Raw genomic sequence first — 57,516 nt, forward strand, 5'->3', positions numbered from 1 at the left:
TACATTTTGGCGTATCTTTTTGCCGTCATCCACGCTTGATTTTGTATCACTTGTATTTATAACAAGCGCAATATCGCCGTTTTTAAGCCTATCTTCGACGTTTGGTCTGCCCTCGCTTATCTTATAGACAAACTCAGCCTCCACGCCAGCTTCGCTTAAAATTTTATGCGTTCCACCAGTTGCGATGATGCTAAAGCCAAGGCCGATTAAATCCCTTGCAAGGTCTGGTGCGTAAGATTTATCAGCGTCAGCTAGCGTTAAAAATACCCTGCCCTTGCTTGGCAAAGTGTTGCTAGCAGCGATCTGACTCTTTGCAAATGAGCTTGCAAAGTCGTGGCTGATACCCATGACCTCGCCCGTGCTCTTCATCTCAGGGCCAAGGATGAGATCTGCGCCACTTAGCTTGTTAAACGGCAGCACGCACTCTTTTACGCAAACATGCGAGCTCACACGAGGTTTTAAGATGTCGCCCTCTTCATAAACAACTCTATAATCATCATAAAATTTAAGCGCCTCACGTAAATTTCCCTGCCACATAACTCTTGTCGCCACCTTTGCCATAGGCACGCCAGTAGCCTTGCTCACAAACGGCACGGTCCTGCTTGCGCGAGGATTTACCTCGATCATATAAAGCTCGTTTTCATAGATAGCAAACTGGATATTCATAAGGCCGACAACGCCTAAATTTAGCGCTATATCTCTGGTTTGCCTCTCCACTTTTTTTATCATTTCATCGCTTAGGCTCATCGGTGGCAATATGCAAGCTGAGTCACCAGAGTGAATTCCAGCCTCCTCGATGTGCTCCATTATCGCACCTATATAAACCTCTTTGCCGTCACATATCGCGTCTACGTCAAGCTCTTTTGCGTCTTGTAAAAATTTATCAAGTAGCACTGGCGAGTGGTTGCTGACTTTCACAGCCTCGCTCATATACTCTTTTAGCTCGCTCTCGTTATGTACCCTTCTCATCGCCCTGCCACCTAGGACGTAGCTTGGGCGAACAAGCACTGGATAGCCGATAGTCGCGGCCTTTTGCAAGGCTTCTTCTAAGCTAGTGGCGGTGTCGTTTTTAGGCTGAAGGACGCCTATTTTATTTATAAATTCGCTAAATTTCTTTCTATCCTCGGCCACGTCGATCACTCTTGCAGTTGTGCCGATGATCTTTGCGCCGATAACGCTTAGGCGCTTTGCAAATTTAAGCGGAGTTTGGCCGCCAAAATGCACGATCACGCCGTCTGGCTTTTCACGCTCGATGACTGATCTAACGTGCTCAAAATCGATCGGCTCAAAGTATAAAATATCGCTCGTGTCGTAGTCTGTCGAGACGGTTTCTGGGTTGCAGTTATACATTATCGTTTTTATGCCAAGGTCTCTTAGGGCGTAGCTTGCGTGCACGCAGCAGTAGTCAAACTCTATGCCCTGGCCGATCCTATTTGGACCGCCACCTATTATCATCACCTTTTTGGTCTCTTTTGCCAGCTCTTTTTTAGGAAATTTAGTGATATTTGTGGTTGAGTAAAGGTACGGCGTTAGCGCCTTAAATTCGCCCGCACAAGTATCGACCTCGTTGTACTCAAGCTCGATGCCAAGCTTCTCTCTCGCAAAATAGATATCATTTTGACTAAGCTCAAGATCGTCTTTTTCATTTATAAGCACCGCTATCATCTTGTCTGAAAAGCCCATGCTTTTGGCCTCTCGCAGCAGCACTTCGTTGTTTAAGATATCCATGTCGATCTTATCTTCAAATTTAACTATCTCATAAATTTGCTCTAAAAACCAAGGATCAATCTTGCTAAACTCATGCACCTCAGCCACGCTAAAGCCATCTCTAAAGGCTTGTGCTAGATATAAAATTCTTCTCTCATTTGCATTTCTGATGCCGTAAATCAAAGCGCTTTTCTCTAAACTAAGGCTATTAAATCCGCAAAGATCACGCTCTAAACTACAAAGCGCCTTTTGGATACTCTCTTTAAATGTCCTACCTATCGCCATAACCTCGCCAACTGACTTCATAGCAGTACCTAAGTATGGGTTTGATCCTGGAAATTTCTCAAATGTAAAGCGTGGGATCTTTGTCACGATATAATCAATCACCGGCTCAAAGCTAGCAGGCGTGCCTGTGATATCATTTTTGATCTCATCTAGGCTAAAACCAACTGCAAGCAGCGTCGCAACCTTTGCGATGGGATAGCCAGTAGCCTTACTTGCTAGCGCTGAGCTTCGGCTAACTCGTGGGTTCATCTCGATAACGATCATGCGGCCCGTTTTTGGGTCTATGGCAAACTGCACGTTGCTGCCGCCAGTATCAACACCGATCTCACGAAGTATGGCAAAACTAGCGTCACGCATAGCCTGATACTCTTTATCTGTGAGTGTGAGTGCTGGCGCAACCGTAATGCTATCGCCTGTATGAACGCCCATTGGGTCGAAATTTTCGATCGAGCAGACGATAATGCAGTTGTCATTTCTATCTCTGATGACCTCCATCTCGTACTCTTTCCAGCCAAGCAAGCTCTCTTCTATCAAAATTTCATGTATCGGGCTTGCGTCAAGGCCGGTGTTGGCTAGCTCTTTAAACTCATCCATATTATAAGCCACGCCGCTTCCTGCGCCGCCAAGCGTATAGCTAGCTCTTATGATGAGCGGAAAGCCTATCTCATTTGCAGCATTTAGCGCGTCGTCCATGTTATAAGCATATCTACTCTCAGGCAGGTCCATGCCGATCTTTTGCATGGTTGCTTTAAAAATTTGTCTATCTTCGCCCTTTTTTATCGCTTCTGGGTTTGCACCAAGAAATTTGACATCCTTTAAAAGACCGCTCTCAAAGACCTCCATAGCGGCATTTAGCGCCACTTGACCGCCCATCGTTGGCAAAATGGCGTCAATATTTTCTTTTTCGATGATCTTTAAAATGCTATCTTTTGTGATCGGCTCTATATACGTTGCGTCGGCGAAATTTGGGTCAGTCATGATGGTGGCTGGGTTTGAGTTTATGAGCACTACGCGGTATCCAAGCTCTTTTAGCGTCTTGGCTGCTTGCGTGCCTGAGTAGTCAAATTCGCAGGCTTGACCGATGACGATAGGGCCTGAGCCGATTAGCAAAATGGTATTTATATCTGTTCTTTTTGGCATCATTTTTCCTTTGTTACAACGTATAGGTAGTTTGGTATGTTTAGCTTCGCATAGGGCTCAACTATCACGCTTTGATAGGAGCTCTCTTTTAAAATTTTACTCACGCGCCCTACTGGCACCCCACTAAAAAATATCCCGTCAAGCCCGCTCGTAAAGACCTCATCGCCCTCTTTTGGGCTGAGCCATTGTGGGATAAATTTCACCATTATTTGACCTTGATTTCCATGCGCGACGCCTGGAATTTTCTCATTTCCTATATAGACTGCAAATATACTTTTTGGGTCATTTTGCAAGTAAGCTAGTGGCTTGCCATCTTTTGCGATGACGATGCCAGCGCTGCTTCCTTGATATATGAGCCCGTAAATTTTATTTGGGTCGTATCCTTCAAACTCACTTATCCAAATTTTATTATAATCCCCGATATGCACGTAACTAAGCCCCTTTACTAGCTTTACGGCTGGGGCGTAGGCAGTTGAGTTTTTATCTTTTAAAATTTGATTTAGCTCGTTTGCAAAAGTAGATAGAAGCGTGGCTGAACGCTCTAGCTCTTTGTTTTGCGCTCTTAGCCTTTCTATCTCGCTAGCCTGCCTAAAATATTCATTTATATAATCTTTCACGCTTTTGGCAAAATTGTCGTATGAATTTATAGCGTAGTTGCTAAATTTGATAGAGATGTTGCTTAAAATTTCGCCCTTAAACATCGAGGCGCCAGCAAGCAACGCTATAAAAACAAAAAGAACAATCTTACTCTTCATTTGTTAGCTGTTGTAAAAGTCCGATCTCTTGAAGTGCCTTGCCTGTGCCTCTAGCAACAGCAAGAAGCGGCTCATCAGCTACAAATACTGGAAGTTTAACGATGTCAGATAAGAACTTATCAAGCCCTCTAATAAGCGCCCCACCGCCAGTTAGCACGATACCAGTCTCGACGATATCGCCAGCAAGATCAGGCGGCATCATCTCAAGCACGGTTTTAAGCGCATCTGCGATCTCTTTTAGCGGCTCTCTCATCGCCTCTCTCACGTCTTCACTTGTTAGCTCAACCCTGCTTAAAAGACCGCTCACTTGGTCGCGTCCTTTTACCACTACGCTTAGCTCTTTTTCAAGCTGCACAGCAGAGCCTACAGCGATCTTTATCTCCTCGCCTGTTCTCTCGCCTATTAGCAAGTTGTATTTTTCTTTTATGTAGTTAACGATACTGCTATCTATCTTGTCGCCAGCTGTGCGGATAGATTTTGATATTACCAGACCACCAAGTGAGACGACACCGATCTCAGTCGTACCACCGCCGATATCAACTACAAGGTTGCCTTGTGGCTCGCGAACTGGTAAATTTGCTCCGATAGCTGCTGCCATAGGCTCTTCTATCAAAAATACCTCTCTAGCTCCAGCACTTAATGCACTCTCTCTAACAGCCTTTCTCTCAACCTGAGTAAGTCCGTAAGGAACTGAGATGATGATCCTTGGGCGTAAGAAATTTTTTCTTCTATGAGTCTTTTCTATAAAATAGCGTATCATCCTCTCTGTCATGTCAAAGTCCGCGATAACGCCATCTCTCATCGGTCTTATCGCCTCGATGTCGCCAGGAGTTTTTCCCACCATCTCTTTTGCAGCGTGGCCGACTGCTAGAATTTTTTGTTTTCCATATTTTTCACGTCTTACTGCAACAACCGATGGTTCATTTATGATTATTCCCTTATCTTTTACTAAAACCAAAGTGTTTGCCGTACCTAAATCTATACCCATATCACTTGAGAAAAAACCTATAACCTGATCTAAAAACATCTATTTCCTTTACGCTGTTAATTTATTGTGCTTTACCAAAATCGGCTTTGCCTTATCTTTTACCGTCTCTTTTGAGATCACGATATCGTAGTCTTTTAGCTCTGGCAGATCATACATTATATCTGTCATGAGTTCTTCCATTATGCTTCTAAGCCCTCTTGCTCCAGTCTTTCGCTCGATAGCAAGGCTCGCTATCTCTTCAAGCGCTTCATCATCAAATTTAAGCGCAGCGCCGTCGATCGCACAAAGCTTTTGATATTGTTTTAATATCGCATTTTTTGGCTCGGTCAAAATTTTAACCATATCCTCTTTTGTTATCTCATTTAAAGTAGCCACCACGTGAAGTCTGCCGATGAGCTCTGGGATGAGACCATATTTTACAAGATCATCTGGCTCAAGCATGCTTAGTAAATTTTCTTTTTCATTTTTGCCACGTTTTTCTTGGTTAAAGCCAAGTACGTTTTTACCAACTCTGCGCTCTATGATGTCAAGAAGTCCATCAAATGCACCGCCACAAACAAATAAGATATTTGTCGTATCTATCTGGATGAAGTCTTGGTTTGGATGCTTTCTGCCGCCTTTTGGTGGGATATTTACGACGCTACCTTCGATGATCTTTAAAAGCGCTTGCTGCACGCCCTCGCCTGAAACGTCTCTTGTGATGCTTCTATTTTCGCTCATCCTAGCGATCTTATCGATCTCATCGACAAAAACAATGCCCTGTTCCGCCTTTTTCACGTCGCCATTTGCAGCTTGCAAGAGCCTTGTAAGGATATTTTCAACGTCCTCGCCGACATAACCAGCCTCAGTTAGGCTTGTCGCATCGCAAATTGCTATAGGCACGTCAAGAAATCTCGCCAAAGTCTGAGCCATCAACGTCTTGCCGCTTCCAGTTGGACCAACAAGCAAGATGTTTGACTTTGAAATTTCGGTGTCGTCTTTGATGTCGCTTTGTTTAAAAATTCTCTTATAGTGGTTATATACGCCGACGCTAAAGACCTTTTTAGCCCTATCTTGACCGATCACGTAGTTATCAAGTACCGCTTTTAGCTCCTTTGGAGTGAGCTTTTGATACTCTATAGCCTCTTCACTTTTGCTCTCTTCTACACTCGTGTCACCATGTATCATGTCGTATGCGGCACTGATGCAATACTCGCATATATAGGCGTTTCCTTCGATATCTGCTAATAACCTTCTCTCAGCAGACTCAGCCTCGCCACAAAAATTACACTTTCTAGCCATTAATCTCTTCCTTTTGCAAGCGGAATTCCTCTTGTCGTTTCTAATATAAATTTACACATTTTTTTAACATTTTCGTCGCTGGTTTTTGCGATCAGCTCATTTGCTTGATCTTTTAGGCTGATGCCTTGATTAAACAAAAATTTATAAGCGCGAACAAGCTCTTCAACCTGCTCTTTGTCAAATCTACGCCTAATGCCAACTAAATTTAAGCTTCTTATATAGGCTCTGTTGCCCTCAGCTAGGCAAAATGGCACTACATCTTGACTTAGCGCACTTGCTCCTGCGACCATGCAGCTCTCACCCACTCTAACAAACTGGTGAATAGGTGTAAGACCGCCCACAACAGCGTAGTCGCCAAGCTCGACGTGGCCAGCTAGAGTTGCGTTATTTGCCAAAATGACGTTGCTGCCTATTATGCAGTCGTGTGCGATGTGAGAATATGCCATGATAAAGGCATTATCGCCGATCCTTGTTATGCCATCGCCCTTGTGCGTGCCTGAGTTTATCGTGCAAAACTCACGTATAGTTGCGTGCTCGCCAATGATGACGCCAGTATCAACCTCATCTTTATAGCTGATATCTTGCGGGATGTCGCCCACGATCGCGTAGCTAAATACACGAGAGTTATCGCCGATCCTCGTCTTGCCAAGCACCCTTGCGCCTTGTTTTATCGTGACGTTGTTGCCAAGGACCGCATCTTTACTTACAAATGCGTAAGCCTCGATATTTGCGTCATCTCCAATGATCGCTCCATCTTCTATAACTGCTGTTTGGTGGATATTTTTCATTGTCTCTCTTTTTTAAGCAAAAGCCTATTTATCGACTATCATCGCTTTTAGTTCAGCCTCGGCGCATAGCACGTCATCAACATATGCTTTACCCTCAAGCACCCAGATATTGCCTTTGTGTTTTAATACATTTAATCTATACTCCAGCCTATCTCCAGGGCGGACTGGATGGCGAAATTTAGCCCCATCTATGCTCATAAAATAGACCACTTTGTTCTCGATACCAGCTTGATGCTCGTCACTCATGCTCTTAAACGCTAGCACGCCGCCAGCTTGCGCCATGCCCTCAATGATCATCACGCCAGGATAGATCGGGTGGCCTGGGAAGTGCCCCTGAAATATCGGCTCACCAATGGTTACATTTTTATAAGCGACGATGTTTTTTGCAGGCTCTAGCTCGACAACTCTATCGATAAGCAAAAATGGAAATCTATGTGGGAGAATTTTTTGAATTTCTACGACGTCTATCACGTTTTAGCCTTAGTAATGTAAATTTTGGCAGATTGTAACAAATTTATACTAAGAAAAAAATTATTAGCCTCTTTTACAATCTCTGAAATTTAGCCTTAATGGGTCTAAATTTAGCTCTCTAAAACCAAAATTTCTTCGCTGTCGTTGTAAAAAACAGCCTTTGCATAAATTTCGTAGCTGCCCTTTTTGACCTCGTCTAAGATAATGATAGGATTTTGCGAAAACTCCCCACTTATATCACGGCGAAATTTCATCTCAGCGTCAAGCTCAAGCGGCTTTTTACAAAGCTCATCAACGCTTTTAAATTTGCTATTTGTAAATTTATTAAAGCGCTCTATGCTCATAAATATCGCGCCCTCTTTTAGCTCATCATCGATCTCGCAATCTATTGCCACATTTAGCTTTAAGCTCTCTCTTTTAAAGCCAGAGTAGAGCACAAAGTAGCTTGGCACCACGGCGCTTTGAAATTTAACACTAGCGCGTAAAAGGCGGTAGTTTAAAAACCTTCTTCTAAAAAGGTGAAATTTCTCACCTCTCGCCTCGCACTCGCGCACCTTTTTGTAAAGCTCAAGTCTAGCCTCAATGCTGCCATAAAGTGCCCTTGCGTGCAGCTCGCTCATTAGCTCACTTTGGGGTAAATTTTGCGAGTCACGCTGTTTTTTTAGCGCAAAGACGCAGCCACAGTAGTTTTGGTGATAGAGTTTGTCTTTTTTAGCGAGGATAAACTGCTCGCTTGTGCCGCCATTTTTTCTATAATCAACCGCAACCGCCTCTAAATTTGAGCCAGCCACCGCCTCATCAAGCGCCTTTTTAAGCTGAGAAAAGTCCTTTTTTGGGCTCATCAAAAGTGTCGTCGTGATCTTACTAAGTCCTAGCTCAAGCGCCTTTTTAGCAGAGTCTTTCATACGAAAATCAAAGCAGTACTCGCACCTTTTGCCCTTTTCTGGCTCATCTTCAAGCCCCTTTGTGCCGCCAAGCCACGCTTCGTAATCATACTCGCCACATATTAGCTTAATGCCAAGCTTCTCGCAGCTTCGCTTCACGTCCTCAAAACGCAGTAAAAACTCGCTATATGGATGTATGTTTGGATCGTAAAAATAGCCTACTATTCGTTCATTTGGATGATCTTTTCGTAGGCGCTGTAAAAAGTAGTGGCTATCGACCGAGCAGCAGATATGAACTAGCAAATTTGACCTTTTTTGCTTGCATTATATCAAAGTTTGTCATCATAAAATTTAGCTGCATCAAGGTATTTTTTAAGGACATTTTGGCTTGCAAGGTCATCAAATTTACCAAAAGCCATTTGCTTGCCAGATTCGATGATTAGCACCTTTTGTGCTATCTTCATCGCACTTAAAATATCGTGCGTGATAAAGATAATGCTAATCTTTTCATCCAAGTTTAAAAGCAAATTTATGATCTTTTGCTTCGTCTCATTATCAAGCCCGCTTGTTATCTCGTCGCAGATTAGGATTTTTGGTTTTGAAAGAAGCGCTAGCAGTATCCCAACCCTTGTCGCCTCGCCGCCACTTAGCTGTGACGGATATTTGCCTAAAATTTCATCTTTTAAATTTAAATTTACTAGAAGCTCTTTGAGCTCATTTTGGCTAAAGCTAAGCTTAAGATATGACCTCACGTGAGCGATAGCTGTTTTTACTTTTAGTGCTGGATTTAGGGCTTGTTTTTGGTTTTGCAAGATATATCTGATATCTTTTTTGAGCTCATTTTTGTCCGTGATCTCTTCATTATTTATATAAATTTTGCCCCCACTTTTTGGCTCGCTAAATGATATGAGCTTTGCAAGCGTGCTTTTGCCACTGCCACTTTGCCCCAAAATGGCTAAATTTTCACCATCATCAAGCTCGTAATTTATCCCCTCCAAAAGGTGCAGCACTTCAGCTCTAGCGTTAAAATGCTCCTTAAAGCTTAAACTTTTTGATACATTTTCAAGCCTGATTTTCATGCATTTTCCTTTAAATTTAGCCGCCCATCTCTCATCTGCCAAATTTCATCACTAAGATAGCTTGTCAGCGCCTCATCGTGCGAGATAAAAATGACGCTCATCTTGCCTTTTAGGCTCTCTAAGATGCCCGCCACGTGGCTACCGCTAATGCTATCAAGCCCGCTTGTTATCTCGTCACAGATTAAAATTTTTGGCTTCAGACAAAGCGCCAGAGCTATCTGCACGCGGCTCGCCTCACCGCCACTTAACTCGTATGAGTATTTGTGCCAGATGAGATTTGCATTATCTAGCCCAAACTCCCTAAAATAAGCAAATGCAAGCTCTTTATTTGTTTTATTATCGCCGCCAAGATAGGCGTTAAAGTGATCGCCCACGTTTAAGAGCGGATGAAGGCTGGCAACTGAGTTTTGAAAAACGAGCGCAGCGACCTTTTTTCGGTGCTCTTTTAGCTCATTTTGGCTAAGTTTTAAGATATCTTTTTTATAAATGCTAAATTTATCCGCCCTCACTCTAAAATCATCATCAAAAAGCCTTATTAAACTCTTTGCAAAGAGCGATTTGCCACTGCCACTTGCACCCGTGATACCTATAAATTTACCCTCGCCCATGGCAAAATCAAGCTCTCGCAAAAGCTTCTTATCCTTATAAAAAACGTTTAAATTTTTAATCTCTATCATATTTTTATATTGCCATTTTTTGAATTTGACGTGATGATCGAGGTTGCAAGGATGAGCAAAAAGAGCGTCACGCCAGGGAAAAGCACCATCCACCAAGAGCCAAGGAAAAGTGCTTCTTTGCTCTCATTTAGCATGATGCCAAGGCTTATTTTATTTGCGTCGCTACCCACGCCAAAAAAGCCAAGTGTGGCCTCCATAACGACAGCGTTTATCGCATTTATGCCAAAGATACTAACTATTAAATGCTTTAAATTTGGCAAAATTTCAAAGCATATCAGGCTAAATTTGCTAGCCCCATTTATCACAGCTTGCTCGGCGTAGTCACACTTTTTACTAAGCCTTAAATTTTGCATAAAGACTTTTGCGCCCTGCATAAACGAGCAAATGGCAATGATAAAAGAGGTTATAAGCAGATCTCCACTACTAAATGAGCTAAAAAGCATGATAAAAACGATGTTTGGTATGCTTAAAAAAGCATCAAGCCCCTTATCAAAAAGGCTCTCACAAGCTCTGCTCTTGCTCGTGCCAAAATATGCGTAGATGAGCGAGAAAAGCGTGGTTAAAAAGCCAGCTAGCAACAAGACAAGAAGCGAGTTTTTAAGCGCGTAGGCCACTCTTATGAGATTGTCCCTACCAAGGATATCAGTGCCAAAGATATGCTCACTACTTGGGGCTAAATTTACCGCCATAAAATCAGTGAAATTTGGCTCAAATTTAGAGAAAAACGGCGTCACAAAGGCAAATGTGACAAGTGCTAAAAAGACAAAACAAGCTAGGAAAAATATGACTTTTCTCATAAATTTCTCTTATCTGCCAAGATAGCAAAAATTTTAGCCAGTAAATTTGCAAAAACGACAAAAACAGCCGTTAGCAAAATGGTCGCAAGTGCGACTGGATAGTCTTTGGCGATGACTGCATCAAGGCTAAGCTTGCCTATACCCGGAAAAGAAAAAATGCTCTCAATCACGTATGAGCCAGCAAAAACGCCAGCCACAAGGGTTGCGAAATAATAGACTATGTCGGTGCTTGCGTGCTTTATGGCAAAGAGATAAATTTTGCCCCGACCCAAGCCTCTAGCGTGAGCCGTCTGGATAAAGTCAGCGTTTAGGCTTTGATTTAGCGTGTCTCTTACAAATTTCACGTTTGCGCCAAGGTGTGGCAAGATGATGGCAAGCGTTGGTAAGATGATAAATTTAGCTCCCACCCCGCTAGATCCTAGCTCGTTTGCGCCAGAGCTTGGCAGCAAGTTTAGATAGACGCTAAAGATAGCTATTAGCACGAGTGCGATGTAAAAATGCGGCAATGAAGCCAGCAAAAAGGAGCTAAAGTTTATAAAGATGTCGGCAAATTTATTCTTATAAATGGCACTTAAAAGCCCCAAGAAAAATGACAAAAAAACTATCAGAAAAAACGAAGCAAAAAACAAAATAAGAGAGTTTAAAAGTCTCTCTTTAATGAGTAAAAAAACGCTTGCTCCACTTACAAAGCTAGTGCCAAAGTCCCCCGTGACAAAGTGAGCCAGCCATCTAAAATACTGCACAAAAAAGCCATCTTTTAGCCCCAAATTTTCTAAAATTTGCTCTTTTACAGCCACGCTCACCGCCTCACTTCGCAAAAACATCGCGTCAGTGACGTTTCCTGGCAAAAAATATATGAGCAAAAATAGAAAAAATGAGATAAAAAACAGCAATCCAAGGCTTGAGATCGCTGTTTTTAAAATGGCTCTAAACAAAGTTTTTATCCACTATTTTACTTGCCACTCTCTTATGTTCCATAAAAATCCAGCCCCATGGTGGCCTAAAATTTGCGTCTTTATGCCTGAAATTTTGTTGTTAAAAACGAGCGGATAGTCAAGATAGGCTATAAAAATGTAAGGTGGATTTTCAAAAAGTGCTTTTAGAAATTCTTTGTAGTATTTTTTCCTAAGCTCCACGTCCTTTGTATATCTCGCGTTTTTTAGGGCAAGATCGACGTTTGCGTCCTTGTAGTGACTAAAATTCCAGCCATTTTCATTGACATCGATGTCGGCAAATCCGCCAAAAATTCTATATGTGTGAAAGTCTGGATCAAATGGGCTGCCCCAGCCGATCACAAAGCTATCTACCTTGCTTATGCTAAAGGCTGTTTTTGGCTTTGCATAGGCTTTGGCTCTTACGCCAAATTTCTCAAACTCGCTGCTTAAAATTTTAGCTAGATTGACCCTTAAGATGTCGTTATTAAAAGCGTAGATGTCAAAGGCAAGCTCTTTGCCGTCTTTCTCAAAAAAACCAGCCTTGTTTTTCTTAAAGCCGCTTTTTTCAAGTAGCTCCCTAGCCTTTTGCGGATCGTAGCTAAATTTAAACTCCTCATCATTTGCAAAGCTTTTTTCTATCGGATTGTTCGCTACGCTTGCATATCCGTGAAATAGTTTTTTAACTATCTCATCTTTATTGACCGCGTAGTTTAGGGCTATCCTTACATTTTTATCTTGAAAAAGAGGATCATTAAAGTTAAACATCAAAGCTCTGTAGTCCGCACTTTTAAACTTAAGCAGGCTTAATTTTTTATCATCTTTTATAAAATTTACACCAGTTGGAGAGATGAGCGCAACGTCGATCTCACCGCTTTTAAGCCCAACGAGCCTTAAATTTTCATCGCCAACGATCTTTAAAAATAGCCTTTTTATCTTTGGCTCGCCTTTATAGAATTTATCATTTGCCACAAACTCCAAACTCTCATCTTTTTTCCATTTTACAAGCTTGTATGCGCCAGTGCCGATAGGAGCGTCGTTAAATTTATCAGTTGCGATATCTTTGCCCTTTAAAATGTGCTCAGGCAAAACGCCAAAACTAAGCGCATCTAAAAACGGCGGAAAAGGCTCACTAAGCGTGATCTTTACCTTATAATCGCCTAAAATTTCAACGCTTTTTACGACTTCATAGTTTGAGATAGCAGGCGCGTTTAGCTTCTTATCTTGAGCCGCTTCGATGGTAAATTTAACGTCCTTTGCGCTAAATTTCACCCCGTCATGCCAAAAAGCATCATCTCTTAGCTCAAAAACATACTCCAAGCCATCTTCACTCACCTGCCAAGACTTAGCAAGCTCTGGCACCACATGGCTATTTTCATCGTGGCTAGTAAGACCAGAGAAAACCAGCGAAAGCGTAGGATCGTGATCCTCGTCGTAGAGTGGATTTATACGAGGTGTTTGCTCCTCGATAGCGACCACAACAGCATTTTCATTTGCATAAGCAAAGGCAGAAAACAACAAAAACAATAAAGCCAAAAATCTCTTCATCACTCGCTCCTTTGTTTAAAAAATATTTGACGAATGGTAATACGAAATGCATAAAAGTATTATTAAGATAAATGTAAATTCAATGTATAGAAAAATTGAAATTTCTAACTATCTTTTAACCTTTTTTAAAGTAAAATCAGGGCTCATTTTAGCTGACAAAAAGGTAAATTTCACAATGGATAAAAAGAAAAAAATAGCCCTGATCACTGGCATCTGCGTAGTTTCACTTTTGCTTATCTACACGCTTCTTGGCTTTTTTGGTCTGCCTTATGCTATCAAAAATATCGCGCCAAAATACCTAAAAGACTACAACGCAACACTTTTTGTAAGTGATGCTAAATTTAATCCCTTTACCTTCGAGCTAAACGCTACAAATGCCGAGCTAAACACCACTTCTCCGCTTTTTAGCACAAAACAAATAGACGTAAAACTAAAGCCATTTTCTATCTTTAAAAAGCTCGTAGAAGTTGATATTTTTAGACTTAATGAGCCAAGCGTGAAGATCACAAGGGCAAAAGATGCGAACTTTAACTTTAGTAACTTCATAGGCGAAGGCAACGCTAGCAGCGAGGATAACAGCACTAGCTCGATAAATTTTGCCCTAAATAGCGCCAAGATCATCAAAGGCTCATTTTCATATAGTGATCAAAATTTAACAAAGCCGTTTAACGTAAGCTTTGATGATATAAACTACGAGCTTAGCTCGCTAAATACGAAGAAAAATAGCGCAGGTAGTCACATATTTGACTCAAACTCAAGCCTAGCGCACAAGATCGATCTAAATGGCGATATCAAGCTAAATCCACTAAAAATAGAGGGCAATGTCAGCATAAAAGACTTTAGCATAAAGCCAGTTGCGATAAGTTTTATCGATAATGACACATTAAATCTCAAAAATGCCATTATAAGCTTAAAGATAAACTACGCTTTAAATGCCGATGAGAACGCAACTAAGATAAATTTAAAAGATGGCTTTTTAAATGTAAAAGGACTAAGTTTAGATGAAGGCGCAAACGAGCTTAGCCTTGGCGAGCTAGAGCTTCCAAAATTTGACCTTGATAGTAAGATAGCGGATAAAACGGAGGCTGCGCTAAATTTAAGCGCTGTAAATTTAAATGACATCTCTTTTAAAAGTGCTATCGCTGCGAGCGTAAAATCACTAAATTTAAATGAGATCTCGCTGCTTGCAAATTTAAATGAAAAGAGCGAGCTAAACGCCACAGCCAAGCTAAAAAGCGTAGGCGCAAACGCTCTTAAAATAGATGAAGCAGATAGAAATTTAGCAAATTTAAAAGATATAAATGCTTCAAATTTAAATCTAAATTTAGTAAATAACAAAACCGCTCTAACGCTTGAAAAAATAGCACTAAACGGCATCAATGCGCCGCTTAGCAAAAGTGCAAATGCAAATGTAGCAAGCGCTGGCGTGACAAATACAAGCTTTACAATGGATGGCAACAAAAGCCTTGCGAGCCTTGATGAGCTAAGCATAAAAAACATAGAACTTAAAGCAAAAAATAAAGATATAGCAAGCGTCGCTGACATGGCGATAAAGAGCATAAGCTTTGATCTTTTAAAAATGGCTCTAAATATCGCTAGCGTCGATGTTAATAAGCCTAAATTTACTTCAGAACTAAACGACAATGGTCTAAGTGCTGTAAGTGAGCTAGGATTTGGCGAGCAGAGCGCAAAAGCTACAAAGGTAGCAAAACACACTAAAAAAGTAGAGAAAAAGGCTGAAAATAAAAGCGCTTCAAAAAGCAAAGAAAATGAGTTTAAATTTGATGTAAAAAATATAAGTGTAAATAACGCAGATATCGCTTTGACGCATCTTTTTGAAGGCGAGAAGATCGCTCATAAATTTGATAATCTTTTTGTAAAAGTAGCAAATTTAAGTAGTGATTTTAGCAAGCCATTTGACGCAAAAGTGGCGATGAAGAGCTCACAAAAGCTAAATTTGGATGTTGAGTCCAAGATAAAGATCGAGCCACTTGATGTGAGTGCGAAGATCAAGCTAAATGATACAAATTTACCAAAGTATTTTGCCTATGCAAAGCCCTTTTTAGAGGCCGATCTAGCTAGCGGACAGCTTGAGAGTAGCGCTGAGATAAGCTACGCAAAAGATATCAAAGCAGACGCAAAAGTTAGCATAAAAGATATAAGGCTAAATGGCAAAAAAGCTGAAAAACTGGTCGCCTTTAAAAGCCTTGATCTTGAAAAAATTTCATTTGCCAAAAACGACCTTACTATAAGCGGAGTGAGCTTAAATTCGCCATTTATCAAGGCTCATCTAAGCAAAGAGCGTAAATTTAACCTATCTCAGATCGTAAAAGAGGATAAAAATAAAGCTAAAACTGAGGCAAAACCTGAGAGCAAAAAAGTGGCTAGCAAAAAAGAGGACGAGCTAAAATTTAGCGTTAAAAATTTCTCTCTAAAAAATGGTGAGGTTGATTTCTCGGATGCATCGCTATTTATGCCATTTGCCACAACGATCTCAAAGCTAAATGGCAAGCTCACCGACATTGATAAAAAGCGCCCAAGCTCAGGCGAGTTTCAAGGTGTGGTTGGCAAAAATGGCTTTGCTCAGATCACTGCAAAACTCTTTCCGTTTGAGCTAAAGCAAAATACCGATATAAAGCTTGACTTTAAAGATATCGATCTAGTTAACGTGACACCTTATAGCGGGCAGTTTGTAGGCTATAAGATCAAAAAAGGCAAGCTAAATTTAAACCTAAACTATAGCGTCACCGACTCAAAACTAAATGGCTCAAATTTTATAAATTTTGACTCTCTTACACTTGGAGAGAAGGTTGAGTCAAAAGATGCTGTAAATTTACCGCTATCCCTTGCCATATCGATACTTAGCGACCAAAATAATCAAATAAACATCGACCTGCCAGTTGAGGGAAATTTAGACGATCCTGACTTTAAATATGGCGGCGTCATCTGGGCTGCAGTAAAAAAGCTCTTTGCTGACATCACGCTAGCTCCATTTAGATTTTTAGGCAACGCCCTAGGACTTGGCAACAAAGATCTTAGCTCTATTGATTTTCTTGCTGGAAGTAGCGAGCTTATAAGCTCAGAAGCGCCTAAAATAGCTGATTTTATAAAGCTAACTGGCTCAAAACCTAAAATGAAGCTTAGCATAACACCAACATACTCAAAACTCGATGAGAGCTTTTATAAAAACAAAAAACTAGATCAAAAGATCAATCAAATCATCGCTTCAAGCGGCAAAGACTACATTGCGGTTTTAAATGAGCTTGTGCCAAATTTAAAAGATAGAAGCGAAAAAGCCTTAAGAGAAGAGGCGCTAAAGGGCATCGAGGTCGATAAAGAAAAGCTAGTAGAGCTTGCAAATGAACGTGCAAATGCGGTAAAAGAAGCACTTATAAAAGCTGGGCTTGAGGCTAGCCGCATAAATATAAACGATGCAACAAGCTCAGAGCCTAAGCAAAACACCTACACAAGCGTGCTAATGGGAGTGGCGAACTAAATTTCATTTATTTCGCTGCTTCTTGCATTATAGACAAACCAGCTAAGAAGCATAAGCATCATAAATGCCCCAAAAATAAGGCTTGCGTAAAAGTATAAATTAAAATCAGCTCCCAGCAAATTTGCGTTGTGAAGGGCGATCATAACGCCAGCTAAAGCGATTAAGTAGCCAATTAGCTTGATGATGAAAATTTTAGGATTTACAAAGATCAGCAAAAGGCCACAAAGTATGATGCCAAGGGCTATTTGCAAATTTGAAAAGTCAGCTTGAGCGTTTGAAGTAAGTGTTAAAAAACCAGCTAAAAGTGCCATTACTATCATCAAAACTGCATAAACCGCCCTGCTTCGTCCAAAGCCATACATAAAGCAAACAAAGCCCTTATTTTGCCTGTTATAATCCATTTTCGCTCCTTTTGGAAGTTTGCTTATTTTAATGCCAAATTCTTAAATAACGGCTTTAATCTGAAATTTCACTCATTTTGGCTAATATTTTGCATCTTAAAAAAGGAGCAAAAATGCCTTATGTTAATATCAAAATAGCAGGCCCAGAGCCTACAAAAGAGCAAAAAGATCAAGTTTTTAAAGAAGTAACCGAGACGCTTGCGAGGGTGCTTGGCAAGAAAAAAGAGGCGGTTATGATATTTTTAGAAACTCACGATGCTGGCAATATCGGCGTAGCAGGCGAGAGCGTAGAAGATAAGAGAAAGGGGATAAAATGAGCGAATTTAGTAAAGCGGACTTAGAAAGAAAGATAACACTTGAGGTTGGCGACAAGGCGCCAGAGTTTGAAGCGCTAAATCAAGACGGCGTAAAGGTTGCGCTAAAGGACTTTGTAGGCAAAAACGTGGTGCTTTACTTCTACCCAAAGGACAACACTCCAGGCTGCACAACTGAGGCTTGCGAATTTAGCGCAAACTACGATCAGTTCATCAAAAATGACACCATTATCATCGGCGTTAGCCCAGATAGCGTGAAGTCTCACGTTGGCTTTATCGCAAAGCAAAATTTAAAGCACATCTTGCTAAGCGATGAGGATAAGGAAATTTCAAAGCTCTATGGCGTTTGGCAGGTCAAGAAAAACTACGGCAAAGAGTATCTTGGCATCGTAAGAAGCACCTTTGTGATCGGTAAAGACGGCAAGATAGCTAAAATTTATAAAAGCGTAAAAGCCAAAGACCACGCCGCAAAAGTGCTAGCTGATCTGGTGAAGTAAGGAGCAAAAATGAAGCTTATAAAAATGCTAATTTTAAGTGCGTTTTTTACGCTAAATTTATCAGCACTGACTGAAGGTGTGGAGTATCAAACTCTAGCAAAACCGCTTAACGTGCCTAAAAACTCAGTCGTTAAGGTCTTTAGCTACGACTGCCCTCACTGCTATAAATTTGACCGAACGATCACAAGAAAGCTGACGTCAAAGCTTGATGGGGTCAAATTTATCCCATATCACCTAAGCACCAAAGGCAAGCTTGGCGAGACAACAAGTAAAATTTTCGCCGCTTTTATATCGATAGATGAGGCAAATGGGACTGATCTGCTAAGTGATGAGTCTAAATTTAAGCAAGCTAAATTTGCGATCTACAAAGCAAGGCACGATGAAAAAGATGACTTTAATGACGGCAAAGACAAGCAAAGATTTATAGATCTAGCGCTAAATGCGGCTCACGTGAGTAAAGACGAATACGAAAAAGCGCTAAACTCAGAGCGTGCAAAAGAGCTTTTAAACGAGTGGTTTGCCTCTTATGATGTAGCAAGCATCAGCGGTGTGCCAGCCTTTGTGGTAAGCGGAAAGTATCTGATAAATTTAAGCGCAGCTTCGTCGATCGATGAGATGGCAAAGACGATAAAAGAGCTTTTAGATAAGTAACTTTAGCCTAAAATTTACGGACATTTTGGGCTTAGAAATGTAAATTTAAAGCAATTTTAGATAAACTCGGATCAAATTTCTAAAAAAGAAAGGTTTAATTATGAACGCTTCAGAATTCATCTGGATGGATGGAAAACTAGTAAAATGGGACGATGCTAAAGTACACGTTCTAACTCACTCTTTGCACTACGCTAACGCTGTATTTGAGGGCACAAGAGCTTATAAAACAAAAAAAGGTCTAGCTATTTTTAGACTCAAAGACCACACAAAAAGACTTTTAAGATCAGCAAAAATGACCGTTTTAAATGTGCCTTACACAGAAGAAGAGCTTGAAAAAGCGCAGATCGAGCTACTTCGCGCAAATAAATATAACAGCAACGTCTATATCCGCCCACTTATCTTTTTAGGATACGGCGTGATGGGCGTAGCGCACACAAAAGCACCGGTTCAAACTGCTATCGCTTCATGGGAGTGGGGTGCTTACCTTGGCGATGAGGGCCTAGAAAAAGGCATCAGAGTTAAAATTTCAAGCTTTGCCAAACTAGCTCCTGCTGCTCAAATGAACAGAGCAAAAGCTAGCTCAAACTACCTAAGCTCTCAAATGGCAAACTACGAAGCAAAAGAGGCTGGATACGACGAAGCGCTACTTCTTGATAGCGAGGGCTTTGTAGCTGAGGGCCCAGGCGAGTGCTTCTTCATCGTTGAAAATGGCGCATTGATCACTCCACCAAATGACAACAGCCTACTTAGCATTACTCAAGATACAGTCATAAGACTTGCTCACGATCTTGACATCGAAGTAAGAAGAGAGCGCATCACAAGAGATCAGGCATACACAGCTGACGAGGCATTTTTCACAGGCACTGCAGCTGAAGTAACGCCGATAAATAGCATAGATAATCGCATCATCGGCAACGGCGCTAGAGGCGAAGTGACAAAGAGACTACAAAAAGCTTACTTTGACGTAGTTTATGGTCTAAACAAAAAATACGAATCATTTTTAACATATATTTAAGATTTAAAGGAATGAAATGCCCGCTGATTTAAATGATTATTTCAACAAAAAAAAGCCAGGTAATGATAACAGAGGCTCAGGTCAAAATAATGACAAAGAGCCACCTTTTAAAAAGGATTTTAAAATGCCAAATATACCAAGCGGCTTTGGCAAATTTGGTGCGCTAGCCTACATCATAATCGCCATTATCGCGATCCTTGCTATCACTCAGCCATTTAAAGTGATACACTCAGGCGAGGTCGGTATCAAAGCCACAGCGGGTAAATATGAGCCAAATCCTTTACAACCAGGATTTCACTTCTTTTTGCCATTTATCCAAAATATCATTGTAGTTGATACTAGAGTTAGGATCATCAACTACACTTCAGGCGAGGACATGGGCGAGAGCTTGCAAAAGTCTTATCAGGGAGCTGGAATTTTACGCAAAAATTCGATCTCGGTTTTGGACGCTAGAAATTTACCAGTTAGCATCGATATAACCGTGCAGTACCGCCTAAATCCAGAAAATGCACCACAAACTATCGCATCTTGGGGTCTTAGCTGGGAGAGCAAGATCGTTGATCCTGTCGTGCGTGACGTGGTTCGCAGCATTGCTGGTAAATATACAGCCGAAGAGCTACCAACTAAAAGAAATGACCTTGCTAGACAGATCGATGAGGGTATAAGAAAAGACATCGACTCTCAGCCAAACAAGCCAGTCGAGCTTCTAACAGTGCAGCTTCGTGAGATCATCTTACCTTCAAAGGTAAAAGAGCAGATCGAGCGCGTCCAGATCGCTAAACAAGAGGCTGAGAGGACAAAATACGAGGTCGAGCGGGCAAATCAAGAGGCTCTAAAACAAGCTGCCCTTGCAGAAGGTAGTGCAAAAGCTGCTATCATCGAGGCAAAAGGTAAGGCAGATGCTATCAAGATCGAGGCTGATGCGACTGCGTATGCAAACAAAGAGATCGCAAAAAGTGTCGATCAAAATTTATTAAATTTAAAACAGATCGAGACGCAAAATAGATTTAACGACGCTCTTAAAGAGAATAAAGATGCCAAAATTTTCTTAACACCTGGTGGAGCTGTGCCAAATATCTGGCTAGATGCAAAAGATAGGGCAAAAGCTAGCTCAGTTAGCGAAAGGTAAAAATGAATAGCGTAGCAAAAAGTATAGACTGGCAAAAGGTTGGTGGATTGCTCCCAGTGGTGGTTTGCGATCACGCTACAAACGAGGTTTTGATGCTTGCTTATATGAATGAAGAAGCACTAAACTTAACTCTATCTAGCCGCTACGCTCACTACTTTTCACGCACTAAAAATAGAATTTGGAAAAAAGGCGAAGAGAGTGGTAACACACAAGAGATCAAGGCTGCGTTTTTAGACTGCGACAACGACACTTTGCTTTTAAAAGTCGTTCAAAATGGAGGCGCTGCTTGTCACACTGGGGCAAGATCTTGCTTTTTTAACGAGATAAATTTAGAAAATTTAGAAATTTCTGATCAAAAAAGCGAGGTTAAAAAGCCAAGTTACGGCGTCATTGACGAGCTTTATCACGTTATAGAAGATAGAAAATTAAATGCTGATCCACAAACTTCATACGTGGCGAGCCTTTTCAAAAAGGGTGAAAATGAAATTCTAAAAAAAGTTGGCGAGGAGGCTACAGAGCTTGTCATGGCAGCAAAAGAGCTTAGTTTTGCCAAGCAGACAAAACAAGATGAGCAAAAAGCAAAAAATGACCTCATCTATGAAGCAGCCGATCTTTGCTTTCACGCACTTGTGGCGCTTTCAGCCCACAACATACATCCAGATGCCGTCAAAAACGAGCTTGCAAGGCGTTTTGGCATGAGTGGCATCGAAGAAAAAAGATCGCGAGATGTTAAATAGCATCAAGCACAACATATTTTTTATACTTCAAAATGCCAAACTTATCGACTTTCTAGCCTATGGTTGGGTATTTTTGGCCTTTATATTTATCGTGCTTTTAGGAATTTTCGTCGCGATAAAATCATGGTGGCAGATAGGATTTTTATTTATCCTAGCTGGTTTTTTGGGACTTTTTGCAGGCAACTACTACGCAAATAAATATATAAATGAAAATCTAAGACCAGTTAGCATAAGCAAAATAAACACAAAACAGCTTCAATATGTCGATGCGTTGATGGTTGATTTTAACATCACAAATAATTCAAACTACACATTAAACGTTTGCAAAATCGAGCTTGGCTTCTACCTTGGCTCAAAGCAAAGCACGAGAAATTTTCTAAATTCACTAAACCCTTTTGCTAAAAAACGTATCATTTTAAATGAAGCGCTTTTGCCAAAGCAGAGCAAGCAGATAAGAGAATTTGTCAATGACTTTGCCTTCATTGACTACAATATCACCAAAAAAGCGGAGTGTTTTTGATGAGTTCAGCCTACTTTACCATCGTTCATATCATCGTGCTTTTCGCGATCGCACTACTTTCTATTTTATTTCTTGTGCTCTCATTTAGAGCTGAGCGAAAGCTATTTTTATCACTGCTTTTTACAAATATTTTGGTCTCAACCACGCTTGCCATTTTTTTGATGCTAGTTCTTGATAAATACACCAAAAAAGGCATAGTCGAGGGCGTAAAAAGCGAGCGAGTGTTAAGAAATGAAAGCATCGTCTTTCGAGGTCAAGTAAGAAATGTCGGCAAATTTACCATTAGCAAATGCACTCTTACAATTAAGCTTATTAATCAGCCGCTAAATAAAAACGATCTTGGTGGCGAAGCGCTATTTAAACCAAGCGGGCTCTCATTTTTCTCATGGGTTTTTGGAGGCGATGAGGACGAGAGACCAAACACTGTGGCATATAAATTTGACGTAGCTCAAAATTTACCAAAGCAAAAAGCGGTGCCATTTACCGTAACTATGCCCTATCCGCCATATTTTAAAAATGGTATGAATATCACAAAACTTAGTTGCTACTAATAAATTTAGATAAATTTTTAGTATTTATTACATTTTGTAGTTACAAACTGGCTAAATTTCTCTTAAATTTAAAAAGTTTAATACCTAAAAATTTGGCTTATATATAAAATAAAAAATTTTAAACCAAAGCCAAAAGGCAATGGTTTAAAATTTAGTTTTAATGTCTTGAAAGATAGTTTGTATCGTAGTTGTTGCTTAAAAAGTCTTTGTTTTCCATCATGGCGATGTGAAAATCTTTTGTTGTTTTTATGCCGCTTATTATGAGCTGATCAAGAGCAACTTTCATCTTATGAATGGCTCTATTTCTATCAGTGTCCCAAACAACGAGCTTGCCGATCATGCTGTCATAATACGGCGGTATAGAGTAGTCTTGGTAGATGTGGCTATCCATTCTCACGTTGCGGCCGCCTGGGCAGACATATTTTGTGATCTTGCCAGGGCACGGAGTGAAGGTGTTTGGATCCTCAGCTGTGATCCTGCACTCGATCGCATGGCCTTTTAGCTCGATGCTCTTTTGTGACGGTAGCTTTTCACCCTCGGCCACTTTTATCATAAGCTCGATGATATCAAGCCCACTTACCATTTCGCTTACTGTGTGCTCGACTTGAAGCCTTGTGTTCATCTCAATGAAGTAAAAGTCTAAATTTTTATCAACCAAAAACTCAAACGTACCTGCTCCCTCGTAGCCGATCGCTTTTGCCGCTTTTATGGCAGTTTCATGTAGCCTCTCTCTTGTTTTTTCATCAAGTAAGATAGCTGGGCTCTCTTCAATCAGCTTTTGGTGGCGACGCTGCATAGAGCAGTCGCGCTCGCCTATGTGAAGCACGTTGCCGTGGCTATCACCGATGATTTGAACCTCGATGTGACGTGGATTTAGGATATATTTTTCCATATACATCGTGCCATCGCCAAATGCGCTCATCGCCTCGCTCTCAGCCGACCAAAATGCTTTTTCTAAATCAGCCTCTTTTTCAACCACGCGCATACCGCGTCCGCCGCCGCCTGCCGCAGCTTTTAAGATGACAGGATAGCCGATCTTTTTGGCTAGCTCTTTTGCAGCTTTTGTATCAGCCACAGCGCCGTCTGAGCCTGGAATGACTGGCACGCCGGCTCTTTGCATGACCTGTTTTGCCTTGCTCTTATCACTCATTAAAGCCATCGCAGCAACGCTTGGTCCTATAAATTTGATCTTGTGATGTGAGCAAATTTCAACAAAATTTTGATTTTCACTTAAAAAGCCATAACCTGGGAAGATAGCGTCTGCTTCGCTGATCTCAGCTGCGCTTATGATAGCTGGGATATTTAGGTAGCTGTCACTTGAGCGCTCTTTACCGATGCAAATGGCCACATCGGCGTATTTTACGTAAAGCGCATCTTTGTCAGCGGTTGAATAAACTACAACGGCTTCTTTACCCATCTCCTTTATCGTTCGCAAAGCACGAAGAGCGATTTCACCGCGGTTTGCGATTAAAATTCTTTTTAATTCCATTAATTTTTCTCCACGCCAAATAACGGCAATCCAAACTCAACTGGCTGTCCGTCAGAGACTAGCATCTCAGTGATCTGGCAGTCAAACTCAGCCTCGATCTCGTTCATGATCTTCATAGCTTCGATGATGCCCACTACATCGCCCTTTCTCACTCTTTGGCCCGCTTTTACAAATGGAGCAGCGCCTGGGCTTGGAGCAGCGTAGAAAGTACCTACCATAGGAGATTTTATGCTATCTTTTGGCGAATTTGCAGCTGGTTTTACCTCTGAGCTAACGACAACATTTACCGGTGTTGGCGTTGGAGCTGCTGCTTGTGCCACTGGCTTCGCAGGCGCGCAATAATCTGCAAATTTCTCTAGCTCGACTTCAAAATCACCACTTTTTATCTTGATATGATTCATTTCCATATCATTAAAAAATTCGATAAGCTCTTTTATATCTTCTTTTTTCATAGAAAATTCTCCTAAATTTTTATATAAGCCCCTAATTGTAGCGAAATTTAAATAAATTTAATTTTTAGCTAGCATAAATTTTATGCTAAATCCTACTTTTTTCTAGCAAATTTATAACCCAAAACTAAGCATAACCAAAACAAGGCTTAAATCGAGTGCCTGATCGTTTCTGCCGTCATAGACTGCGTTATAGATAGCAAGCGAGATGGTGTCTGTTTTGCCTATGATATTGCCACCTAAAATGAGCGTTATACCAACCTTGCCAAGCCCTCGCAAGAGCGCTAGGATAAAGGCTGCTGCCACGCTTTTTTGAGGCATAAAGATTGCTTTTTGTATAAATTAACTAGCTCTTTTGCCTGCGCCAAATTTCGCTAAAATGGTATAATCTCGCAAAAACAAAAGGATAGACATGAACGAACTTGAGCTAAAGATGCAAGGCAAGATAGAGAGGCTAACAGATAAGACTTTTAGGCTAGATCCTAGGATCGGCGAGGGCTATTTCACGGCGAAATACTTTCTAAAAGTAAATGAGATAATTAAGCAAAACCTGCCAGATCAGCACGTGACGATGCAGTTTTTCCAAAGGCGTGATGATATCGTGCTTTGCGGTATCGACGAGGTTTTAACGATAGTCAATAAATTTGCCAAAAACTCAAGCGAGCTTGAAATTTACGCGCTTGATGACGGCGATATCATAAACGCAAACGAACCAGTTTTAAAGATAAGCGGCAAGTATGAAAATTTCGGCTTTTTAGAAAACGTCATCGACGCAACACTTACTAGAAGAAGCTGCGTGGCAACAAACTCTAGAGACGTGATAAGAGCGGCAAATGGCAAGGACGTCTTTAGCATGGCAGACAGGCAAGATGACATCTGCACGCAGCCAGGCGACGGATATGCCTCATTTATCGGCGGCATCAAAAAAGTCGCCACAGACGCTCAGGGCGAGCTTACAGAACTAAAAGGTGGTGGCACCATGCCTCACGCACTCATTCAAATGTGCGGCGGCGACGTGGTGAAAGCTTGCCAAATTTACGCTAAAACCTTTGAAAACGAGCAGATCACAGCACTAGTTGATTACAACAACGACGTGATCACAGACGCACTAAAGGCAGCAAATGCCCTAAAAGAGAGGCTTGGCGCGGTCAGAGTTGATACTAGTAAAAATTTGATAGATAGGTATTTTGAGGACAAAGATACGAGCAAATTTGACCCGCATGGCGTTTGCAAGGAGCTTATATTTGCCCTAAGAGAGGCACTTGACAAAGCTGGCTTTAAGCACGTCAAAATCGTCGTTAGCTCAGGTTTTAATCCGCAAAAAATGAGCGAATTTGAGAAATTTAACACCCCAGTTGATATTTATGGCGTTGGAAGCTATCTTGTTAAAAATGATATTTGTGGCTTTACAGGCGATCTAGTCGAGCTAAACGGCAAAAATGAAGCCAAATTTGGCAGGAAAAATTACGCTTCAGATAGACTAAAAAGAGTGAAATTTTAGGAGCGAGGATGAAATTTATAAAAATTTTAACGTTTCTAGCGCTTTTGCTGACCGCCTGCTCCGCGGTAAACTACGCTAATGCCTTTGAAAAGGTTGGCATAGTTGAAGACGGAGTTTATCGCTTTAGCCAAAATGGCATAGGGGTCAAAAAAGACCTGCTTGTAAAGGTGATCTCGGTGCAAAATGCGGACAGCTCACGCAAAAAGATCATCTCCATGCTAAATATCCCTAAAAAATCTAAAATCACGGACTTTAAAACAAGTGACGCTGGCGTGATTGTCTGGCCATTTTACGAGTTTGAAGGCAAATTTATAACGACAATAATCGTTGAAAATATAAAAAAAGAAGATAGCGATCAAAAACTGCTTAAGATGCTAGAACTCAAACATCCGTTTTACTCAACGATACTTGCGCGAAGAAAAGGGGCTAAAGACGCCATAGACGTGAAATACGTGCTAAATTTCAAAGAGGCAAAGCTGGTAAAATCGTTTCAAAACCACCCTTAAAACTTTATTTTAAATAAATTTCATTAAAATGGCGTAATCAAAAAAAGGATCACCTTTGCATAATCTAAAAACCATAAACGTCGCTCACTCGCCGGACGCTGACGATATTTTCATGTATGCCGCGGTCAAATTTGGCTGGGTTAGCAGTAAAAATTTAGCCTTCACATCAAAGGCGCTAGATATTGAGACACTAAACGAGGAGGCGCTAAAGGGCACTTACGAGGCAACGGCGATCAGCTTTGCGCTCTATCCAAAAATTTGCGATGAATTTGCGCTTTTACGCTGTGCGGTGAGCTTTGGCAAAGGATACGGACCAAAGCTTATCAAGCTAAAAGATAAGCAGCTAAAGAGAAATTTCAAGGTCGCACTCTCTGGCAAAAACACGACAAACGCCCTGCTATTTCGCATAGCCTACCCAGAGGCAAGGATTGTTTATAAAAATTTTCTTGAGATCGAAAATGCCGTGCTTAGCGGCGAAGTCGATGCTGGCGTGCTCATACATGAAAGTATCTTAAATTTCTCAGACCAGCTCTGCGTCGAGCGTGAAATTTGGGACATCTGGAGCGAGCTAAACGGCGAAAATTTACCACTTCCACTTGGTGGCATGGCGCTTAGACGAAGTCTGCCCATAACCGACGCGATTGAATGCGAAAGAGTGCTTAGCGAGGCTGTTAGGATCGCCACTTCGCACAAGCCATTTTTATCTCACATGCTAATGGAGCGAAATCTCATCAGAGTTGGCAAAGAGGAGCTTAAAGCGTATCTAAATTTATACGCAAATGACGAGTCAATAAGTATGAACGAAACGCAGTTAAAAGCGCTAAATAAGCTCTATCAAATAGGCTATGACAAAGGCTTTTTTGAAAAGCCAATCGACGTAAACGACTATCTAATCCCAACTGAATACAACGAAGTAAGGTTTAGCTGATGCAAAGTACGCTTGTCTCACTTGGAGTTGAAACCTTTAAAATCGCCCTTTATATCAGCCTTCCGATGCTGCTAAGCGGCCTAATAGCAGGTCTTATCATCTCCATTTTTCAAGCGACCACGCAGATAAACGAAACCACGCTAAGCTTCGTGCCAAAAATTTTGCTAGTCGTCGTTGTCATCATATTTTTAATGCCTTGGATGATCTCGATGATGGTTGAATTTACCACTCGCATGCTTGATTTTATACCGGAATTTATCCAGTGACGAGGCTTGTTGATTTTTCTAAATTTACCTCAGTTAGGATAGGCGGCGTGCATGAAATTTTTGAGGTTGATAGCCTTGAAGATCTAAATTCGGCCGAGTTTTTAGGGTCTGTGATGATAGGTGGGGGCAACAACCTTCTTATCTCGCCAAATCCCCCAAAAATGGCGATGCTTGGCAAGAGCTTTGACTATATAAATTTAAAAATTTGTGATGAAAAAATTTGCCTTGAGATAGGTGCTGCGACAAAATCAGCCAAAATTTACAACTTCTGCAAACAAAACAACATAGCTCACCTTGAGTTTTTAAAAAATATCCCAGGCACGCTTGGCGGACTTATCAAAATGAACGCTGGGCTGCTTAAATTTAGCATAAGCGACAACCTCACGCATGTACGTCTGGCTCGTGGCTGGGTGAGCAAAGATGAGATAAGCTTTAGCTACCGTCACAGCGGTATAGATGAGGCTATTTTGGAGGCTAAATTTGAGCTTCAAAGTGGCTTTGACGCGAGCATATCTAAAGCCATAAGCGCAAAAAGAGCAAACCAACCAAAAGGAGCTAGCTTTGGCAGCTGCTTTGTTAATCCAGAGGGGCACTTTGCAGGGGCGCTGCTTGAGGCAGTTGGGCTAAAGGGGTACGCGATAGGCGGAGCGAAATTTAGCGAAGAGCACGCAAATTTTTTGATAAATTTTAACCACGCAAGCTTTGAAGACGCCACAAATCTTATAAATTTAGCAAAGGCTAGAGTTTTAGAGAAATTTGGCGTAGAGCTTAAGACTGAAGTTTGCATTTTATAAGGATAGTGATGAGTGAGTTTTTAGCAGAAGTTTTAACACTTTCATTTTTGTTTATGATCATTGGTTTTTATGCCGTTTATAGGGCTAAAAAGGCACAAAGCGAGCATGAGAAAAATATGGCTGATTATGATAAAAATCTACTAAATTTTGCTCAAATTTTAGGTGTGCAAAACTACATCGACCTAGTTAAATTTGATGAAATTTTAGCGCAGGCCTTAAAAGAAAAACTAATTTTTAAATTTAATAAATCCACTTCACAAGAGGAATTTATCTCTTTTATAAAAGATGAAAATTTCAAAACCAAACCCAAAATTTCGCAAAATCATATCGATGAAGCTTTTTTAAACCTTTGTGCCAGCTCGCTTATAGAGCCACTAAAGCTAGCGATACTAAAAAGCGAAGATCAAATTTATGGATTTTTGTTTGAAAAAGAGCACCTTTTTGCTCTCATTGATAGCGCTGCGCTGCTTGGCGAAAATATTATAATTTGCGAGTAAATCAAGTAAAATTCATCTCTTTTTAGATAAAATCAAGCCAAATTTCAACTATAAGGTAAAAAATGGCAAAAGAAAAAGATAGTGACAAAAAGATAGCTATCCCAGAGAGCGAAGCGGACAAGAAAAAGGCGCTTGAGCTTGCGCTAAAGCAGATAGATAAAGCTTTTGGCAAAGGCACGCTTTTAAGACTTGGCGACAAAGAGGTTGAGGCGATCGAGTCGATACCGACTGGCTCGCTAGGACTTGACCTAGCTCTTGGCATAGGTGGCGTCCCAAAAGGCAGGATCATTGAGATCTATGGACCAGAAAGCTCTGGTAAGACCACACTCACACTTCACATCATCGCTGAAGCGCAAAAGGCTGGCGGAATTTGTGCATTTGTCGATGCAGAACACGCACTAGACGTAAAATACGCTTCAAATTTAGGCGTAAATACCGACAACCTTTACGTCTCTCAGCCAGATTTTGGCGAGCAGGCACTTGAGATCGTTGAGACGCTTGCAAGAAGCGGTGCGATCGATCTTATCGTAGTTGATAGCGTCGCTGCCCTTACTCCAAAGAGTGAGATAGACGGCGATATGGGCGATCAGCACGTGGGCCTGCAAGCAAGGCTTATGAGCCAGGCGCTTAGAAAGCTAACTGGAATTTTAAGCAAGATGAAGACAACTGTTATCTTCATCAACCAAATTCGTATGAAGATCGGCATGATGGGATATGGCACTCCAGAGACCACAACTGGCGGTAATGCACTTAAATTTTACTCATCCGTAAGGATCGATGTAAGAAAGATAGCCACACTTAAACAAAATGACGAGCCTATCGGCAATCGCACAAAAGCAAAAGTCGTTAAAAACAAGGTCGCGCCTCCATTTAAAGTGGCTGAATTTGACATCATGTTTGGCGAGGGTGTGAGCAAAGAGGGCGAGATCATCGACTATGGTGTAAAACTAGACATCATCGACAAATCAGGCGCGTGGTTTAGCTACAAGGCCGAAAAACTAGGTCAAGGCAGAGAAAACGCCAAAGCCTACCTAAAAGAGCACCCAGAAATTTCTGATGAGATAGTAGCGGCGATAAAAGGCTCAATGGGCATAGACCACCTAATAAGCAGCGGCACAAAAGACGAAGACGACGACACAAACGAAGCAGGAGATGAATAATGGTATTTATTGAAGATGTAGAAGCTCACGAGGTTTTAGACAGTAGAGGCAACCCAACAGTTCGTGCGACAGTTAGGCTAAGCGACGGCACCGAGGCAAGCGCGATCGTACCAAGCGGTGCAAGCACTGGCAAGCGTGAAGCACTCGAGCTTCGTGACAAAGACGAGAGATATGCTGGCAAGGGCGTTTTAAAGGCTGTTTCAAACGTAAATGAAAAGATCGCTGAAGCGGTGATAGGCCTTGATGCCTACAACCAAAAGGCAGTCGATGCGGAGATGCTTGAGCTTGATGGCACGCACAACTACTCAAATTTAGGCGCAAACGCGGTCCTTGGCGTATCTATGGCAGTAGCTCGCGCAGCTGCAAAGAGCCTAAATATCCCGCTATACCGCTACCTTGGCGGTGCAAACGCTAGCATCTTGCCTGTGCCGATGTTTAACATCATAAATGGCGGCGCACACGCAAATAATAGCGTTGATTTTCAAGAATTTATGATCATGCCATTTGGCTTTAGCACATTTAGCGAGGCGCTAAGAGCTGCAACTGAAATTTACCACAAGCTAAAATCTATCCTAAACGCAGCTGGCCACAGCACGGCTGTCGGCGACGAGGGCGGTTTTGCTCCAAATTTAAAAGACAACGAAGAGCCACTAAAACTAATCTCACAAGCTGTAAAAGAGGCTGGATATGAGCTAGGCAGCCAGATAAAACTTGCCCTTGACGTTGCTTCAAGCGAGCTTTATAAAGACGGCAAATACGAGCTTGAGGGCAAGAAATTTAGCAGCGACGAGCTCATTAGCTACTATGAAAAACTTTGCGAAAAATATCCGATATTTTCTATCGAAGATGGTCTTAGCGAGGATGACTGGAGCGGCTGGGCTGAGCTTACAAAAAGGCTTGGCAGCAAGGTGCAGCTAGTTGGCGACGATCTATTTGTTACAAATGAGAAAATTTTACGCGAAGGCATCGAGAAAAACATCGCAAATGCGATCCTAATCAAGCCAAATCAAATAGGCTCAGTCACGCAAACTATGCAAACTGTCCGCCTTGCTCAAAGAAACGGCTACCGCTGCATCATGAGCCACAGAAGTGGCGAGAGCGAAGATGCGTTTATCGCTGACTTCGCAGTCGCACTAAACACTGGCGAGATAAAGACAGGTGCCACTTCAAGAAGCGAGCGCAACGCAAAATACAACCGCTTGCTTGAGATCGAGCTTGAGGCGGGTGAGTTTTTAGGGGATAATATTTGAGCGAAATTTTAGATGAATATGGCAAAGAAGATGGCATATTTCATAAAATCATAAAATTTGTTCGGCCGACATTACGCTACGTCATAGCCACCATTTGCGTGGCTATGTTTGCATTTTACGTAGGTAACATGATGTTTGGCAAACGCTCACTTGATGTGATGCTAAGCCTTCAGAGCAAAAAAGAGAGGCTTAGCGAAGACGTGGAAATTTTGAAAAAATTAAACGCACGTCTGCAAAAAGATTATTTTGAACTACAAGGCCTTGAGCCAGACTCTAATAAAAAGTAGGAACGATGAAGAAAATTTGGTTAGTTTTATCTATCTTGACGGCGAGCTTATGCGCCAGAGAAAACCCATTTATGCCTATTAGCGAGCTAAACACAAGCGTTATGACGACAAATGTCGTAGAAAAATATGACAGTTTCAACTCGCTCTCGTTTAAATTTCCAAGCGATGCGATGCTTTTGCTTGATGTCACCATAAGATACAGAGCAAATGACGGCAGCATAAAAGAAAAAAAACTAACCGATATAAACAAAACTATCGACTGGAACGACGAATTTGCCCTAAGCAAGATGAAAAATCCAGAACCAGTCGCAGCTAAAAAACTAGATGTCTCAGTCACGATGGCAGAAGTGCCAGCTCAAAAGGTTAGCACGCCGGTGATAATAGAAAAAAATGAGACTAAAATTTCAAACAAAGATAGAAATAAAAGCTCAGATGTACCAACTCCAAACGTCGTGGTGATCGACCTTGGCACAAAAAAAGTAAAAGAGTCAGCTAAGCCTGAGCAAAAAGTAGTCGAAGTAAAAATTGAGCCAGCCTCAAAGCCTGTTCAAGAGACAAAAAGCAGTGAAAAAGAGGTTAAATTTTTAGGATTTGTGAGCTTTTTAACACATGAAAAAGAGCTAAATATCATCACAAAGGCTAAAAATTTAAAGCACTTTGCATATGAAAAAAACAAGATCGTGCTTGACTTTGCAAAACCTCCAAGAAGCTTTAAAACTAGAAATTTAAAGCTTGAAAATGAAAATTTTAAAAACGTAATAATCGGCTGGCATGACAAGTATTTCAGAGTGGTTTTAGAGCTTGATAAGATGCATAAATATAGGCTTGAAGCCGTTGAAAATGGATATGTGCTTAAGCTTTTATAGTTTTTATATTTAAATTTAAGCCTAACTTTTAAATTTCTCTTGGTCGTAATCAGAAAAAAGCTTAACACTAGTGCAAGAAGCCCTTGGGCATGCAAGCCTAAACACCTCGCGAATTTACACACACTTTGATAGTGATAAGCTAAAACTCGCTGCAAAAGTGACTGAAGACTTGGCAAATGAGAGCGCTCAAAGCCAAAGCAAACTAGCAATACTAAATTTAACCTATGCAAAATTTAAAACATTAAATTTAACTATGAAGCCCTATAAATATGTGAGAATTTTTAGCTTGCAAGTAGCCTAAAAAGCTTACTCTGCATATAAATTTACGCCACTCGAACAAAAAGCCGCACGAAAGTAAAATTTGGCAAGTAAATTTTACTCTACTCGCCAAAATTTATCAAACTAGCCTATCTTTCTTATCTTTGCAGGCAGTGCTTGTCTAGCGCAAGTACCAACCAGCCAGTCATTTAGGCTAAATTCGCCATTTCTTTTTGGATCAAGAAGTCCAAGCTTGTTGTGATTGACCCCTTTTTCTAAATTTGCTATCCCAAAAGCTGGCTTTCCATCGACCATATGCGTTCTTATACCAAACTCGTCATGGCCAAATCCATGCTCTATGCTGATAACTCCGCTAGCAACGCCGTCTGTTACAAACGCCTCGCCAACCTGCGCTCCATAAGGCGTAGTCACTTTGACCTTATCGCCTGAGCGAATGCCCTGCTCGCTCGCCACATCTGGCGCCATCCTTATGAAGTTGCTAGGATGCACAGCTCTTAGTTTTGGGCTAACAAATGTGTAGAAGTGCTGGATATTTGACTTTCTTGAGCTAACTGTGTATTTCCACTCAGAGCGTGGGAAAAATTTCTCAAGCGGCGTGCCGTCACTTGCTACTGGCAACATCAGACTTGGCACTCCTGGCATATATTCGCCCGTTACTGAGTGTCTGTGTCCGCCAAGTGGCTCATAGTAGATAGAAGCTGGCGTAGGCGCTGGCACTTTTACGGTTGCTTTATCGCCCTTGTATGCGCTCTCGTAGCTATCGTATCTACCGCCTTTTGCTAGTACGTGTGCTACTTTTGGCTTCTCTTCGTCTTTTAGATAAGGGTCGAGTTTTGTCATCACTCTTGATATCTTACTAAGCTTTTTGTCCTCGTCGCTTATATCTTTCACTCCCTCGCCGTCAAAGGCTAAATTTGCTAGTGCAGCTGCGTAATACTGCTCTTTTACGTCAAGGTCCATGAAATTTCCGTCTTTGTCTTTGAAGGCATTTTTGCCAAAGCCTTTTAGTCCAAGCCTCTTTGCTACGGCTATATAAAACGCCTCAACGTCGATCACGCCGCCGTTTTTATCCTTTGCCTGCTTTGAGCTAACGGCTGGATAGCGCACGACTGAAGTTTTAGCGATCGTTCCCCAAAGAGAGTTTGGAAGCGCCCAGTTTTCTAAATTTACCCCATCTGGCACGATGTAGTCGGCATAGGCGTTTGTCTCGTTCATGAAGGCGTCGATACCCACGAAAAGTGGTAAATTTTTACTATCTTTTAGTGCGTCTAAGACCGCTCTTTCAAGTCCTGCTTGGCCGTAAAGTACGTTTGTCATGTAGTTTATGAAAACTTTTACTTTGTATGGATAGCCAGCCTTGTGGCTCGTAAGCGTTTCGTTTACAAGTGGCATAGAGATAGGATACCATGGCTGAGTTGATGGATAGCCGCTGCCGCCAGCTGCTACTTTGCGCTTATATTCAGAGCTTGTTTCGTAGTATTTGCCTGATCTTGATAAATTTAGACCATTTGGCTTATAAGCGCCCTCAAAGCTCTCAAGGTCATATCTGCCCTTTAAAAACTCGTGTGTGCCGGCACTTGCATTGACGTTGCCACCTTTGTAGCCATAAGTGCCCATTAGCGTATTTAGACAAAGGATCGCATAAGTAGTCATACCAGCTTGCGTATGCATCATACCGCCATGCACGTTTGTGCTCACCTGTCTGCCATTTTTGGTGAAATTTTCACAAAGCCAGATGATATCTTCAACGCTAACACCGCAAATTTTTGAGTACTCCTCTAAGCTATGCTTATAAGCTGACTCTTTTAAAAGCTGCATTGAGCTTTTTACCTCGACCTTTTTGCCGTCTATTAAAATTTTACCTTTGTAGTAGAGCTTGGCTGGTTCATTTACCTTGTAGCTTTGTATCTTGCCATCTTGCGAGCAGACCTGCCACTCGTTATTGATAAGTGCAAATTTGCCGTAGTCTTTGTGACTTTTTTCGGTGATGACTAGATGCGTGGCGTTGCACCAGTGTATCTCGCCTGCAAGTTTTGCTTGGTCTAAATTTGGCTGGATAAGGTAGTTTGTGGCATATTTTTCATTTTCTATGATCCAGCGTATCATCGCCATGGCTAGAGCCGAGTCGGTGCCTGGCTTTATCGCTATCCAGCGGCCTTTGTCTGAAGAGGCGTATTTTACAGCATTTGTAACGCTTGGGTCTACCACTGCGTAGCTAAAGTCATCTCTAGTGCCTCTTGCGTAAGAGAGCATTTTTGCCTGTTTTTGGAAAGGGTTGCCACCATTTGACGGCGAAGTGCCCCAGTAGATAACAAATTTAGAGTTTTCATAGTCTGGTTTTGTGTGTGCAAAGCCCTTTGCGTTGTGTGCGATCTTGCCGCCAACCCTAAAGCCACCACCGCAAATTCCGCCGTGTGAGTAGTGATTGATAGTGCCAAATGACTTTTTGACAAAGCGATCAACGATGTCTGAGCGTCCGTCATATAGGTAAAAGCTTAAAAGTTGGTTGCGCTTAGTGCCGTACTCTGGATTTTCGCTGTCTATTAGCTCGTCGCTATATATCGCTCTTAGTCCGTCCACGTGTCCCTCACCAAAGAGATCTCCGCCCTCTACTACCTCTTCTACTAGCTGTTCAAAGCTTATACTCTTCCACTTACCTTCTCCTCTTTTGCCAACTCTTTTTAGTGGCGTCAGTATCCTTGCGGGCGAGTCTATCATCTCAGGTAATATCGCTCCTCTAGCGCAAACTGTGGCTCGCTTTTCATCTTCGCCGCTTAGTGTTGTGGCAAGTAGTGCGTCGTTTATCGATGTGTCAAAATTTGCCCAGTGTACGTTTGAGAGTGGGTGGTATGGGTTTCCGCTACATCTTAAAACGCGGTCGTTTTTGTCATCTACGTGAAGTCTTATGCCACACTTCGTTGTACAGCCGTGACACATAGAAAAGACAACGCTATGTCCGTCGTTAAGTGAAATTTTGCCGTCTTTTACGCTAAATTCAGGCTCTAGCGAGTTTGACTGCGGTTTGTAGTCGTCTTTCTCGCCATCTGCTAGCACAGCGCTCGCGGTTAGTGTTGAGAGTACAGCTGATCTTTTTAAAAATTCTCTTCTTTGCATTACTTGTCTCCTTTTACTGTGCTATCTCTTCGCTCCAGCTGATAACCTTTTTATATCCATTATCAAGCTCGAGTTTCTTATCGTTTTTAGCCAAAATTTCGCTAACGCCGTGGTAGAACACCTGTGGATTTGTATTTTTAGGGCTATCTATGACCATAGTTTCGTGTGTGGCTAGAAATTTCCTGATATTTGAGTTAGGATCGTTAAGATCGCCTATTATACGGCTACCACCCACACAGCTCTCTACGCATGCTGGCTGAAGTCCCGCTCTTAGTCTATGGTCGCAGAAGGTGCATTTATCGGCCTTGTAGGTATGCAAGCTAAGATATCTTGCGTGATATGGACAGGCCTCCACGCAAAGCGCACAGCCTATGCACTCTTTTGTGTCGATCTTTACGATGCCGTTGCTTCTTTGATAGCTTGCTCCTGTTGGACAAACGTCGATACAGGCTGGTTTGTTGCAGTGATTGCAAAGTCTTGGAAGTGACGCAATGACCGCCATTTTACCGCTTTTATCCTTTGCCTCGTACTCAGAGACAATGGTTCTAAAAGCACCTGGCTGAACGTCATTTTCCAACATACAGCTCATAGTACATGACTGACAGCCAACACATCTTGTTAGATCTATCGCCATGCCGTAGCGAACACCACTACCACTAAAGTCCTTTGGTGCCGCCTTTAGTGCAGTCGTAGCAAAAAATAGTCCTGCAGCTGCGATAAAACTGCGACGAGAGTTTAGGGTCTGTTGCATAAGAAATTCTCCTTTCTTTTTAGAAGTTTTTCTTATTTTAACATAGTAAATTTTTTTTCTAAAGTTTATTTTATATTTTTGCAAAATGTATTAAATTTTGAGAATTTTTGTAGCACTTTGTGAGTAAAATTTGAAGTTAAATTTAGAGAGAAAAAGATAGAAATTTAGCTTCTATCTTTTTTAAATTTATGCTTTGCGATTTAGCATATAAAGGCGGATGACTTGCTCGGCAGTCATCTTTAAATTTCTAATGGCATTATCTTTTCGCATGGCTTCTTCAAGGCTCATTGGCTCATTTAGTATGCAAAAATAGGCATCTATGCCGTGCTTATGGCAGTCTTTGGCGCACCTTTGCACGCTTCCAGCAAGCGCGATGACTGGCTTATGATGCCTCTTAGCTAGCTTTGCCACGCCTGTTGGGGTCTTGCCCATGGTGCTTTGAAAGTCCATGCGGCCCTCGCCAGTGATGACAAGATCAGCCTTTTTGATCTCATCTTCAAGCGCTATTGTCTGCGTGATGATTTCGATGCCAGGCTTGAGCTTCGCTCCCAAAAATGCCACAAAAGCAAAGCCAAGTCCGCCAGCTGCTCCAGCGCCCTTTTGCGTGTGAAATTTGGTGCCATTTTTCTCTTTTACAAGGCTTGCAAAGTGCTTTAAGCCATCATCAAGCTGCTTTACCATGCGGCCATTTGCGCCCTTTTGTGGGGCATAGACGTAGGCTGCGCCCTTTTGTCCGTAAAGTGGGTTATCTACGTCACAAGCGATTAAAAATTCGCACTCTTTTAGCTCTTTTAGAGCCTCTTCATCTGAAAACTCACAAATTTGAGCTAGATCCTCACCTTTGCCCTCAAGCAAAGCGCTATTTTTGTCATAAAATTTAAATCCAAGAGCGCTTAGCATACCTGTGCCAGCGTCATTTGTCGCACTTCCGCCGATGCCTATGATAAATTTTCTAGCACCTTTACTAATGGCATCTTTTATCATCTGACCAAAGCCAAATGTGCTAGTTTTCATAGGATTTCTCTCATCAGGATTTATGAGAGTAAGTCCTGAAGCACTAGACATCTCAAGTATGGCAAGGTCGTCTTTTAGGGCATATCTAGCTAAAATTTCAGTCCCAAGCGGGTTTTTTACAATGGTATCTATAAATTTCGCATCAAGTGCGTCAGCCATAGCCTCCACGCTGCCCTCACCGCCGTCAGCGACTGGCTTTACGACGACGTCACAAAAATCCTCAAGCGCCTCTTTTATAGCAAGGCCCGCTTCAAGCGAGCTTAGCGAGCCTTTTAATGAATCAATCGCAACCAAAATTCTCATAAAAGCACCAAAGATAAAATATAAACGCTGATCATACCAACAACGCCCATGATAAATGTCATCGCTGTTTGTGTGCGATATCCTTGATCTGCGGTCATCTTACTAAAGTTTGTCACGACCCAGAAGTAGCTATCGTTTGCGTGAGATACGCACATCGCACCAGATGCTATCGCCATGACGCAAAGTGCGGCTGAAATTTCGCTCGTAAAGCCAAGTGTGTGCATGAGCGAGTTGTCAGCGCTAAATGCGCCCATGATAGAGGCTGTCGTGATGATAGCCACAGTCGAGCTTCCTTGAGCGGTTTTTAGCACAGCTGAGATGATGAATGGGAAGAAAATTCCTATCGCTTTTATAGTTGAGGCATTTTCTTTTATGAAATTTACAAAGCCAGCCTCAGTGATGACGTTGCCCAAAACGCCGCCAGCTGCGGTGATAAAGAGTATAGGACCAGCGATCTTTAATGATTCGTTTGTGATGTGGTCAAATTCTCTCATTTTTTTAGTTTCAGCTAGTAAAAATACGCAAAAGATCACGCCGATCGCAAGGGCGATGATAGGGTTACCTAAAAATAAAAATATCTTTGGCAAGAGCGCAGCTTTATCAAGCATGCCTTGTTTTGCCAAAACATCAACCACAGAGCCAACCGCCATGAAGATGATAGGCATGATTATAGGAGCAAGGCTCAAAAATCCGCTAGGCAATTTGCCAAATTTATTTAAAAGCTCCTCGTAACTTGCTGTTATCGTAGCGTCAGCCTCTTTATCGCTGATAGTTACGCTTTTAGCGATACTTTTTGAAAAGAAATAAACAGCTACCAAAACAGGCACTGAAACTACTGTACCCATGATGATGACAAGAAGTAAATTTCCGCCAAGGCCAAGTGTGCCAGCAGCGGCTATCGGGCCAGGAGTTGGTGGGATGAAGACGTGAGAAGCGTATAGGCCGCCACTAAGTGCTACTGACATAGCAACTGGGCTTGCTGAAATTTTCTTATAAAGTGCCTCGCGGATAGAGTTTAAGACGACAAAACCGCTATCGCAAAATACTGGTATGCCTACAACCCAGCCCATTATAAGCATGGCAAGCTCAGGGCGTCTTTGTCCGACTAGCTTTACGACCATGTCAGCTAGCTTTAGCGCAGCTCCAGTTTTTTCAAGCACTGTACCGATGATCGTTCCAAAGATGATGACGATGCCGATGCTCTTAAATGTGCCACTAAAACCAACGCCTATCATCGCTGGGATCTTGGATAGATCGATACCTGCGACGATCGCGAGTACCAAAGATATACTCATAAGTGCCAAAAATGGATGCACCTTGAACTTTGAGATCATAAGGATCATAAGGATGATTGCTATAACAAAACAGACAATCAAAGCCATTCCGCTCATGAAAACTCCTTTATTGTGAGATTTTGCTAGTGATTTTAGCAAAATTTGCTTATATTTTTTCTAATATTTTTAAGTTTTTCTATTAGTTAAATTTTTTTCATTATTTTTCTGAAATTTGCATTATCTGCCCAAATTTAGCCACTTTATAAGATTAAATTTTTAAGGCTATTTTAAAATAACAAAACCAAGACCAACCTTATCTGTGTGCCTATCATAATCAATCAAGCTCTCGCCGTATCCTGTAAAATACTGCAAATAGCCATAAACGCCGCTTGAAAATATCGGAAACATATATGAAAGTTCGGCCGCGCCTTTATTTGTTTTATCAAAATGTAAGTTATTTCTTAGCATTAGGCTAAAGATGTGGTCGTTTAGGTTGTAACTAAGCCTTACGTCGCCGTGTCCGATGTAGTTTAAAATTTCTTTGTTGTCGTTCTTTTCGCCGATCACGCTCCAAACTCTTGGCGAGATGGTTAAATTTCCATAGACAAGATCGCCTTGCACGTAGGCTCTGTTCCAGCTTCTTGATTTGCTGCCATCTCGTCCATTTGACTCATGCAAAAGGCCAAATTTTAGATTTTGGATGCCGATTTTCTCTAGATATTTTGGTGAGGCGAAATTTAAGAAAATTTCAGGCTGATAGTTTGTCTCGCGAAACGGCGATGACTTTTTAGTGATCTGCCACCACGAAGTCTGTGTATAGGCTGCCACTAGGCTCTCTCTAAGACCAAAAACGTCGTAAAATAGCGGCTTTGCAAGGCTTATTTGAAACTTGGTCTCAACGCTCTTTCGCCCATCATCTGGCACAGTTTTAGCGTAAGTTACTGGTAAAAGGTAATTAAATTTATAAAGCTCGATGCCAAGTGCGTTTTGCAGATGATGTTCAGCCTTGTTTTCTTGTGTGATCTTAGCCTGCTTTATCTTTGCTTCTGGCGTCGCTGGCTCGGCATTTAGACTAGTCTTGGAAGCTAAGCTTTGCGCGTTTATAGAGTTTTCGGCAATGCTTTTATAAATTTGCATAGCACCTTTTATGTCGCCACTTTGCTCAAGTGCTTGCGCTCTTTGAAACTCGCTAAGTTCGCTTGCTGCTAAAAGGCTAAAGCCAAGAGCCAAAAATAGTATAAATTTAGGCATCTCTTTGCTCCTTTTTTTGAATTTCATTTGCTATTTTGTACTCATCTGGGAAATTTACGTTAAAAAACTGCTCTTTGTCCTCAAAATTTACTATCTTGCACTTGCAGTTTTTTCGTAAAAGTCCGATTTTATGCTCATTTTTTTGGTAAAGCTCTTTGGCTAATGGGGCTAAGCTTGGGCTAAAAAAGCCACAAAGCGAGTGGATATGCTCATCATCACCAGCCACGACCATCTCAAATTCATCTTTAAATTTAGTCAGCTCGCCAAGACTTTTTGGGTCAAAAAATGGCATATCAGCTGGGATGATAAAGACGCTGTGATCAAAGCTTTTTAGCACGCAGTAAAGCGCTAACATCGGCGAATAATCATCACTGCTCTCATCTTTTATGAGCTTTAGAGGCGGGTTAAATTTCTCAAATTTAGAGCTTACAAAAACCTCATCAAAGACTTTGCTAAATTTAGCAACCTGATAGTGCGTGAGTGTTTCAAATCCCCCAAATGGCAGCAAGGTCTTATCCTGCCCCATGCGCGAGCTCTTGCCACCTGCTAAAATGACGCAAGTTTGCATCTTTTATCCTTTTAAATTTCAAAAATTACAAAAGTATAACCAAATTTTCTAACTCATCTTGTTTTAAATTTATTATCACTTTGCAAAGCTTTGCCCTTAAATTTGCAAAAAAGAGCGCTTTTGCCAAAACAAGGGCTACTTTTTAGCAGATAAAATTAATTTTTTTACCACGCTAATCATAAAGCTAAGAATAATATAATGGTTTACTTTTAAAGGAGATCACATGAGTGAAAGAAATTTACAAATTTTAGGTTGGATAGGCACGTGCTTATCGGTTGTTATGTACTTTTCATACATCCCACAGATAATGGGCAACCTTGATGGCAACAAAACGCCTTATATACAGCCACTAGCGGCTGCGCTAAACTGCACGATCTGGACAAGTTACGGCCTACTAAAATCTAAAAGAGACTATCCGCTAGCTGCTGCAAACCTACCAGGCATAATCTTTGGACTTTTGGCAACTATAACAGCGTTTTAATGCGCTAAAAACCGGCAAATTTGCAAAAATAGCTGGATTTGCCGGTTAAATTTATTTTATACAAACTCTTCAAATTTCTTTGATATTTCAAAAATAAATTTAGATGCTAAAAAAATAGTCAAATTTTGTCAAAAACGTAAGGCGAAGTATCGCGAAGCGGGCTTTAAAATTTAGCGGCAAGATTTTAAGATAGATTTGGATGTTGTGACGAAATTTTCACACAAGATAAAACATCTAGTTTATCGAAGTGTGAAAATTTCTAACTCATTCAAAGATACTTAAAAGCTAACGCCTATAAGTCCCTTGGATCGGCGATTTTACCAGCTATCGCTGAAGCCGCCACAACCGCCGAGTTAGCTAGATAAATTTCACTAGTCCTATCGCCCATACGACCGACGAAATTTCTATTTGTAGTCGATATGCAGCGTTCATTTGCACCCAAAATTCCCATATATCCGCCAAGACAAGCACCACAAGTTGGGTTGCTCACAACTGCGCCAGCTTCTATGAAAATGTCGATAAGCCCCTCTTTTTCAGCAGCTCTTGCGATCTTTTGCGTCGCTGGAGTGATGATGAGCCTTGTTTTGCGGGCTACTTTTTTGCCTTTTAGGATTTGCGCTGCGATGCGAAGGTCGCTTAGACGGCCATTTGTGCATGAGCCGATAAATGCCTGATCTATAGCTAGATCGTCGCGAACCGCCTGTCTTACGCTCTTGCCGTTGCTTGGCAAAAATGGATATGCGATGACTGGATCAAGGTTTGTGACATCGATCTCTAAAATTTTGTCGTATTTTGCGCCCTCGTCTGAGTAGAAAAATTTTGGTTTATCGCGTAAATTTTTATCTTTTAAAAACTCTTTTGTGATCTCATCAACCGCGATGATACCGCTCTTTGCGCCAGCTTCGATCGCCATGTTGCACATTGAAAATCTATCATCCATACTAAGGCCATCTATCACCTCGCCGCTAAACTCAAGCGCCTTGTAAAGTGCGCCATCAACGCCTATTTGTCGGATGATCTCAAGGATGAGATCCTTGCCGTAGACGTGCTTATCAAGCTTGCCTTTAAAGACGACCTTGATGCTCTCAGGCACTTTAAACCAGTTTTTGCCCGTGATCATCGCATAAGCTAGGTCGGTGCTACCCATGCCGGTGCTAAAGGCTCCAAGAGCGCCGTGCGTACAGGTGTGGCTGTCTGCGCCGATGATGACGTCGCCTGGGATGACTAGCCCTTTTTCAGGCAAAATCGCGTGCTCGATACCCATATCTTTTTCGTCAAAATAGTTTTTAAGGTCGTGTTTGTAGGCAAATTCGCGTGAAATTTTGGCTTGATTTGCGCTTAGGATGTCCTTTGTCGGGATGTAGTGGTCCATCACGATGGCAAAGCCATCTGGGTTAGCTAGCTTTTTAGCACCACTTCGCTCAAACTGCTTGATCGAAATAGGCGTAGTGATGTCGTTGCCTATGATCATATCGATCTTGCTCTCGATGATCTCTCCTGCGCTTACCTCTTTGCCAACGTGATCTGAAAATATTTTTTCTGTGATGGTTTGTTTCATAAATTTCCTTTAAATTTTGAGGCGATTTTAACAAAAATAGCTAAATTTAAAGAAAATTCACCAAGCCAAAAGGCTTAGTGAAACTAAAATTTAACCGATGCCGTGAGCATAAACTGCCTGCCATATCCTGGCACGATGGCTAGGATATTTTTGCCCTCTGAATTGTAAGAAGTGTAGTAAATTTTATCAGTCAAATTTTTCACATTAAGCTGAAAATTTGTCTCATAGCCTGAAATTTTAGTTGTGTAGCTAGCAAATGCGTCATAAGTCACAGCATGAGGCATCTTGTATGCGTCACCAGAATTTGAGTAGGCAAACCATGAGCCAAAGTATCTAGCCCCACCGCCTAGCCTAAAGCCTTTTAGCCCAAGGTGGGTAAAGTCGTAGTTTGCGAGCAAGCTTGCCTGGTGCTTTGGTGTGGCGTCAAATGGCTTGCCAACCTTCCAAGTGTTCTCCTCGTCTTTTAGAGTCTTTGTCTTTGTATAGGCGTAACTCGTCCCCAAAGTAAGCCCCTTTGTTATTTTGCCGTTTGCGTCTAGCTCAAAGCCACGTGAGCACACCTCGCCACTTGCATAAGTGATGTTGTTTAGGCTGTAGGCTACGTTTTTCTTTTTGATATCAAAAATGGCTGCAGTAGCTGTAATGTTATCGTTTTGAAATTTGCTTCCAAGCTCGATAGAGTTGCCCTCTTCAGGATCTAGCGAGCCAAGATCGTCATTCATAGATATTTGCGGCTTAAAGCTTTGAGCATAGTTCGCATAGACCGACCACTCTTTATTTAGTAGGTAAAGAAGGCCAGTTTGATATATCAGCTTGCCACCGTGGCTGTCGGTAGCTGTTTTAAATGGCTCGCCCTTGCCACCAAGCTGATCGTAGTACTCATATCTTAAGCCGAGCGCGAAGATTAGATTTTCGGTTAAATTTATATTATCTTGCACGTATGTGCCGATGCTGCGTATCCTTTGATACTGCTTGTCGTTTTGATTTGGTGTTTTTACTAAAGAGGCGGTGCCAAATACAAGGTTGTATAAATTTACGTTATTTGCTCCGCCTTGACTTCTGTAAGAATTTGCCCTGCGGCGAAGCTCCTCTTTTAGATCCACGCCTGTTATTAGGTTATGCGAGATGGGGCCGGTCTCAACTATGCCGTTTAAATTTATCCCGCCAGCGTGAGTTCTGTGCTCAAAATCGTAATAGTAAGAATTTTCTCTAGTGACTAAGTCAGTTGCTGGAGTAAAATTTCTAACCCGCATTTGTCCGTACTCGTGCATTGATCTTGTAAAGGCGTAGTTTGCTTTTAAAAGCCAATTTTCGCTCAAATTTTTCTCAAAACCGACATCAAATGTGTGAATTTCGCCCTTTATCTCGTTAAATTTCTCATCGAGCCTCTTTTTGGGATCGCTTAGTAGAAATTTGCCGTCCCAGTTTTTATATGCGGCAGTTTTGTTTGTCACCATGTAGTTACCGCGGTCAAGCGGATCGGTGTAGCGTCCGTATGAGTAGGCAGCGTCGATGCGGTAGTCCTCGCCTTTATAGCTGAGGCTTGGGGCTACTAGCAAGGACTTAAATTTACCATACTCTCGCCAGTAGTGTTTGCCGCTTTGATCGAAAATAAATCTATATGCAAAGCCGCTTTCTCCGATAGGTCCGGTGCTATCAAAACCATAGTTGTAGTAGTGGTTGTTGCCAGCACCAGCGTAAATTTCATGGCTAAAGTCGTAAAGCGGTTTTTTGGTAACTAAATTTATGATCCCGCCAGGGTCTTGCACGCCGTAAAGCAAACTAGCTGGCCCTTTTAGCACCTCTACTGTTTGCACGGTTGCATTAAAACTATGTCTAACGCCAGCTGAAGTGCCATTTCGCATTATAGAGCCATCTCTGTTTTTGCCAAATCCACGTTTCAAAACTGCGTCAAATATCCCTCCAGTCGAGTTTGCGTAGCTAACGCCGCTCACGTTTTGAAGGCTCTCTGCTAGTGTCTCTGGCTTTTTGTCTTTTAGCTGCTGCGCTGTCACGACGTTTACGGTCTGGGGTATCTCGAGGATAGGTGTATTTGTCTTGCCAACTTCGCTCGTTGTCGCCCTATAGCCATCATCCGCGCTATCTTCTACGCTAACACCTTCTAAATTTACATCAGCGCCATTTAAAGCTGAAATCGCAAAACAAAGTGCGATACTAATGCGAAATTTACTCAATTATTCTCCTTTAAAAAATTAATTATTTTAAAAATCGTTATCATTGTATAAAATTGAAATTTAATTTTTAATGAATTAATTTACATTATATTTATGAAAATTTCTCAATCGCACAAAAATACTATTTTTATTATTTGTATATTTTAAAATTATAATTTAAGTAACTAAAATAAATTCAACGTCAAATTTAGCCTTAAATTTTATTCTAAATCCCTAAAATACTCTATTTATTACTTTGGATAATGAAATTAATAAAATTTAGCAAAATTTATCATAACAAGCGTTATTTAGCTACTTTTTGCCATTCTTTCTTAAAAATAAAAATTAAGAGATATTGTTTAACTTTTATTATAAAATACGCCGAAAATTTTAAAAGGATTTAAGATGAAAAGACTTTTTTCTAGCTTGTCTAACAAGATAGCCTTTTTGCTGACAGCTTGGATGCTAATAGGCATAGGCATATTTTTTAGCATAAACTACTCAAATTCCAAATCGGAAAAAATTCAGTCCTACAACAATGTGCGTAAAACTGGTCTAAAATCGACGATGTATTTTGTCGATGAGTTTTTAAAGTCAAGACTTCACATGGTGCAAACCTTTGCAAAAGAGCTAGAGGATAAAAAGCTCTATGCCAGTAGGGACGATATAGCTGAGGCGTTAAAAGGTGCGTTTGTCATTTCGCCATTTGACGCGCTATTTGTAGGCTATGCAGATAATGGCAACGTCATCAAGACCGATCTTTTGAAAAACAACAAGCCATTTTTGATACCAAATTTTGACGGTCGCACGAGGGCTTGGTTTAAGGATGCACTTAGTAGTGGCAAGGCTGGATTTTCCGAGCCATATATCGATGTTTCGTCTAAAAATTTAACCATTACCGCTTATGCTCCAGTTTTTGATGAAAGCAATAAAATGGTTGCGGTTCTTGGCGCAAATATCTTTTTAAACGGCCTTAGCCAGGAGCTTTTAGAGATAAAAACAACTAAAACTTCAAACATCATGATCGCCGATGACAACGGCAAAGTGATAGTTCATCCTGATATAAATTTGATCACAAAAGAAGATGAAAACTACAAAAGCCTCATCAAAGAAAATATGAAAAAGAGCATAGAAGGCGACAAGGTTTCGCTATTTTTCCATAACGGTATGAGAAACGTCATCTACTGCCAAAACCAAAAGCTAACAGGCTGGAACGTCTGTATAGTGGCTGACGCTGATGAGTTTGTGGCTGAAATTCAAAGTGCTTCAAATAAGCAAATTTTGATGTTTAGTCTGTTTTTGATCTCAGTCATCATAGCTATCATCGTGGTCGTTAGATACTTCTTAAGACCAGTTCTAACGATACAAAATGGCCTAATCGAAGTCTTTAAATTTATAAATAACAAAACTTCAAACGTCGAACCTATCAAGCTAAAAACAAGCGACGAGCTAGGCGTTATGGCTGCTATCATCAATGAAAATATAGAAAGCACAAAAGAGAATTTAAATAGCGAGCGCGAATTTCTAGCTAAAACGCAAGAATTTGTAAGCAAGATAAAAGGTGGCGACTTTAGAGCAACGCTTGAAGCGACGACAAATAGCCAAGCACTGCTTAAGCTGAAAGAGGCATTTGGCGAGCTACGTGACGCACTAAAGACAAATATCGCTTCAAACGAGCACGACATCTTAAAAGCGCTAGAAATTTACTTTAAAAACGACTTTACCGCTAGGATAAACGACGATGGCGTCATCGCAAAAGGTATTGACGCGCTTGGCGATAAGATCGCACAGATGTTAAAAAACAACGAAGAGATCGCAAAACTGCTAGAAGACCGTGCAAAGGTGCTAAAAGGCTACATGCAGGAGCTTACCACTAAGGCAAACAAGAGCGCGACATCGCTCTCTGAGGGTGCGGCTGCGGTTGAGCAAATGAGTGCGTCTATGAGGCAGGTAAATGCTAGATCAGACGATGTCAAAAGGCAGTCTGAGGAGATAAAAAATATCATCACCATCATCCACGACATAGCCGATCAGACAAATTTACTAGCTCTTAACGCTGCAATAGAAGCAGCACGTGCGGGCGAGCATGGCAGAGGCTTTGCGGTGGTGGCTGATGAGGTTAGAAATTTAGCCGAGCGCACTCAAAAAAGCCTTGGCGAGATCGAAGCAAATGCAAATATCCTAACGCAAAACATCGACGACATGAGTGCGGCGATAAATGAGCAAACCATAGCGATCGCCCAGATAAATACGCTAGTTGCCGACATCGATAATCTAACAAAAGAAAATCTTGAAGTGGCAAATCAAACAAACAAAGCCACAAACGAGGTCGATGAGATAGCTGATCAGATCGTAAAAGAGGTCGCTAAAAACAAATTTTAACTTTTGTCCTAGCAAACCAGCTAGGACTCTTTGTTAAAACATTTTTGCAACATTTCTGATATAATCCCCGTATGAAGTACGCACATTTAGTTCAAATAGCAAGTTATCTATCAAAATTTAAAAAGATAAGCCAAGCAAAGCGCGTAAGCGATATGGCTATACTTATCGAATTTAGCGGCGAAAAGATCATTTTTGATCTAAATAAGTCAAACTCAGCGATCTACAAAGATAACGAGCTAAAAGAGGCTAAAATTTATCAAGCACCCTTTGATAATGTCCTAAAAAAGCGCTTTAACGCCTCGCATATAAAAAGCGTCGAGTGCCTAAAAGACAATAGAATTTTAAGATTTACCTGCACGCAAAGTGGCTCATATAAAAGCGAAAATTTCATTCTCTATCTTGAATTTACTGGCCGCTTTACAAACGCCGTGATAACTGATGAAAACAACGTCATTATCGAGGCACTAAGACATATCGACAATAGCTACCGAAAAATAGAAACTGGCGAAGTTTTAAAAGAGCTGCCAGCCATCGCTATAAAAGAAAAGCCGTGCGAGCCTATAACGGACTTTGATGAGTTTTTTAAAAGTGAAGCCACTAGGATAAATGAAGCAAGGATAGCTGGGCTAAAAGAGGCAAAGCTTGCAAGTGCGCAAAAAAAGATAGATAGCATGAGGGAAATTTTAAACTCGCTTGAAGATAAAGATGAGCTTATGAAAAAGAGCGAAGAGTTTGCAAACTACGGCTCGCTCTTGCTTGCAAATTTGGCAAATTTTAAGGGCTATGAGAGAGAAATTTGTCTTAATGATTTTGATGGCAACGAGATAAAACTAACTCTTAGCGATACGCCAAAAAATAGCGCAAATGAATTTTATGCAAGGTCAAAAAAACTTCGGGCAAAAGCCCTTGGAGTGGAGATAGAAAAGAGAAATTTAAGTGAAAAGATCGAGTTTTTAGAAGGTCTAAAGTCACTTTTAAAAGAGGCAAATAGTGCCTATGAGCTTGAAATTTTAAGCCCAAAAAACAAGGCAAAACAAAGAGAGAGACACATAAAAGATGTGAGCGAAAATGCTGAAATTTTTTACGTTAGAGAGTTTAAAATTTTAGTTGGCAGAAACGAAAAAGGCAATATAAATTTACTTGATCTAGCCAAAAAAGATGACATCTGGCTTCATCTAAAAGACGTCCCAAGCGCTCACGTCATCATCAAGACAAACAAGAGCAAAGTGCCAGAAGACGTGCTGGAGATGGCGGCTAAATTTTGCGTGGAGTTTAGCGTAAAAGGGGCTGGCAGATACGAGGTGGATTACACCAAACGCGAAAATTTAAGGCGTGAAAATGGCGCGAACGTCACTTACACAAACTACAAAACGATCATCATAAATAAAGGCTAAAAATGGCGGTAACACCTTTAGGAAATAGCAACTTCATCAACCAAAACGCCCCAGTCGTCTCGCAGGTGCATGCAAACCAGCAAGCACGCTTTGACATGCAAGCGCTAATGGCATCTGAGCTAGCCACTCAGCAAAACGAGGAGATCAAAGAGGTACGTCCGATGGAGGAGTCGTATAGACTTGATCCTGAAAAAGAGCACGAGCGTCAAAAGAGCGAAGAAGAGGCGAGCGAGTTTGAAAATGAAGAGCAAAACGCAAAAGCTAAAGATGAAGAGGTCTTAGAAGACGAGCTTGATAGCGAAGAAGAGAGCGAAGAGCCACACGTTTTGGATATAAAAATTTAATTTTTAAATTTAAAGATCATGGTTTAAATTTGTGACCATTATTTTTAAAATTTACTAGCTAACTGCGCCTTAAAATCAAAAAAAGATCATTTAAAAAGCAGAAATTTAAAAGAAGAAAAAGTGGCGAGAGGATGAGAGAATCGAACTCCCCACCAGACGGTCAACCGCCCAGTCATCGGGTTTGAAGCCCGTGAGCATCACCAGATTACTTTATCCTCCGTGCGCGTTATTTTAGCAGATTTAGATAAATTTTAGCCCATTTTCTATAAACTTTTTGAAATTACAAAAGGATTTATGATTTCTAAATTTAGCGTTTTTGCATTTTTGGTCTTATTTTTTTGCTCTTGCTCCTCAGTCCTCACCCCAGCAACAGCACCACTAAATGTATATGACGCATACTCCATTTCTCGCGATAAACGCGGTATCTACTCGATCTCTCGTGATAAATTTATCCAAAGCAAGCTACAAAGCAAAATTTTCTTTTCAAAAGGGCTTAGCAACATCGACATCGAGGTAGAGGTCTTTTACGGCGATGCCTATCTCATAGGGCTTGTTGATAGCAAAGAGCTTGAAGATAAGCTAGTTGAGCTTGCCAAAAGCACGGACGGTGTGCGAAAAATTTACACCTATATTAGGGTAAAAAAGAGCGAGTATCCGTGCGATAGCCTAAGCATTCTTGCAAATTTAAAGCAAAATCTCTTCAAAGATAGCGTCGTTGAGGGCACAAATGTGCGTGTTAGCATCGTTGGCTGTGACGTTGTTTTTAGTGGCGTGGTAGATAGCATCGAGCAAGAAAAGCACGCCATTTGGTACGCTAAGCACATTGATGGCGTGGCGGATGTCTATTCGTTTATCAAAGTTATCAAATAAATTTATACCTCGCGCTTTTTCACAAAACTAGCAATGAGACTTGGCAAGATGATGAGCGCGCCAAGCAGCATAAATACCATAACTAGATCAGTTAGCAAGCCAAAATAAATAGTCGGTATAAAGTTGCTCGTTATCATCACGCTAAATCCAAGGAAAATGGTAAATGAGGTGTAATACATCGCGTATCCTATACTAGCGTGTGCAGCCTTGATGCTCTCAAAAACGTCCTTTGTAAGCAGCTCCTCTTTGAAGCGGTGGATGTAGTGGATGATATCATCAACGCCGATACCTATACTAATGGCCGCTATCGTAATACTCATCACATCAAGCGGTATGCCAAAAAATCCCATCACGCCAAAGAGCGTGCAAAGCGGGATCAAATTTGAGACTATTGCGATGGTTGCTAGCTTGATACTTCTAAAAACAAAGCAAAATATGACAAAAAGTATCGCAACCGTTAGTCCAAATGTATCAACCTGTGAGCTAAGTAAATTTTGAAGCATATTGTTGTAAAGCACCATCATGCCGGCTACTTCTATGCTTACATTATCGCTTTTGGTAAGCTCTGCAAGCCCAGCCTTAAGCTCTTTTAAAAACTCATTTCGCCTAAGATCAGAGTCACTATCGATGATCCTTAAACTAAATCTAAGCTCGTCGTTTTCGACGCTCACGTAAGGACTTAACAAGATGTTTTTATACTCAAGTGGTAGCTTCTCATACATCGCTGCTAGCAAAAAATCATCACTAACGCCGTTATTTAGCTCTTTTATCGCCTTTATGAGCGTTGCAAGCGAGCTTACGTTGCCTACAAATTTTTGCTGCGCCAAATGGTCGTGAATTTTCTCAGCGATCCTTGTGTGGTAGCTGTTAAACCAGTATTTTGCGCTCTTTGCGTCGTTTTCAAACTCACTTTCAAAGTCGTCTTTTTCATCACTTTTTTCTTGTTTTGGCTCGATCTCTTTAAATTTCACTATCACATCAACTGGGATCGTGCCACCAAGCTTTGTGTCGATAATCTGCATGCCTTGGCGGATCTGCGTACTCTCTTTAAAGTAGCCAATGAAGCTGTTTTCAACCTTTATCTTGCTTATGCCATAAATGCCAAAACAGACGACTAACACGCAAACTGCGTAGATGATCTTTCTTGAGTTTAGGGCTAAATTTGCGCAGTATTTTGTAAATTTAAAGCTGTTTTCAAATGTCCTAACAGGGGCGAGCTTTTTTAAATTTGCATTTACCGAGCCAAAAAGCAAAAAGGCAAGCACGAGTGAAACGCTAATGCCCGCACTCATCATAATGCCAAGCATGATAACTGGCTTTATATCGGCACTCATTAATGAGCTAAAGCCAATAACCGTTGTAAATATCGCCCAAAAAGATGGAGAAAATTTGTCACGAAGTGTCAGATAGATGAGCTGATTTTGGCTGTATTTTGGATGTTTTGCGTAAAATTCTCGGTAGCTAACGACTAGGTGGATGACTGTTGAGATGGTGATAATTAGCTGAAGTGCGATGTAGTTTGAGCTAATGACCGTCACTTCCCAACCAAACATACCAAAAATTCCCGTCGTAAAAATGGCGCTCACTGCACAGATAAACATCGGTAAGATGATCCATCTTGGCTGCCTAAAAAATAACCACAAACTAAAGCTAAGAAGCGCTAGAACGCTTAAGCCGTAAACCAAAAGATCGCTCTTTATAAAGCCTATCATATCATCAGCGATCATATTTGCGCCGCCTAGAAATATCTCATCGTTTGCGTTAAATTTAGCGATAGTTGCCTTTATTTTTTCAAGGTTGCTGTGATCGCTCTTTCTAAGCTCATCTCGGTAGGCCTTAAATTCAGCCACAAGTGCTTGAAATTTAAGCTTTTCTGCCTGCGTGATAGTGCCGTTTGACTCTTTTTGGCTAAGTAAATTTCGCTCATTTACAAGCTCGTTAAATTTATCATCTTGCTTTAAATTTAGCGCTATCGCCGTGGTTTTTAGATCTTTGCTTATCAAATTTCCACTATAAATGGGACTTTTTGCAAACTCAAGCTTTGCTTTTGAGATATTTATATCTTTATCACTTAGTGTTGGCGTGTGCTCTAAGATGCCTGTAACGCCGCCTTTTACGCTATTTAGAAGCGGCACGTTTAGTATAGAAGTGATACTGCTAACCATATCGTTTTTGGCAAGTTCGTCGCTTAAATTTTTAATAAGCTCTAAATTTTTAGGTGAAAAAAGATCATCTTTTGGTGTAAAAGCGACCACTAAAAGCCCCGGTGAGTCGTAGCGGCTGGCGATCTGTCTATACGCCTTTAGGTCAGGGTCATGCTCAAGTAGCAAGGTCTCGGCTGAGGCGTCGATGCTTAGTCTTGTGCTAAGGCAGCCAAAAACAACGCTTAAAAGCAGGACAAGCGAGATAACAAGCTTGTTTTTGGCAATGATAAATTTAAAAATTTGTCGCATCAAGGGTTATTTTTTATCTTGATCAGGCAAAACCGCTTCGTTTAGTTTTTGTAAAAGCGTATTAAAATCGCCATTGTTTAGCACGTCGCCAAACTGGCTTCTATAAGTTTGAATGATGCTCACGCCAACGATATCAAGGTCGTAAATGAGCCAGCCGCGCTCCTTTGCGTCGTAAAATTTATAGACAAATTCATAGCTTTTGCCGTCATTTACTAGCTCAGATGTGACCCAGTATCTATTTTTTTGTGGCTCACTTTGGCCTGTTATGCGGATCTCTTGATCTTTGTAGCCTAAAAGTTTGTCGATGTATGAGCTTTTTAGCTTTTGCTCAAAAGCAGCGTCAAATTTGGCTTGCTCGTCGGCATTTAGGCTATTGTAGCGCTTGCCAAGGCTGATCTTTGCCATCTGCTTGTAGTCAAAAAATGGATCAAGCAGCACAAATATCTCTTTTGTCTTTGCCTTGTCATCTAAATTTGCATTTTTTAAAACCTCGATCACTTTAACAGTTTTTGCCTCTATTTCAGGCTTTATCTGCTCTTTTGACATAGCAAAAAGGCTAGTTGCAAAAAGTAAAACCGCTGCTAGAATTTTTAAAATTTTCATACTTACTCCTTGATAAGTTTATCGCGTCTTTGCTCGTAAGCATCACGTAAAAATGGATATAGATCAATCGCATCTTTTCTTAGTTTTTCATAGGCAGTTGGATCTTGTGAAAAGCCGTTAAATGCTCTATAAGATTTGATACCAACCGATAAAAGCATAGGGTCTACGTAGCTGATAGGATCGGCAAAATAGTCGCCAACTAGGCCTCCAGTATCTCTTAAATTTGATGGTCCGATAAGTGGCCAAACGATGTGAAAGCCGCTTCCAAGCCCCCAGTATCCAAGGGTCTGTCCAAAGTCCTCGTTGTGAGGCTTGAGATCATAGTATTTTGCCCCGTCTGTTAGCCCACCAAAGCCAATTATCGTATTTGCCAAAAAGCGCAAAGTCTCTTCGCCAGCATTTTGGAATTTAAACTGAAGCAGGTTATTTACAAAGCGCACTGGAAAAAGGAGGTTGTCAAAGAAATTTGCAACCATCGTTCTAGCTGTGGCTGGCACAACATAAGCGTAACCTTTTGCTACTGGAGTTAGCATGTTTATGTAGATAAAGTCATTTACATTTGTCATCACTCTGTTGTAGCCACTAAGCGGGTCAAAAACGTCACTTCTTGCCTCAAATTCAACATCAAAGTCATCTTTTTCATTGCCATTAGTCGCGTTTATGTCGGCGCTGGCACAGGCTAAAAGCAGGCTACAAAAGATAGCAAGCAAAAATTTCATCATAAAACCTTAAAATTTATTTATAAAACGTGGCTTAGATTTTATCTTCTTGAAACTTTACAAGAAATTAAAGAAAATTTGTAATTTTAAGTTTTTGTATTAATATAATTAGATATACTTTGCAAATTATTATTATATATTTAGAGGTTAAAATTTTGAAAGCAGATATAAATTTAGAGCTATTTCTAGGCGAAGATACGCAGGTTTTAGCAAAGCATATAGCGCTACTTAAGGCGATAAAAGAGACAAAAAGCATCACAAAAGCAGCTGAGGTTGTCGGCATATCATACAAAAACGCTTGGGACTGTCTAGATACTATAAATAACAAAAGTAGCAAACCACTAATCGTAAGGGCCGATGGCAACAAGAAAAATAGCGGCTCAGAGCTTAGCCCATATGCCAAAAAACTGATAAAAATTTACGACGCTATCCTTGAGACACAAAAGGACTTTTTGCAAAAAATTTGTCAAAAGGTTGATTTTGAAGATGTTGATATCATAAACCTTCAAAGGATGAGTATGAATTTAAGCGCCAGAAACCAGCTCTCATGCGAGATCGTTAGTATAAATAGAGGCGCTGTAAATTCTGAAATCACCGCAAAACTAAGCAATGGCAACACGCTTGAAGCGACAATAACAGTTGAGAGCGAGAAAAATTTAGGCCTAAAAGTGGGTCAAAAGGTGGTTTTCATCTTTAAAGCTCCAGCAGTCATTCTCGCAAAAGACCTTGATCTAAAAATAAGCACTAAAAATCAGCTAAAAGGCGAGGTCATAGAGGCTAAGATAGGCGCTGTAAATGCTGAGATCACGCTAAAGCTAAGCGACGAGCAGACGCTCACTGCCATCATCACAAAAGATAGCGCGATGGATATGCAAATAGGCGTTAGCGACACGCTAATAGCGATAGTAAAATCATCTCAAATCATAATAGGAGTATAAATGAAAAGGGTTTTTAAATTTTTATGTGTGGCGGCGTTGCTAGCTATAAACGCCTTTGGCGCAGAGGTAAATGTTTATGCCGCAGCAAACACGACCTATGCGTTTCCTGAGCTTATAAAAGAGTTTAACAAGCTTCATCCAGACGCTAAGATCAACCTAACTCTTGGCGCAAGCGGTGGCCTTGTCACGCAGATACAAAACTCGGCCCCAGCTGATATCTTTATGGCTGCTGATATGGGCTTTGCGCAAAAGACCTACGACACAGGCTTTGCAGTGGCTGCTCCAAAAGTTTATGCACAAGGCGCTGTGGCTATCTTTTCTATCAGAGGCGTGGATTTTAAAAAGGGCATCGAAGTGGTTCGCGGCTTAAAAGCGATCTCAATAGCAAATCCAGAAACCGCACCTTACGGCAAGGCAAGCATCGAAGCTCTTAAAAATGCAAAACTTTATGACGAAGTAGAGAAAAACATCGTCTACGCTCAAAAAATTTCTGAGACACTTTCTCAAGCATTGAGCGCTTCAGATGTTGGATTTATCGCTGCTAGCGCATTGTTTGACAAAAAAATGGAAAAATATAAAGAGGGCACTAACTACATCTTCGTACCTCAAGAGCTCTACACTCCGATCGATCAAGGCATCGTACTTTTAAAACATGCTGATGGTAACGCTGATGCTAAGGCATTTTACGAATTTGTCTTAGGCGATAAAGCAAGAGAAATTTTCAAGAAATTTGGCTACAACGTCCCAGCTAAATGATAAAAGCAAAGATCGTTCAAATTTCATCCAAAGATGGCGTCAATTTTTTTGAGCTTGAGTGCCTAAATTTAGAGATAAATTTATATATGCTAGCCTTAAATGAGGCTAGCAAATTTGCTCTAAATGATGAGGTGAGCTTAAATTTCAAAAGCTCAGACGTCATCTTATCAAGGCTTAGACTTGAGGCTAGTTCGCTTGAAAATGAGCTAAAATGCGGGGTCGCTGGCATAACTCGTGGCGAAATTTTAAGTATAGTTAGCCTAAAGTGTGAGCAGCTTTGCTTTGAGGCTATCATCTCAGATCACGCTCTAAAAGGGCTAAATTTAGCGGTAGGTGAGCAGGTTTTTGCCTACGTTAAATCAACAAGTATCCACATAAGCGCTTAAAAATGATAGAAATTTCTTGCAAAAAAGAGCTAAATGGCGGTGGCGGTAAATTTATGCTCGAGGCTGAGCTTGCCTTTGAGAGTGGCGAGTTTGTCGCACTTTATGGAGCAAGCGGCGGAGGTAAAACGACGATTTTAAGGCTTATCGCTGGCTTTGAAGCCCCACAAAGTGGCGTGATAAAGGTTGGAGATAAGATATTTTTTGACGAAAAGACAAATTTAGCCCCGCAAAAGCGAAATATCGGCTTTTTGTTTCAAGACTACGCCCTTTTTGAAAATATGAATGTCTTTAAAAATTTGCTCTTTGCAAATAATGATGAAAATTTAGCGGACAAACTGCTTGAAATTTGCGAGCTAAAGAGCCTAAAAAACGCGAAAATTAGCACCCTTTCAGGTGGTCAAAAGCAGCGCGTGGCACTTGCTCGTGCGGTGATGAGAAAGCCAGAAATTTTACTGCTAGATGAGCCACTAAGCGCCCTAGATAACGCTATGCGCGAGAAGCTGCAGGATTATTTACTAGCACTTCACGATGAGTTTAAGATGAGCGTTATTTTAGTAAGTCACGACATAGCTGAAATTTACAAGCTTTGTAGCAAGGTTTTTGTCCTTGAAAATGGCAAAATTTCAAGGTCTGGCAGTGCGAGTGAGATATTTTTAAAAAGTGCAGGATCGCAAAAATTTGCATTTAACGCTAAGGTTTTGGAGATCAAAAAGTGTGACGCCATTTTTGTAGCAAGCGTGCTCATAAACCGCCAAATTTGTGAAGTCGTGCTAAGTAGCGCAGAAGCTAGTGGGCTAAGAGCTGGCGACACGGCCATAGTTAGCACAAAAGCCTTTGGCGTAAATTTGGTAAAAGCATGATGAGCGAGCTAGCAAATATTGATTTCGAGCCATTTTGGCTATCACTAAAACTCTCTTTTATCACGACCTTTATCCTATTTTTCTTCTGCGTAGGGCTTGCTTACTTTATGTCGCAAAAGAAATTCTTTGGCAAGGCATTTTTAGAGTCCATCATCTCGCTGCCTTTGGTGCTGCCGCCAAGCGTTCTTGGCTTTTATCTGCTCATTTTTCTCTCGCCTTACTCATTTTTTGGCAAATTTATAGAAGAGCTCTTTGGCGTGAGGCTAGTTTTTAACTTCACTGGCCTTGTTGTGGCAAGCTGCATCTACTCGCTGCCATTTATGTTTGGGCCTATTTATGCTGGGTTAAATAGCCTAAAAAAGAGCCTTTTTGAGGCGAGCTATAGCCTTGGTAAAAGTAGGCTCACGA

At 41.2% G+C, this 57,516-nt stretch carries 55 protein-coding genes, 1 tRNA gene and 3 pseudogenes (2 of these 59 cut by a window edge); 31 read left to right on the forward strand and 28 right to left on the reverse strand.

The features are described from left to right. The 12 genes from carB to MTT29_RS05295 form a co-directional block, all read right to left on the reverse strand. Positions 1-3,132: the 5' portion of a carbamoyl-phosphate synthase large subunit gene (gene carB, locus MTT29_RS05240; protein ID WP_429799980.1), read on the reverse strand. The gene continues 129 nt to the left of window position 1, outside the view; only the first 3,132 of its 3,261 coding nucleotides appear in the window; its start codon is at positions 3,130-3,132; the stop codon falls past the left edge of the window. Beyond that, positions 3,132-3,887 (reverse strand): rod shape-determining protein MreC, encoded by a 756-nt coding sequence (mreC, locus tag MTT29_RS05245; protein WP_087583513.1) that lies wholly within the window; start codon positions 3,885-3,887, stop codon positions 3,132-3,134. The genes carB and mreC overlap by 1 nt, the downstream gene beginning before the upstream one ends. Beyond that, positions 3,877-4,914, reverse strand: a complete 1,038-nt coding sequence (locus tag MTT29_RS05250) for a rod shape-determining protein (protein WP_002939972.1) — start codon at positions 4,912-4,914, stop codon at positions 3,877-3,879. The genes mreC and MTT29_RS05250 overlap by 11 nt, the downstream gene beginning before the upstream one ends. A gap of 9 nt (positions 4,915-4,923) precedes the next feature. Next, the gene (gene clpX / locus MTT29_RS05255) at positions 4,924-6,156 is read right to left on the reverse strand and encodes an ATP-dependent Clp protease ATP-binding subunit ClpX (RefSeq protein WP_429799981.1); all 1,233 of its coding nucleotides are present in this window, start codon (positions 6,154-6,156) and stop codon (positions 4,924-4,926) included. Beyond that, positions 6,156-6,944: an acyl-ACP--UDP-N-acetylglucosamine O-acyltransferase gene (lpxA, locus tag MTT29_RS05260; RefSeq protein WP_009295380.1), complete on the reverse strand. Its 789-nt coding sequence runs from the start codon at positions 6,942-6,944 to the stop codon at positions 6,156-6,158. Before lpxA ends, clpX begins: the two co-directional genes overlap by 1 nt. A gap of 24 nt (positions 6,945-6,968) precedes the next feature. Continuing rightward, the gene (gene fabZ / locus MTT29_RS05265) at positions 6,969-7,415 is read right to left on the reverse strand and encodes a 3-hydroxyacyl-ACP dehydratase FabZ (protein ID WP_004317884.1); all 447 of its coding nucleotides are present in this window, start codon (positions 7,413-7,415) and stop codon (positions 6,969-6,971) included. A 110-nt stretch (positions 7,416-7,525) separates the two neighbouring features. Further along, the gene (locus MTT29_RS05270; protein WP_429799982.1) at positions 7,526-8,602 is read right to left on the reverse strand and encodes an epoxyqueuosine reductase QueH; all 1,077 of its coding nucleotides are present in this window, start codon (positions 8,600-8,602) and stop codon (positions 7,526-7,528) included. Between the two features lie 26 nt (positions 8,603-8,628). Next, on the reverse strand, positions 8,629-9,378 hold the full coding sequence (locus MTT29_RS05275; RefSeq protein WP_429799983.1) for an ATP-binding cassette domain-containing protein: 750 nt from the start codon (positions 9,376-9,378) through the stop codon (positions 8,629-8,631). Then, on the reverse strand, positions 9,375-10,055 hold the full coding sequence (locus MTT29_RS05280; RefSeq protein ID WP_429799984.1) for an ATP-binding cassette domain-containing protein: 681 nt from the start codon (positions 10,053-10,055) through the stop codon (positions 9,375-9,377). Before MTT29_RS05280 ends, MTT29_RS05275 begins: the two co-directional genes overlap by 4 nt. Further along, positions 10,052-10,852 (reverse strand): ABC transporter permease, encoded by an 801-nt coding sequence (locus MTT29_RS05285; RefSeq protein WP_103573697.1) that lies wholly within the window; start codon positions 10,850-10,852, stop codon positions 10,052-10,054. The genes MTT29_RS05280 and MTT29_RS05285 overlap by 4 nt, the downstream gene beginning before the upstream one ends. Continuing rightward, on the reverse strand, positions 10,849-11,787 hold the full coding sequence (locus tag MTT29_RS05290) for an ABC transporter permease (RefSeq protein WP_429799985.1): 939 nt from the start codon (positions 11,785-11,787) through the stop codon (positions 10,849-10,851). Before MTT29_RS05290 ends, MTT29_RS05285 begins: the two co-directional genes overlap by 4 nt. Before the next feature lie 12 nt (positions 11,788-11,799). After that, positions 11,800-13,332 (reverse strand): ABC transporter substrate-binding protein, encoded by a 1,533-nt coding sequence (locus tag MTT29_RS05295; protein WP_429799986.1) that lies wholly within the window; start codon positions 13,330-13,332, stop codon positions 11,800-11,802. A 175-nt stretch (positions 13,333-13,507) separates the two neighbouring features. Here MTT29_RS05295 and MTT29_RS05300 point away from each other — a divergent pair, with 175 nt between their 5' ends. After that, positions 13,508-16,828: a DUF748 domain-containing protein gene (locus MTT29_RS05300; RefSeq protein WP_429800459.1), complete on the forward strand. Its 3,321-nt coding sequence runs from the start codon at positions 13,508-13,510 to the stop codon at positions 16,826-16,828. Here the strand turns inward: MTT29_RS05300 and MTT29_RS05305 are convergent. Then, entirely contained in the window at positions 16,825-17,229 is a 405-nt protein-coding gene (locus MTT29_RS05305) for a hypothetical protein (protein WP_103636274.1), read from the reverse strand. The two genes, MTT29_RS05300 and MTT29_RS05305, sit on opposite strands and share 4 nt — an antisense overlap. A 113-nt stretch (positions 17,230-17,342) precedes the next feature. Between MTT29_RS05305 and MTT29_RS05310 the strand changes: the two genes are divergently transcribed. From MTT29_RS05310 to MTT29_RS05345, 8 genes are all read left to right on the forward strand, one after another. Next, the gene (locus MTT29_RS05310) at positions 17,343-17,546 is read left to right on the forward strand and encodes a tautomerase family protein (RefSeq protein ID WP_103636273.1); all 204 of its coding nucleotides are present in this window, start codon (positions 17,343-17,345) and stop codon (positions 17,544-17,546) included. Next, complete coding sequence (bcp, locus tag MTT29_RS05315) at positions 17,543-18,040, forward strand: thioredoxin-dependent thiol peroxidase (protein WP_103636272.1); 498 nt, start codon at positions 17,543-17,545, stop codon at positions 18,038-18,040. Before MTT29_RS05310 ends, bcp begins: the two co-directional genes overlap by 4 nt. Before the next feature lie 9 nt (positions 18,041-18,049). After that, the gene (locus tag MTT29_RS05320) at positions 18,050-18,691 is read left to right on the forward strand and encodes a thiol:disulfide interchange protein DsbA/DsbL (RefSeq protein WP_429799987.1); all 642 of its coding nucleotides are present in this window, start codon (positions 18,050-18,052) and stop codon (positions 18,689-18,691) included. A gap of 100 nt (positions 18,692-18,791) precedes the next feature. Next, on the forward strand, positions 18,792-19,706 hold the full coding sequence (locus MTT29_RS05325; protein ID WP_002939975.1) for a branched-chain amino acid transaminase: 915 nt from the start codon (positions 18,792-18,794) through the stop codon (positions 19,704-19,706). Between the two features lie 16 nt (positions 19,707-19,722). Beyond that, positions 19,723-20,835 carry a prohibitin family protein gene (locus tag MTT29_RS05330; RefSeq protein ID WP_004317857.1) on the forward strand — a complete coding sequence of 371 codons (1,113 nt, stop codon included), beginning with the start codon at positions 19,723-19,725 and terminating at the stop codon, positions 20,833-20,835. 2 nt (positions 20,836-20,837) lie between these two features. Beyond that, complete coding sequence (hisIE, locus tag MTT29_RS05335) at positions 20,838-21,572, forward strand: bifunctional phosphoribosyl-AMP cyclohydrolase/phosphoribosyl-ATP diphosphatase HisIE (protein WP_429799988.1); 735 nt, start codon at positions 20,838-20,840, stop codon at positions 21,570-21,572. Beyond that, a complete protein-coding gene (locus MTT29_RS05340) occupies positions 21,562-22,092 on the forward strand; it encodes a DUF2393 family protein (RefSeq protein ID WP_429799989.1) in 531 nt (176 codons plus the stop codon). Before hisIE ends, MTT29_RS05340 begins: the two co-directional genes overlap by 11 nt. Continuing rightward, a complete protein-coding gene (locus MTT29_RS05345; RefSeq protein ID WP_429800460.1) occupies positions 22,092-22,643 on the forward strand; it encodes a DUF2393 family protein in 552 nt (183 codons plus the stop codon). The genes MTT29_RS05340 and MTT29_RS05345 overlap by 1 nt, the downstream gene beginning before the upstream one ends. Before the next feature lie 157 nt (positions 22,644-22,800). Here the strand turns inward: MTT29_RS05345 and MTT29_RS05350 are convergent, their stop codons facing one another. The 3 genes and pseudogenes from MTT29_RS05350 to MTT29_RS05360 all read right to left on the reverse strand — a co-directional run. Continuing rightward, a complete protein-coding gene (locus MTT29_RS05350; protein ID WP_004317853.1) occupies positions 22,801-24,132 on the reverse strand; it encodes an acetyl-CoA carboxylase biotin carboxylase subunit in 1,332 nt (443 codons plus the stop codon). Continuing rightward, entirely contained in the window at positions 24,132-24,584 is a 453-nt protein-coding gene (gene accB, locus MTT29_RS05355) for an acetyl-CoA carboxylase biotin carboxyl carrier protein (RefSeq protein ID WP_429799990.1), read from the reverse strand. Before accB ends, MTT29_RS05350 begins: the two co-directional genes overlap by 1 nt. A gap of 111 nt (positions 24,585-24,695) precedes the next feature. Next, a pseudogene (locus tag MTT29_RS05360) lies at positions 24,696-24,893 on the reverse strand (molybdate ABC transporter permease subunit); the annotation flags it as partial. Between the two features lie 100 nt (positions 24,894-24,993). On the opposite strand from MTT29_RS05360, the gene MTT29_RS05365 reads away from it, so the two are divergent. The 11 genes and pseudogenes from MTT29_RS05365 to MTT29_RS05415 all read left to right on the forward strand — a co-directional run. Further along, entirely contained in the window at positions 24,994-26,082 is a 1,089-nt protein-coding gene (locus MTT29_RS05365) for a nicotinate phosphoribosyltransferase (protein WP_429799991.1), read from the forward strand. An 8-nt stretch (positions 26,083-26,090) separates the two neighbouring features. Beyond that, positions 26,091-26,588, forward strand: a complete 498-nt coding sequence (locus tag MTT29_RS05370; RefSeq protein ID WP_429799992.1) for a hypothetical protein — start codon at positions 26,091-26,093, stop codon at positions 26,586-26,588. A gap of 112 nt (positions 26,589-26,700) precedes the next feature. Next, complete coding sequence (locus MTT29_RS05375; RefSeq protein ID WP_429800461.1) at positions 26,701-27,516, forward strand: menaquinone biosynthesis family protein; 816 nt, start codon at positions 26,701-26,703, stop codon at positions 27,514-27,516. Continuing rightward, the gene (gene fliQ, locus MTT29_RS05380; protein WP_223154231.1) at positions 27,513-27,782 is read left to right on the forward strand and encodes a flagellar biosynthesis protein FliQ; all 270 of its coding nucleotides are present in this window, start codon (positions 27,513-27,515) and stop codon (positions 27,780-27,782) included. The genes MTT29_RS05375 and fliQ overlap by 4 nt, the downstream gene beginning before the upstream one ends. Continuing rightward, positions 27,779-28,576: a UDP-N-acetylmuramate dehydrogenase gene (locus tag MTT29_RS05385; protein WP_429799993.1), complete on the forward strand. Its 798-nt coding sequence runs from the start codon at positions 27,779-27,781 to the stop codon at positions 28,574-28,576. The genes fliQ and MTT29_RS05385 overlap by 4 nt, the downstream gene beginning before the upstream one ends. 8 nt (positions 28,577-28,584) lie before the next feature. Continuing rightward, entirely contained in the window at positions 28,585-29,073 is a 489-nt protein-coding gene (locus tag MTT29_RS05390; protein WP_429799994.1) for a hypothetical protein, read from the forward strand. A 62-nt stretch (positions 29,074-29,135) separates the two neighbouring features. Next, entirely contained in the window at positions 29,136-30,233 is a 1,098-nt protein-coding gene (recA, locus tag MTT29_RS05395) for a recombinase RecA (protein WP_072595361.1), read from the forward strand. After that, positions 30,233-31,483: a phosphopyruvate hydratase gene (eno, locus tag MTT29_RS05400; RefSeq protein WP_002940828.1), complete on the forward strand. Its 1,251-nt coding sequence runs from the start codon at positions 30,233-30,235 to the stop codon at positions 31,481-31,483. Before recA ends, eno begins: the two co-directional genes overlap by 1 nt. Positions 31,484-31,587: 104 nt before the next feature. Continuing rightward, complete coding sequence (locus tag MTT29_RS05405; protein ID WP_180385140.1) at positions 31,588-31,770, forward strand: hypothetical protein; 183 nt, start codon at positions 31,588-31,590, stop codon at positions 31,768-31,770. A 5-nt stretch (positions 31,771-31,775) separates the two neighbouring features. Beyond that, positions 31,776-32,636: an AMIN domain-containing protein gene (locus MTT29_RS05410; protein ID WP_103647789.1), complete on the forward strand. Its 861-nt coding sequence runs from the start codon at positions 31,776-31,778 to the stop codon at positions 32,634-32,636. A 52-nt stretch (positions 32,637-32,688) separates the two neighbouring features. Beyond that, positions 32,689-32,814, forward strand: a pseudogene (locus tag MTT29_RS05415) (integrase); the annotation flags it as partial. Positions 32,815-33,038: 224 nt separating this feature from the next. On the opposite strand, the gene MTT29_RS05420 reads toward MTT29_RS05415, so the two are convergent. The 6 genes from MTT29_RS05420 to MTT29_RS05445 all read right to left on the reverse strand — a co-directional run bounded on the left by MTT29_RS05420 (position 33,039) and on the right by MTT29_RS05445 (position 41,190). After that, entirely contained in the window at positions 33,039-36,029 is a 2,991-nt protein-coding gene (locus tag MTT29_RS05420) for a molybdopterin dinucleotide binding domain-containing protein (protein ID WP_429799995.1), read from the reverse strand. A 13-nt stretch (positions 36,030-36,042) separates the two neighbouring features. Beyond that, positions 36,043-36,780: a 4Fe-4S dicluster domain-containing protein gene (locus MTT29_RS05425; RefSeq protein ID WP_103574068.1), complete on the reverse strand. Its 738-nt coding sequence runs from the start codon at positions 36,778-36,780 to the stop codon at positions 36,043-36,045. Positions 36,781-36,966: 186 nt separating this feature from the next. Then, positions 36,967-38,097 carry a glycerate kinase family protein gene (locus MTT29_RS05430; protein WP_429799996.1) on the reverse strand — a complete coding sequence of 377 codons (1,131 nt, stop codon included), beginning with the start codon at positions 38,095-38,097 and terminating at the stop codon, positions 36,967-36,969. Next, positions 38,094-39,488: a GntP family permease gene (locus MTT29_RS05435; protein ID WP_429799997.1), complete on the reverse strand. Its 1,395-nt coding sequence runs from the start codon at positions 39,486-39,488 to the stop codon at positions 38,094-38,096. Before MTT29_RS05435 ends, MTT29_RS05430 begins: the two co-directional genes overlap by 4 nt. Before the next feature lie 165 nt (positions 39,489-39,653). Beyond that, positions 39,654-40,622 carry a phospholipase A gene (locus MTT29_RS05440; protein WP_429799998.1) on the reverse strand — a complete coding sequence of 323 codons (969 nt, stop codon included), beginning with the start codon at positions 40,620-40,622 and terminating at the stop codon, positions 39,654-39,656. After that, positions 40,615-41,190, reverse strand: coding sequence for a molybdenum cofactor guanylyltransferase (locus MTT29_RS05445; RefSeq protein ID WP_429799999.1), 576 nt, complete (start codon positions 41,188-41,190; stop codon positions 40,615-40,617). Before MTT29_RS05445 ends, MTT29_RS05440 begins: the two co-directional genes overlap by 8 nt. A 223-nt stretch (positions 41,191-41,413) precedes the next feature. Here MTT29_RS05445 and MTT29_RS05450 point away from each other — a divergent pair, with 223 nt between their 5' ends. Then, positions 41,414-41,671, forward strand: a complete 258-nt coding sequence (locus MTT29_RS05450) for a SemiSWEET family transporter (RefSeq protein ID WP_012140463.1) — start codon at positions 41,414-41,416, stop codon at positions 41,669-41,671. A 292-nt stretch (positions 41,672-41,963) separates the two neighbouring features. On the opposite strand, the gene leuC is transcribed toward MTT29_RS05450, so the two are convergent. Together leuC and MTT29_RS05460 are read right to left on the reverse strand one after the other, a co-directional pair. Next, complete coding sequence (leuC, locus tag MTT29_RS05455; protein ID WP_012140464.1) at positions 41,964-43,229, reverse strand: 3-isopropylmalate dehydratase large subunit; 1,266 nt, start codon at positions 43,227-43,229, stop codon at positions 41,964-41,966. Between the two features lie 83 nt (positions 43,230-43,312). Beyond that, positions 43,313-45,424 (reverse strand): TonB-dependent siderophore receptor, encoded by a 2,112-nt coding sequence (locus MTT29_RS05460; protein ID WP_429800000.1) that lies wholly within the window; start codon positions 45,422-45,424, stop codon positions 43,313-43,315. Between the two features lie 546 nt (positions 45,425-45,970). On the opposite strand from MTT29_RS05460, the pseudogene MTT29_RS05465 reads away from it, so the two are divergent. The 4 genes and pseudogenes from MTT29_RS05465 to MTT29_RS05480 all read left to right on the forward strand — a co-directional run. Further along, a pseudogene (locus MTT29_RS05465) lies at positions 45,971-46,498 on the forward strand (cache domain-containing protein); the annotation flags it as partial. A gap of 762 nt (positions 46,499-47,260) precedes the next feature. Next, positions 47,261-47,785: a methyl-accepting chemotaxis protein gene (locus MTT29_RS05470; RefSeq protein WP_103575376.1), complete on the forward strand. Its 525-nt coding sequence runs from the start codon at positions 47,261-47,263 to the stop codon at positions 47,783-47,785. A 71-nt stretch (positions 47,786-47,856) separates the two neighbouring features. Further along, positions 47,857-49,179, forward strand: coding sequence for an NFACT RNA binding domain-containing protein (locus tag MTT29_RS05475; protein WP_429800001.1), 1,323 nt, complete (start codon positions 47,857-47,859; stop codon positions 49,177-49,179). Between the two features lie 2 nt (positions 49,180-49,181). Next, positions 49,182-49,523 (forward strand): hypothetical protein, encoded by a 342-nt coding sequence (locus MTT29_RS05480; RefSeq protein WP_103574215.1) that lies wholly within the window; start codon positions 49,182-49,184, stop codon positions 49,521-49,523. 121 nt (positions 49,524-49,644) lie between these two features. On the opposite strand, the gene MTT29_RS05485 is transcribed toward MTT29_RS05480, so the two are convergent. Next, positions 49,645-49,742: transfer RNA gene (locus tag MTT29_RS05485), tRNA-Sec, on the reverse strand. Between the two features lie 75 nt (positions 49,743-49,817). Between MTT29_RS05485 and MTT29_RS05490 the strand changes: the two genes are divergently transcribed. Then, positions 49,818-50,393 carry a BON domain-containing protein gene (locus MTT29_RS05490; protein WP_429800002.1) on the forward strand — a complete coding sequence of 192 codons (576 nt, stop codon included), beginning with the start codon at positions 49,818-49,820 and terminating at the stop codon, positions 50,391-50,393. Between the two features lie 2 nt (positions 50,394-50,395). Here the strand turns inward: MTT29_RS05490 and MTT29_RS05495 are convergent, their stop codons facing one another. The 3 genes from MTT29_RS05495 to MTT29_RS05505 are packed head-to-tail and all read right to left on the reverse strand — an operon-like array spanning position 50,396 to position 54,168. Then, positions 50,396-52,846, reverse strand: a complete 2,451-nt coding sequence (locus tag MTT29_RS05495; protein WP_429800003.1) for an efflux RND transporter permease subunit — start codon at positions 52,844-52,846, stop codon at positions 50,396-50,398. Positions 52,847-52,852: 6 nt separating this feature from the next. Continuing rightward, positions 52,853-53,449: an ABC transporter substrate-binding protein gene (locus MTT29_RS05500; RefSeq protein ID WP_429800004.1), complete on the reverse strand. Its 597-nt coding sequence runs from the start codon at positions 53,447-53,449 to the stop codon at positions 52,853-52,855. Between the two features lie 2 nt (positions 53,450-53,451). Continuing rightward, entirely contained in the window at positions 53,452-54,168 is a 717-nt protein-coding gene (locus MTT29_RS05505) for an MlaA family lipoprotein (RefSeq protein WP_429800005.1), read from the reverse strand. A gap of 155 nt (positions 54,169-54,323) precedes the next feature. Here MTT29_RS05505 and MTT29_RS05510 point away from each other — a divergent pair, with 155 nt between their 5' ends. The 5 genes in view from MTT29_RS05510 to modB are tightly spaced (at most 2 nt apart) and all read left to right on the forward strand, a layout consistent with a single transcriptional unit that may run on beyond the window. Next, the gene (locus MTT29_RS05510; protein ID WP_429800006.1) at positions 54,324-55,106 is read left to right on the forward strand and encodes a TOBE domain-containing protein; all 783 of its coding nucleotides are present in this window, start codon (positions 54,324-54,326) and stop codon (positions 55,104-55,106) included. Then, positions 55,107-55,862 carry a molybdate ABC transporter substrate-binding protein gene (modA, locus tag MTT29_RS05515; RefSeq protein ID WP_429800007.1) on the forward strand — a complete coding sequence of 252 codons (756 nt, stop codon included), beginning with the start codon at positions 55,107-55,109 and terminating at the stop codon, positions 55,860-55,862. After that, entirely contained in the window at positions 55,859-56,248 is a 390-nt protein-coding gene (locus tag MTT29_RS05520) for a TOBE domain-containing protein (protein ID WP_429800008.1), read from the forward strand. The genes modA and MTT29_RS05520 overlap by 4 nt, the downstream gene beginning before the upstream one ends. 2 nt (positions 56,249-56,250) lie before the next feature. After that, the gene (locus MTT29_RS05525) at positions 56,251-57,108 is read left to right on the forward strand and encodes a sulfate/molybdate ABC transporter ATP-binding protein (protein WP_429800009.1); all 858 of its coding nucleotides are present in this window, start codon (positions 56,251-56,253) and stop codon (positions 57,106-57,108) included. Next, on the forward strand, positions 57,108-57,516 hold the 5' portion of the coding sequence (modB, locus tag MTT29_RS05530) for a molybdate ABC transporter permease subunit (protein ID WP_429800462.1). The gene runs 266 nt beyond the window's last position; the window shows 409 of its 675 coding nt (coding positions 1-409); its start codon is at positions 57,108-57,110; its stop codon lies beyond the right edge, outside the window. The genes MTT29_RS05525 and modB overlap by 1 nt, the downstream gene beginning before the upstream one ends.

It is taken from the genome of Campylobacter concisus (assembly GCF_050447485.1).
GTDB classification, from domain to species: domain Bacteria; phylum Campylobacterota; class Campylobacteria; order Campylobacterales; family Campylobacteraceae; genus Campylobacter_A; species Campylobacter_A concisus_BQ.

Bases quoted from the DNA above. Each gene is read 5' to 3' on its own strand.
- accB (WP_429799990.1), bottom strand. From the start codon at position 24,584: ATGAAAAAAGAAGATATAAAAGAGCTTATCGAATTTTTTAATGATATG.
- bcp (WP_103636272.1), top strand. From the start codon at position 17,543: ATGAGCGAATTTAGTAAAGCGGACTTAGAAAGAAAGATAACACTTGAG.
- MTT29_RS05370 (WP_429799992.1), top strand. From the start codon at position 26,091: ATGAAATTTATAAAAATTTTAACGTTTCTAGCGCTTTTGCTGACCGCC.
- clpX (WP_429799981.1), bottom strand. From the start codon at position 6,156: ATGGCTAGAAAGTGTAATTTTTGTGGCGAGGCTGAGTCTGCTGAGAGA.
- MTT29_RS05440 (WP_429799998.1), bottom strand. From the start codon at position 40,622: ATGCCTAAATTTATACTATTTTTGGCTCTTGGCTTTAGCCTTTTAGCA.
- MTT29_RS05480 (WP_103574215.1), top strand. From the start codon at position 49,182: ATGGCGGTAACACCTTTAGGAAATAGCAACTTCATCAACCAAAACGCC.
- MTT29_RS05280 (WP_429799984.1), bottom strand. From the start codon at position 10,055: ATGATAGAGATTAAAAATTTAAACGTTTTTTATAAGGATAAGAAGCTT.
- MTT29_RS05325 (WP_002939975.1), top strand. From the start codon at position 18,792: ATGAACGCTTCAGAATTCATCTGGATGGATGGAAAACTAGTAAAATGG.
- MTT29_RS05410 (WP_103647789.1), top strand. From the start codon at position 31,776: ATGAAGAAAATTTGGTTAGTTTTATCTATCTTGACGGCGAGCTTATGC.
- MTT29_RS05520 (WP_429800008.1), top strand. From the start codon at position 55,859: ATGATAAAAGCAAAGATCGTTCAAATTTCATCCAAAGATGGCGTCAAT.
- MTT29_RS05345 (WP_429800460.1), top strand. From the start codon at position 22,092: ATGAGTTCAGCCTACTTTACCATCGTTCATATCATCGTGCTTTTCGCG.
- MTT29_RS05505 (WP_429800005.1), bottom strand. From the start codon at position 54,168: ATGAAATTTTTGCTTGCTATCTTTTGTAGCCTGCTTTTAGCCTGTGCC.
- hisIE (WP_429799988.1), top strand. From the start codon at position 20,838: ATGAATAGCGTAGCAAAAAGTATAGACTGGCAAAAGGTTGGTGGATTG.
- MTT29_RS05330 (WP_004317857.1), top strand. From the start codon at position 19,723: ATGCCCGCTGATTTAAATGATTATTTCAACAAAAAAAAGCCAGGTAAT.
- MTT29_RS05300 (WP_429800459.1), top strand. From the start codon at position 13,508: ATGGATAAAAAGAAAAAAATAGCCCTGATCACTGGCATCTGCGTAGTT.
- leuC (WP_012140464.1), bottom strand. From the start codon at position 43,229: ATGAAACAAACCATCACAGAAAAAATATTTTCAGATCACGTTGGCAAA.
- mreC (WP_087583513.1), bottom strand. From the start codon at position 3,887: ATGAAGAGTAAGATTGTTCTTTTTGTTTTTATAGCGTTGCTTGCTGGC.
- MTT29_RS05470 (WP_103575376.1), top strand. From the start codon at position 47,261: ATGCAGGAGCTTACCACTAAGGCAAACAAGAGCGCGACATCGCTCTCT.
- modA (WP_429800007.1), top strand. From the start codon at position 55,107: ATGAAAAGGGTTTTTAAATTTTTATGTGTGGCGGCGTTGCTAGCTATA.
- MTT29_RS05490 (WP_429800002.1), top strand. From the start codon at position 49,818: ATGATTTCTAAATTTAGCGTTTTTGCATTTTTGGTCTTATTTTTTTGC.
- eno (WP_002940828.1), top strand. From the start codon at position 30,233: ATGGTATTTATTGAAGATGTAGAAGCTCACGAGGTTTTAGACAGTAGA.
- MTT29_RS05525 (WP_429800009.1), top strand. From the start codon at position 56,251: ATGATAGAAATTTCTTGCAAAAAAGAGCTAAATGGCGGTGGCGGTAAA.
- MTT29_RS05450 (WP_012140463.1), top strand. From the start codon at position 41,414: ATGAGTGAAAGAAATTTACAAATTTTAGGTTGGATAGGCACGTGCTTA.
- lpxA (WP_009295380.1), bottom strand. From the start codon at position 6,944: ATGAAAAATATCCACCAAACAGCAGTTATAGAAGATGGAGCGATCATT.
- MTT29_RS05350 (WP_004317853.1), bottom strand. From the start codon at position 24,132: ATGGAATTAAAAAGAATTTTAATCGCAAACCGCGGTGAAATCGCTCTT.
- MTT29_RS05475 (WP_429800001.1), top strand. From the start codon at position 47,857: ATGAAGTACGCACATTTAGTTCAAATAGCAAGTTATCTATCAAAATTT.
- MTT29_RS05445 (WP_429799999.1), bottom strand. From the start codon at position 41,190: ATGCAAACTTGCGTCATTTTAGCAGGTGGCAAGAGCTCGCGCATGGGG.
- MTT29_RS05305 (WP_103636274.1), bottom strand. From the start codon at position 17,229: ATGGATTATAACAGGCAAAATAAGGGCTTTGTTTGCTTTATGTATGGC.
- MTT29_RS05285 (WP_103573697.1), bottom strand. From the start codon at position 10,852: ATGAGAAAAGTCATATTTTTCCTAGCTTGTTTTGTCTTTTTAGCACTT.
- MTT29_RS05295 (WP_429799986.1), bottom strand. From the start codon at position 13,332: ATGAAGAGATTTTTGGCTTTATTGTTTTTGTTGTTTTCTGCCTTTGCT.
- MTT29_RS05405 (WP_180385140.1), top strand. From the start codon at position 31,588: ATGTTTGCATTTTACGTAGGTAACATGATGTTTGGCAAACGCTCACTT.
- MTT29_RS05340 (WP_429799989.1), top strand. From the start codon at position 21,562: ATGTTAAATAGCATCAAGCACAACATATTTTTTATACTTCAAAATGCC.
- MTT29_RS05435 (WP_429799997.1), bottom strand. From the start codon at position 39,488: ATGAGCGGAATGGCTTTGATTGTCTGTTTTGTTATAGCAATCATCCTT.
- MTT29_RS05495 (WP_429800003.1), bottom strand. From the start codon at position 52,846: ATGCGACAAATTTTTAAATTTATCATTGCCAAAAACAAGCTTGTTATC.
- MTT29_RS05375 (WP_429800461.1), top strand. From the start codon at position 26,701: ATGTATGCCGCGGTCAAATTTGGCTGGGTTAGCAGTAAAAATTTAGCC.
- MTT29_RS05320 (WP_429799987.1), top strand. From the start codon at position 18,050: ATGAAGCTTATAAAAATGCTAATTTTAAGTGCGTTTTTTACGCTAAAT.
- recA (WP_072595361.1), top strand. From the start codon at position 29,136: ATGGCAAAAGAAAAAGATAGTGACAAAAAGATAGCTATCCCAGAGAGC.
- MTT29_RS05390 (WP_429799994.1), top strand. From the start codon at position 28,585: ATGAGTGAGTTTTTAGCAGAAGTTTTAACACTTTCATTTTTGTTTATG.
- MTT29_RS05425 (WP_103574068.1), bottom strand. From the start codon at position 36,780: ATGCAACAGACCCTAAACTCTCGTCGCAGTTTTATCGCAGCTGCAGGA.
- MTT29_RS05365 (WP_429799991.1), top strand. From the start codon at position 24,994: ATGAACGAACTTGAGCTAAAGATGCAAGGCAAGATAGAGAGGCTAACA.
- MTT29_RS05310 (WP_103636273.1), top strand. From the start codon at position 17,343: ATGCCTTATGTTAATATCAAAATAGCAGGCCCAGAGCCTACAAAAGAG.
- MTT29_RS05250 (WP_002939972.1), bottom strand. From the start codon at position 4,914: ATGTTTTTAGATCAGGTTATAGGTTTTTTCTCAAGTGATATGGGTATA.
- MTT29_RS05420 (WP_429799995.1), bottom strand. From the start codon at position 36,029: ATGCAAAGAAGAGAATTTTTAAAAAGATCAGCTGTACTCTCAACACTA.
- MTT29_RS05275 (WP_429799983.1), bottom strand. From the start codon at position 9,378: ATGAAAATCAGGCTTGAAAATGTATCAAAAAGTTTAAGCTTTAAGGAG.
- MTT29_RS05500 (WP_429800004.1), bottom strand. From the start codon at position 53,449: ATGAAAATTTTAAAAATTCTAGCAGCGGTTTTACTTTTTGCAACTAGC.
- MTT29_RS05430 (WP_429799996.1), bottom strand. From the start codon at position 38,097: ATGAGAATTTTGGTTGCGATTGATTCATTAAAAGGCTCGCTAAGCTCG.